The sequence below is a fragment of the Bacillus sp. EB106-08-02-XG196 genome (assembly GCF_013396335.1).
In the GTDB taxonomy this organism is placed as follows: Bacteria; Bacillota; Bacilli; order Bacillales; family Cytobacillaceae; genus Neobacillus.
Genome location: NZ_JABWSY010000006.1, coordinates 115344 through 170863, shown reverse-complemented (window position 1 = coordinate 170863; position 55520 = coordinate 115344). Strand labels below are relative to the sequence as shown.

General features: G+C 37.0%; 68 protein-coding genes, 1 tRNA gene and 1 other annotated feature (2 of these 70 cut by a window edge). Of the genes, 23 read left to right on the top strand and 46 right to left on the bottom strand.

Going from position 1 to position 55520, the window contains the following annotated elements; genetic code table 11:
- From MLOOGBEN_RS11290 to MLOOGBEN_RS11265, 6 genes are all read right to left on the bottom strand, one after another.
- Window positions 1-508 carry the 5' portion of a sulfurtransferase TusA family protein gene (locus MLOOGBEN_RS11290; RefSeq protein ID WP_179158354.1) on the bottom strand. The gene continues 62 nt to the left of window position 1, outside the view, so the window shows 508 of its 570 coding nt (coding positions 1-508); the start codon lies at window positions 506-508; the stop codon falls past the left edge of the window.
- Between the two features lie 53 nt (window positions 509-561).
- On the bottom strand, window positions 562-858 hold the full coding sequence (locus MLOOGBEN_RS11285; RefSeq protein WP_179158353.1) for a rhodanese-like domain-containing protein: 297 nt from the start codon (window positions 856-858) through the stop codon (window positions 562-564).
- A 24-nt stretch (window positions 859-882) separates the two neighbouring features.
- A complete protein-coding gene (locus tag MLOOGBEN_RS11280) occupies window positions 883-1245 on the bottom strand; it encodes a rhodanese-like domain-containing protein (RefSeq protein ID WP_179158352.1) in 363 nt (120 codons plus the stop codon).
- 47 nt (window positions 1246-1292) lie between these two features.
- Complete coding sequence (locus MLOOGBEN_RS11275) at window positions 1293-1772, bottom strand: DsrE/DsrF/DrsH-like family protein (protein WP_179158351.1); 480 nt, start codon at window positions 1770-1772, stop codon at window positions 1293-1295.
- A gap of 119 nt (window positions 1773-1891) precedes the next feature.
- On the bottom strand, window positions 1892-2155 hold the full coding sequence (locus tag MLOOGBEN_RS11270) for a metal-sensitive transcriptional regulator (protein ID WP_179158350.1): 264 nt from the start codon (window positions 2153-2155) through the stop codon (window positions 1892-1894).
- A 248-nt stretch (window positions 2156-2403) separates the two neighbouring features.
- Window positions 2404-2475, bottom strand: a tRNA-Val gene (locus tag MLOOGBEN_RS11265).
- Between the two features lie 141 nt (window positions 2476-2616).
- Between MLOOGBEN_RS11265 and MLOOGBEN_RS11260 the strand changes: the two genes are divergently transcribed.
- The 5 genes from MLOOGBEN_RS11260 (at window position 2617) to MLOOGBEN_RS11240 (ending at window position 7120) form a co-directional block, all read left to right on the top strand.
- Window positions 2617-2841 carry a WYL domain-containing protein gene (locus tag MLOOGBEN_RS11260; protein ID WP_179158349.1) on the top strand — a complete coding sequence of 75 codons (225 nt, stop codon included), beginning with the start codon at window positions 2617-2619 and terminating at the stop codon, window positions 2839-2841.
- Between the two features lie 98 nt (window positions 2842-2939).
- Window positions 2940-3662 (top strand): alpha/beta hydrolase, encoded by a 723-nt coding sequence (locus MLOOGBEN_RS11255; protein ID WP_179158348.1) that lies wholly within the window; start codon window positions 2940-2942, stop codon window positions 3660-3662.
- A gap of 106 nt (window positions 3663-3768) precedes the next feature.
- Window positions 3769-4281: a YjcG family protein gene (locus MLOOGBEN_RS11250; protein WP_179158347.1), complete on the top strand. Its 513-nt coding sequence runs from the start codon at window positions 3769-3771 to the stop codon at window positions 4279-4281.
- Between the two features lie 6 nt (window positions 4282-4287).
- Window positions 4288-4710 carry a GNAT family N-acetyltransferase gene (locus MLOOGBEN_RS11245; protein ID WP_179158346.1) on the top strand — a complete coding sequence of 141 codons (423 nt, stop codon included), beginning with the start codon at window positions 4288-4290 and terminating at the stop codon, window positions 4708-4710.
- Window positions 4711-4834: 124 nt separating this feature from the next.
- Window positions 4835-7120, top strand: a complete 2286-nt coding sequence (locus tag MLOOGBEN_RS11240; protein WP_179158345.1) for an ATP-dependent helicase — start codon at window positions 4835-4837, stop codon at window positions 7118-7120.
- A gap of 43 nt (window positions 7121-7163) precedes the next feature.
- Here the strand turns inward: MLOOGBEN_RS11240 and spoVIF are convergent, their stop codons facing one another.
- The 7 genes from spoVIF to MLOOGBEN_RS11205 all read right to left on the bottom strand — a co-directional run bounded on the left by spoVIF (window position 7164) and on the right by MLOOGBEN_RS11205 (window position 10821).
- Window positions 7164-7418, bottom strand: coding sequence for a sporulation-specific transcription regulator SpoVIF (spoVIF, locus tag MLOOGBEN_RS11235; protein WP_179158344.1), 255 nt, complete (start codon window positions 7416-7418; stop codon window positions 7164-7166).
- Between the two features lie 140 nt (window positions 7419-7558).
- Window positions 7559-7675 (bottom strand): YjcZ family sporulation protein, encoded by a 117-nt coding sequence (locus MLOOGBEN_RS11230; RefSeq protein ID WP_179158343.1) that lies wholly within the window; start codon window positions 7673-7675, stop codon window positions 7559-7561.
- 97 nt (window positions 7676-7772) lie between these two features.
- Window positions 7773-8129, bottom strand: coding sequence for a stage V sporulation protein AE (gene spoVAE, locus MLOOGBEN_RS11225; RefSeq protein WP_179158342.1), 357 nt, complete (start codon window positions 8127-8129; stop codon window positions 7773-7775).
- A gap of 5 nt (window positions 8130-8134) precedes the next feature.
- On the bottom strand, window positions 8135-9160 hold the full coding sequence (spoVAD, locus tag MLOOGBEN_RS11220) for a stage V sporulation protein AD (RefSeq protein WP_179158341.1): 1026 nt from the start codon (window positions 9158-9160) through the stop codon (window positions 8135-8137).
- On the bottom strand, window positions 9161-9637 hold the full coding sequence (gene spoVAC / locus MLOOGBEN_RS11215) for a stage V sporulation protein AC (RefSeq protein WP_179158340.1): 477 nt from the start codon (window positions 9635-9637) through the stop codon (window positions 9161-9163).
- Between the two features lie 16 nt (window positions 9638-9653).
- Entirely contained in the window at window positions 9654-10025 is a 372-nt protein-coding gene (locus MLOOGBEN_RS11210) for a YhcN/YlaJ family sporulation lipoprotein (RefSeq protein ID WP_256989044.1), read from the bottom strand.
- Between the two features lie 445 nt (window positions 10026-10470).
- Window positions 10471-10821, bottom strand: a complete 351-nt coding sequence (locus MLOOGBEN_RS11205; RefSeq protein WP_179158338.1) for a DUF1360 domain-containing protein — start codon at window positions 10819-10821, stop codon at window positions 10471-10473.
- A 125-nt stretch (window positions 10822-10946) separates the two neighbouring features.
- Here MLOOGBEN_RS11205 and MLOOGBEN_RS11200 point away from each other — a divergent pair, with 125 nt between their 5' ends.
- On the top strand, window positions 10947-11462 hold the full coding sequence (locus tag MLOOGBEN_RS11200; protein WP_179158337.1) for a CotY/CotZ family spore coat protein: 516 nt from the start codon (window positions 10947-10949) through the stop codon (window positions 11460-11462).
- Between the two features lie 49 nt (window positions 11463-11511).
- Here MLOOGBEN_RS11200 and MLOOGBEN_RS11195 read toward each other — a convergent pair whose 3' ends face one another.
- The 3 genes from MLOOGBEN_RS11195 to MLOOGBEN_RS11185 form a co-directional block, all read right to left on the bottom strand.
- Complete coding sequence (locus MLOOGBEN_RS11195) at window positions 11512-12006, bottom strand: CotO family spore coat protein (RefSeq protein ID WP_179158336.1); 495 nt, start codon at window positions 12004-12006, stop codon at window positions 11512-11514.
- Window positions 12007-12120: 114 nt separating this feature from the next.
- Window positions 12121-12891 carry an enoyl-ACP reductase FabI gene (gene fabI, locus MLOOGBEN_RS11190; RefSeq protein ID WP_179158335.1) on the bottom strand — a complete coding sequence of 257 codons (771 nt, stop codon included), beginning with the start codon at window positions 12889-12891 and terminating at the stop codon, window positions 12121-12123.
- A gap of 112 nt (window positions 12892-13003) precedes the next feature.
- Window positions 13004-14851, bottom strand: coding sequence for a monovalent cation:proton antiporter family protein (locus MLOOGBEN_RS11185; protein ID WP_179158334.1), 1848 nt, complete (start codon window positions 14849-14851; stop codon window positions 13004-13006).
- A 72-nt stretch (window positions 14852-14923) separates the two neighbouring features.
- On the opposite strand from MLOOGBEN_RS11185, the gene prpE reads away from it, so the two are divergent.
- On the top strand, window positions 14924-15664 hold the full coding sequence (gene prpE, locus MLOOGBEN_RS11180) for a bis(5'-nucleosyl)-tetraphosphatase PrpE (protein WP_179158333.1): 741 nt from the start codon (window positions 14924-14926) through the stop codon (window positions 15662-15664).
- A 76-nt stretch (window positions 15665-15740) separates the two neighbouring features.
- Here prpE and MLOOGBEN_RS11175 read toward each other — a convergent pair whose 3' ends face one another.
- From MLOOGBEN_RS11175 to MLOOGBEN_RS11160, 4 genes are read right to left on the bottom strand one after another with little or no spacing between them, the layout of a single operon-like run.
- Window positions 15741-16640: an RluA family pseudouridine synthase gene (locus MLOOGBEN_RS11175; RefSeq protein ID WP_179158332.1), complete on the bottom strand. Its 900-nt coding sequence runs from the start codon at window positions 16638-16640 to the stop codon at window positions 15741-15743.
- Window positions 16641-16666: 26 nt separating this feature from the next.
- A complete protein-coding gene (locus MLOOGBEN_RS11170; protein ID WP_179158331.1) occupies window positions 16667-17467 on the bottom strand; it encodes an NAD kinase in 801 nt (266 codons plus the stop codon).
- Window positions 17468-17506: 39 nt separating this feature from the next.
- A complete protein-coding gene (gene yjbM, locus MLOOGBEN_RS11165; protein WP_179158330.1) occupies window positions 17507-18145 on the bottom strand; it encodes a GTP diphosphokinase in 639 nt (212 codons plus the stop codon).
- Between the two features lie 30 nt (window positions 18146-18175).
- Window positions 18176-18535 (bottom strand): UPF0738 family protein, encoded by a 360-nt coding sequence (locus MLOOGBEN_RS11160; protein ID WP_179158329.1) that lies wholly within the window; start codon window positions 18533-18535, stop codon window positions 18176-18178.
- A gap of 119 nt (window positions 18536-18654) precedes the next feature.
- On the opposite strand from MLOOGBEN_RS11160, the gene MLOOGBEN_RS11155 reads away from it, so the two are divergent.
- Genes MLOOGBEN_RS11155 through MLOOGBEN_RS11145 form a run of 3 tightly spaced genes read left to right on the top strand, consistent with a single transcriptional unit; the run spans window position 18655 to window position 20568 of the window.
- Window positions 18655-19239, top strand: a complete 585-nt coding sequence (locus MLOOGBEN_RS11155; protein WP_179158328.1) for a CYTH domain-containing protein — start codon at window positions 18655-18657, stop codon at window positions 19237-19239.
- A gap of 58 nt (window positions 19240-19297) precedes the next feature.
- Window positions 19298-19705 (top strand): globin domain-containing protein, encoded by a 408-nt coding sequence (locus MLOOGBEN_RS11150; protein WP_179158327.1) that lies wholly within the window; start codon window positions 19298-19300, stop codon window positions 19703-19705.
- Window positions 19702-20568 (top strand): ClpXP adapter SpxH family protein, encoded by an 867-nt coding sequence (locus MLOOGBEN_RS11145; protein WP_368737776.1) that lies wholly within the window; start codon window positions 19702-19704, stop codon window positions 20566-20568. Before MLOOGBEN_RS11150 ends, MLOOGBEN_RS11145 begins: the two co-directional genes overlap by 4 nt.
- A 563-nt stretch (window positions 20569-21131) precedes the next feature.
- On the opposite strand, the gene pepF is transcribed toward MLOOGBEN_RS11145, so the two are convergent.
- The 5 genes from pepF to spxA all read right to left on the bottom strand — a co-directional run bounded on the left by pepF (window position 21132) and on the right by spxA (window position 27324).
- Window positions 21132-22949, bottom strand: a complete 1818-nt coding sequence (pepF, locus tag MLOOGBEN_RS11140) for an oligoendopeptidase F (RefSeq protein ID WP_179158326.1) — start codon at window positions 22947-22949, stop codon at window positions 21132-21134.
- 135 nt (window positions 22950-23084) lie between these two features.
- Window positions 23085-24278 carry a competence protein CoiA gene (locus MLOOGBEN_RS11135; RefSeq protein WP_179158325.1) on the bottom strand — a complete coding sequence of 398 codons (1194 nt, stop codon included), beginning with the start codon at window positions 24276-24278 and terminating at the stop codon, window positions 23085-23087.
- 99 nt (window positions 24279-24377) lie between these two features.
- Window positions 24378-25889, bottom strand: a complete 1512-nt coding sequence (gene cls, locus MLOOGBEN_RS11130; RefSeq protein ID WP_179158490.1) for a cardiolipin synthase — start codon at window positions 25887-25889, stop codon at window positions 24378-24380.
- 69 nt (window positions 25890-25958) lie between these two features.
- The gene (gene mecA / locus MLOOGBEN_RS11125; protein ID WP_179158324.1) at window positions 25959-26633 is read right to left on the bottom strand and encodes an adaptor protein MecA; all 675 of its coding nucleotides are present in this window, start codon (window positions 26631-26633) and stop codon (window positions 25959-25961) included.
- Window positions 26634-26928: 295 nt separating this feature from the next.
- Window positions 26929-27324, bottom strand: coding sequence for a transcriptional regulator SpxA (gene spxA, locus MLOOGBEN_RS11120; protein ID WP_045519743.1), 396 nt, complete (start codon window positions 27322-27324; stop codon window positions 26929-26931).
- 507 nt (window positions 27325-27831) lie between these two features.
- Here spxA and MLOOGBEN_RS11115 point away from each other — a divergent pair.
- Both MLOOGBEN_RS11115 and trpS read left to right on the top strand, forming a co-directional pair.
- Window positions 27832-28017, top strand: coding sequence for a hypothetical protein (locus MLOOGBEN_RS11115; RefSeq protein WP_179158323.1), 186 nt, complete (start codon window positions 27832-27834; stop codon window positions 28015-28017).
- Between the two features lie 61 nt (window positions 28018-28078).
- Window positions 28079-28322: a binding site (T-box leader), on the top strand.
- 54 nt (window positions 28323-28376) lie between these two features.
- Window positions 28377-29366 (top strand): tryptophan--tRNA ligase, encoded by a 990-nt coding sequence (trpS, locus tag MLOOGBEN_RS11110; protein ID WP_179158322.1) that lies wholly within the window; start codon window positions 28377-28379, stop codon window positions 29364-29366.
- Between the two features lie 37 nt (window positions 29367-29403).
- Here the strand turns inward: trpS and MLOOGBEN_RS11105 are convergent, their stop codons facing one another.
- From MLOOGBEN_RS11105 to MLOOGBEN_RS11090, 4 genes are all read right to left on the bottom strand, one after another.
- Complete coding sequence (locus tag MLOOGBEN_RS11105) at window positions 29404-30150, bottom strand: YjbA family protein (RefSeq protein WP_179158321.1); 747 nt, start codon at window positions 30148-30150, stop codon at window positions 29404-29406.
- Window positions 30151-30243: 93 nt separating this feature from the next.
- Complete coding sequence (locus MLOOGBEN_RS11100; protein ID WP_179158320.1) at window positions 30244-31053, bottom strand: DUF2268 domain-containing putative Zn-dependent protease; 810 nt, start codon at window positions 31051-31053, stop codon at window positions 30244-30246.
- A gap of 117 nt (window positions 31054-31170) precedes the next feature.
- Window positions 31171-32412, bottom strand: coding sequence for a beta-ketoacyl-ACP synthase II (fabF, locus tag MLOOGBEN_RS11095; RefSeq protein WP_179158319.1), 1242 nt, complete (start codon window positions 32410-32412; stop codon window positions 31171-31173).
- 47 nt (window positions 32413-32459) lie between these two features.
- Complete coding sequence (locus MLOOGBEN_RS11090; protein ID WP_179158318.1) at window positions 32460-33392, bottom strand: beta-ketoacyl-ACP synthase III; 933 nt, start codon at window positions 33390-33392, stop codon at window positions 32460-32462.
- A 185-nt stretch (window positions 33393-33577) separates the two neighbouring features.
- Here MLOOGBEN_RS11090 and MLOOGBEN_RS11085 point away from each other — a divergent pair, with 185 nt between their 5' ends.
- Window positions 33578-33805, top strand: a complete 228-nt coding sequence (locus tag MLOOGBEN_RS11085; RefSeq protein ID WP_179158317.1) for a hypothetical protein — start codon at window positions 33578-33580, stop codon at window positions 33803-33805.
- 28 nt (window positions 33806-33833) lie between these two features.
- Here the strand turns inward: MLOOGBEN_RS11085 and MLOOGBEN_RS11080 are convergent, their stop codons facing one another.
- Both MLOOGBEN_RS11080 and MLOOGBEN_RS11075 read right to left on the bottom strand, forming a co-directional pair.
- Window positions 33834-34649, bottom strand: a complete 816-nt coding sequence (locus MLOOGBEN_RS11080) for an NAD(P)-dependent oxidoreductase (protein ID WP_179158316.1) — start codon at window positions 34647-34649, stop codon at window positions 33834-33836.
- 81 nt (window positions 34650-34730) lie between these two features.
- A complete protein-coding gene (locus MLOOGBEN_RS11075; protein WP_179158315.1) occupies window positions 34731-35453 on the bottom strand; it encodes a lipase family protein in 723 nt (240 codons plus the stop codon).
- Window positions 35454-35661: 208 nt separating this feature from the next.
- Here MLOOGBEN_RS11075 and MLOOGBEN_RS11070 point away from each other — a divergent pair, with 208 nt between their 5' ends.
- Window positions 35662-35847 (top strand): YjzD family protein, encoded by a 186-nt coding sequence (locus MLOOGBEN_RS11070; RefSeq protein ID WP_095249794.1) that lies wholly within the window; start codon window positions 35662-35664, stop codon window positions 35845-35847.
- Between the two features lie 47 nt (window positions 35848-35894).
- On the opposite strand, the gene clpB is transcribed toward MLOOGBEN_RS11070, so the two are convergent.
- Both clpB and MLOOGBEN_RS11060 read right to left on the bottom strand, forming a co-directional pair.
- Entirely contained in the window at window positions 35895-38489 is a 2595-nt protein-coding gene (clpB, locus tag MLOOGBEN_RS11065) for an ATP-dependent chaperone ClpB (protein WP_179158314.1), read from the bottom strand.
- A gap of 108 nt (window positions 38490-38597) precedes the next feature.
- Window positions 38598-38777, bottom strand: coding sequence for a YjzC family protein (locus MLOOGBEN_RS11060; RefSeq protein ID WP_179158313.1), 180 nt, complete (start codon window positions 38775-38777; stop codon window positions 38598-38600).
- A gap of 185 nt (window positions 38778-38962) precedes the next feature.
- Here MLOOGBEN_RS11060 and MLOOGBEN_RS11055 point away from each other — a divergent pair, with 185 nt between their 5' ends.
- Window positions 38963-39655: a Crp/Fnr family transcriptional regulator gene (locus MLOOGBEN_RS11055; protein WP_179158312.1), complete on the top strand. Its 693-nt coding sequence runs from the start codon at window positions 38963-38965 to the stop codon at window positions 39653-39655.
- Between the two features lie 31 nt (window positions 39656-39686).
- Here MLOOGBEN_RS11055 and mobB read toward each other — a convergent pair whose 3' ends face one another.
- Together mobB and MLOOGBEN_RS11045 are read right to left on the bottom strand one after the other, a co-directional pair.
- Window positions 39687-40238, bottom strand: a complete 552-nt coding sequence (gene mobB / locus MLOOGBEN_RS11050) for a molybdopterin-guanine dinucleotide biosynthesis protein B (RefSeq protein WP_179158311.1) — start codon at window positions 40236-40238, stop codon at window positions 39687-39689.
- Window positions 40226-41491, bottom strand: coding sequence for a molybdopterin molybdotransferase MoeA (locus MLOOGBEN_RS11045; protein ID WP_179158310.1), 1266 nt, complete (start codon window positions 41489-41491; stop codon window positions 40226-40228). The genes mobB and MLOOGBEN_RS11045 overlap by 13 nt, the downstream gene beginning before the upstream one ends.
- A 224-nt stretch (window positions 41492-41715) precedes the next feature.
- Here MLOOGBEN_RS11045 and ric point away from each other — a divergent pair, with 224 nt between their 5' ends.
- Window positions 41716-42417 carry an iron-sulfur cluster repair di-iron protein gene (gene ric, locus MLOOGBEN_RS11040; protein WP_218781146.1) on the top strand — a complete coding sequence of 234 codons (702 nt, stop codon included), beginning with the start codon at window positions 41716-41718 and terminating at the stop codon, window positions 42415-42417.
- A gap of 68 nt (window positions 42418-42485) precedes the next feature.
- Here ric and moaA read toward each other — a convergent pair whose 3' ends face one another.
- Complete coding sequence (moaA, locus tag MLOOGBEN_RS11035) at window positions 42486-43502, bottom strand: GTP 3',8-cyclase MoaA (protein WP_218781145.1); 1017 nt, start codon at window positions 43500-43502, stop codon at window positions 42486-42488.
- A gap of 277 nt (window positions 43503-43779) precedes the next feature.
- On the opposite strand from moaA, the gene MLOOGBEN_RS11030 reads away from it, so the two are divergent.
- Window positions 43780-44478 carry a Crp/Fnr family transcriptional regulator gene (locus MLOOGBEN_RS11030; RefSeq protein WP_179158309.1) on the top strand — a complete coding sequence of 233 codons (699 nt, stop codon included), beginning with the start codon at window positions 43780-43782 and terminating at the stop codon, window positions 44476-44478.
- A gap of 43 nt (window positions 44479-44521) precedes the next feature.
- Here MLOOGBEN_RS11030 and MLOOGBEN_RS11025 read toward each other — a convergent pair whose 3' ends face one another.
- The 4 genes from MLOOGBEN_RS11025 to MLOOGBEN_RS11010 form a co-directional block, all read right to left on the bottom strand.
- Entirely contained in the window at window positions 44522-45649 is a 1128-nt protein-coding gene (locus MLOOGBEN_RS11025; protein ID WP_095249802.1) for a TIGR04053 family radical SAM/SPASM domain-containing protein, read from the bottom strand.
- Window positions 45650-45814: 165 nt separating this feature from the next.
- Window positions 45815-46153, bottom strand: a complete 339-nt coding sequence (locus MLOOGBEN_RS11020; protein WP_179158308.1) for a DsrE family protein — start codon at window positions 46151-46153, stop codon at window positions 45815-45817.
- A gap of 6 nt (window positions 46154-46159) precedes the next feature.
- Window positions 46160-46468 (bottom strand): metal-sulfur cluster assembly factor, encoded by a 309-nt coding sequence (locus tag MLOOGBEN_RS11015; protein WP_179158307.1) that lies wholly within the window; start codon window positions 46466-46468, stop codon window positions 46160-46162.
- 15 nt (window positions 46469-46483) lie between these two features.
- Window positions 46484-47257 (bottom strand): alpha/beta fold hydrolase, encoded by a 774-nt coding sequence (locus MLOOGBEN_RS11010; protein ID WP_179158306.1) that lies wholly within the window; start codon window positions 47255-47257, stop codon window positions 46484-46486.
- 186 nt (window positions 47258-47443) lie between these two features.
- On the opposite strand from MLOOGBEN_RS11010, the gene MLOOGBEN_RS11005 reads away from it, so the two are divergent.
- The 3 genes from MLOOGBEN_RS11005 (at window position 47444) to MLOOGBEN_RS10995 (ending at window position 48710) form a co-directional block, all read left to right on the top strand.
- The gene (locus MLOOGBEN_RS11005) at window positions 47444-48256 is read left to right on the top strand and encodes a Cof-type HAD-IIB family hydrolase (RefSeq protein ID WP_179158305.1); all 813 of its coding nucleotides are present in this window, start codon (window positions 47444-47446) and stop codon (window positions 48254-48256) included.
- A 113-nt stretch (window positions 48257-48369) separates the two neighbouring features.
- Window positions 48370-48522 (top strand): hypothetical protein, encoded by a 153-nt coding sequence (locus tag MLOOGBEN_RS11000; protein ID WP_179158304.1) that lies wholly within the window; start codon window positions 48370-48372, stop codon window positions 48520-48522.
- A 2-nt stretch (window positions 48523-48524) separates the two neighbouring features.
- The gene (locus MLOOGBEN_RS10995; protein ID WP_095248599.1) at window positions 48525-48710 is read left to right on the top strand and encodes a DUF3813 domain-containing protein; all 186 of its coding nucleotides are present in this window, start codon (window positions 48525-48527) and stop codon (window positions 48708-48710) included.
- Between the two features lie 118 nt (window positions 48711-48828).
- On the opposite strand, the gene MLOOGBEN_RS10990 is transcribed toward MLOOGBEN_RS10995, so the two are convergent.
- Both MLOOGBEN_RS10990 and MLOOGBEN_RS10985 read right to left on the bottom strand, forming a co-directional pair.
- Window positions 48829-49308 carry a BsuPI-related putative proteinase inhibitor gene (locus MLOOGBEN_RS10990; RefSeq protein WP_179158303.1) on the bottom strand — a complete coding sequence of 160 codons (480 nt, stop codon included), beginning with the start codon at window positions 49306-49308 and terminating at the stop codon, window positions 48829-48831.
- 14 nt (window positions 49309-49322) lie between these two features.
- Entirely contained in the window at window positions 49323-50174 is an 852-nt protein-coding gene (locus MLOOGBEN_RS10985; protein WP_256989043.1) for a YitT family protein, read from the bottom strand.
- A gap of 104 nt (window positions 50175-50278) precedes the next feature.
- On the opposite strand from MLOOGBEN_RS10985, the gene MLOOGBEN_RS10980 reads away from it, so the two are divergent.
- A complete protein-coding gene (locus MLOOGBEN_RS10980) occupies window positions 50279-51139 on the top strand; it encodes a DegV family protein (protein ID WP_179158301.1) in 861 nt (286 codons plus the stop codon).
- A gap of 32 nt (window positions 51140-51171) precedes the next feature.
- Here the strand turns inward: MLOOGBEN_RS10980 and MLOOGBEN_RS10975 are convergent, their stop codons facing one another.
- Complete coding sequence (locus MLOOGBEN_RS10975) at window positions 51172-51303, bottom strand: DUF3941 domain-containing protein (protein WP_179158300.1); 132 nt, start codon at window positions 51301-51303, stop codon at window positions 51172-51174.
- A 70-nt stretch (window positions 51304-51373) separates the two neighbouring features.
- A complete protein-coding gene (locus tag MLOOGBEN_RS10970; protein ID WP_179158299.1) occupies window positions 51374-52237 on the bottom strand; it encodes a CvfB family protein in 864 nt (287 codons plus the stop codon).
- Window positions 52238-52373: 136 nt separating this feature from the next.
- Between MLOOGBEN_RS10970 and MLOOGBEN_RS10965 the strand changes: the two genes are divergently transcribed.
- Both MLOOGBEN_RS10965 and MLOOGBEN_RS10960 read left to right on the top strand, forming a co-directional pair.
- On the top strand, window positions 52374-52865 hold the full coding sequence (locus tag MLOOGBEN_RS10965) for a YajQ family cyclic di-GMP-binding protein (protein ID WP_179158298.1): 492 nt from the start codon (window positions 52374-52376) through the stop codon (window positions 52863-52865).
- Between the two features lie 138 nt (window positions 52866-53003).
- Complete coding sequence (locus MLOOGBEN_RS10960) at window positions 53004-53879, top strand: SDR family oxidoreductase (RefSeq protein ID WP_179158297.1); 876 nt, start codon at window positions 53004-53006, stop codon at window positions 53877-53879.
- Window positions 53880-53934: 55 nt separating this feature from the next.
- Here MLOOGBEN_RS10960 and MLOOGBEN_RS10955 read toward each other — a convergent pair whose 3' ends face one another.
- Window positions 53935-55416 (bottom strand): alpha-amylase family glycosyl hydrolase, encoded by a 1482-nt coding sequence (locus tag MLOOGBEN_RS10955; protein ID WP_179158296.1) that lies wholly within the window; start codon window positions 55414-55416, stop codon window positions 53935-53937.
- A 62-nt stretch (window positions 55417-55478) separates the two neighbouring features.
- Window positions 55479-55520: the final stretch of an asparagine synthase (glutamine-hydrolyzing) gene (gene asnB, locus MLOOGBEN_RS10950; RefSeq protein WP_179158295.1), read on the bottom strand. Its footprint extends 1809 nt past the window's final position; the window shows 42 of its 1851 coding nt (coding positions 1810-1851); its start codon lies off the right edge, out of view; it ends in the stop codon at window positions 55479-55481.

Here is a 55520-nt window from a genome sequence, read left to right as displayed (position 1 = left end):
TAAATCCCTTTTCTGCTAGCTTTTGTGCAGCAAGGTCACTGCGGCTTCCTGTACGGCATACAACATATATTTCTCCTTCTTTATCTAAATCACCTAAACGTTGTTCTAGTTCACCTAAAGGAATCGAGATAGCATTAGGTATATGATTAAACGCATATTCTGCTGTTTCTCTAACATCCAGAACCACAATATTTTCACTTGCAGCAAATTTCATTTCGAGTTCGTTATTATTAACGACATTCGGATGTTTTCTTTCCATTATTTCATCATTAGAAGACTTTCTTATATAATGCTTTAATACTTCTCCATCCTCCAACGTGCCTAAATACTGATGACCTGTTCTTTCAGACCAAGCCTTGATATCAGCTTTGGACCCCTTATCTGTTGCTTGGACTTCCAATACCTGACCAGCCTCTAATCCACTCATTGTCTTCTTTGTTTTAACAATTGGCATTGGACATGCTAATCCCTTTGCGTCTAAAATTACATTAGCTTTCATGTTATCCATTTAATATCCTCCTGATTATATACCTATACGGGTATTATTGTGGTTAAAAAAATTTATTCTACTTTTCCTTCCCAGGACATCATTCCACCTGTCATATTAATCACATTAAATCCTTGATACTCAAGAAATTGTGATGCCTGGCCACTTCTAGCTCCAGACCGGCAAACCATGATATATTCTTTTGATTTATCTAATTCATGCATACGGAACTCCAATAATCCTAACCTAATATTTACAGCGCCAGGTATCTTTCCACTCGCTGCTTCATCTACTTCACGAACATCAATAATATTTAATTCTTTTCCTTCATTTAGTAATTGTTCAACTTCCTTTGCAGTTATTGCTTTCATTTTAAAATCCTCCTCTTATTTCTTTTATGACCAAGCATTCATGCCGCCTTTTACGTTTGTTACTTTCGTATAGCCTAATTTTTTTAATAGCTTACTTGCTTGCCCGCTTCTCATACCACTTTGACAAATAATAATGACTTCTTTATCTTTCGCAAGTTCTTTCTCCGCTTTTTGTGCAAGTAGATTGAGTGGAATATTCTTAAATTCTCTAATGTGTTTTCCTTTAAATTCTCCAGGTGTTCTTACATCTACAAACAATTTATTTGTATCCTTTAACTCATTTTTCAATTCTGCAGTTGAAATAATTTGTACACCTTTAATTGGGATGAAACGATAACTTATAAAAAATATGAAGAGTGCAATCAATACGTAATTTATATATTCCAAGTATAGTCCCTCCTATAGTTTAGGGGATAATATTCCCCCCATATTAATTAAATGAACAGATTGACATTCCCATCTTCAGCTTCCGCTAAATATGCTGCAACTCCTGCATATTCGATATTATCTAAAAGCTCTTCTTTTTGAAGACCTAGTAAATCCATCGTCATGGTACATGCAATTAATTTTACATCCTGCTCTTGAGCCATTTCGATTAGTTGAGGAAGGGGAAGAGCATTGTGTTTCTTCATTACATTCTTAATCAGCTTTGGTCCGAAACCTGCAAAATTCATTCTTGAAAGTCCCATGTTATCAGCGCCTCTAGGCATCATTTTTGCAAACATTTTCTCCAAAAATCCCTTTTCAACAGCAATACTTTCATCTTTGCGTAGAGCATTTAATCCCCAGAAAGTGTGAAAGATCGTTACTTCATGATCATAGGCTGCAGCACCGTTTGCTATAATATAAGCTGCCATTGCTTTATCATAATCACCGCTCAATAAGACGATTGTTGTTTTTTTCTTCTCTGTCATTTTAATGACCTCCTATATTGTGATTACCTATATGGGTATAAATTCATGTAAAATTTTTTATTACCATTACCCCTATGGGTATCATAGTAACGAAAATAAAAGAGGGTGTCAACCCTTTTTTATCGACTTTTTACTAATAGGTCTACTGCTTCTTTGATTAATTCTTCTGCACTTCTTTCATGCGTTTCCTCTGCTTTTTTAACACACTCGACTAAATTTGAACTTACAATTACCCCTATTGTTCGATCAATCGCTGTTCTAGCTGCAGATAACTGAGTAATAACATCTTTACAATCCTTATCTTCTTCCATCAATCGTAATATGCCTCTTAACTGCCCTTCAATACGTTTTACCCTATTTTTAATTTGATCATTATACTCCATGACCTTACCTCCATCGAACAAATATAAATGACACGATTAATATTATACCCGTATAGGTATAATGTCAATAATTGTTCTAATTCATACTTGTTATCTTATTTCTATTGTTTGTATTGCTTCCAAAAACAGACGAATAGGTTTTCCAGCCGCTATCCACATTTTTAACATAGTAACCATTAATATCAATTTTACAAATAAAAATTACAAAAAAAAATCCTAACATCAAATAGATGATAGGATTTTGATTATGACCTGTGAGGGATTCGAACCCACGACCCCTTCCCTGTCAAGGAAGTGCTCTCCCACTGAGCTAACAAGTCGTATTAAGCTACAAATATAATTATAGTAAAAATGAATAAAAAGTCAATAGTTTTTAAAAAGAACACACGCTCTAATATTATTTGAATAAAGAACAGTTGTTCGGATATAATAGTATATGATATCAGAAAGGCGGGATCAACATGAATGGGCTTTTATTACGTTCTATAGAGGAAAAAGTTCCGTTGGAGATGATTTATCTATCAGAAAACCAGCAGATTTCACAACGTAAATTACTTGTGAAAGAAGTGAATGATGAGTACATTCGCGCTTACTGTCTTTTACGGAAACAGATTCGTACCTTTCGCAAGGAAAATATATTATCTATCATGCCAAATCCCCACTCTAAAGAACACTTCCTACACTAATATTCACTCAAAAATAAACTTCACTTTCCACTTGAGCAATTCTAACAATGTTATGATAAAATGCAGTTGTATCAATCGAACATTGGGGGAATTGTCGCATGGAGATACCAAGAGGCACGATAAAAGAACATACAATTAAAAGTCATGAGCTCGAAGAAGACATACAGCTTCTCATTTATTTACCAGCAAATTTCTCACCATTATATAAATACTCACTGTTAATCGCCCAGGATGGCAGAGATTATTTTCAACTTGGCAGAATTGGACGATTAGCAGATGAGTATCTTTTTGAGCGAGAAATTGAAAATTTAATAATCGTTGGGATACCCTATAAGGATGTGGATGATCGCCGTAGGAAATACCACCCTGCTGGAGCACAAAATCAACAATACATTCGCTTTTTAGCACATGAACTAGTTCCATTCCTAGATAACGAGTTTCCAACTTATCAGATGGGCTCAACAAGGGCGCTGATCGGGGATTCACTTGGAGCAACTGTATCATTAATGACCGCTCTCCAATACCCGCACACCTTTGGTAAAGTGCTACTACAATCACCATATATTGATGAACCGGTAAAGGATTCTGTCAAAAACTTCACAGAAACTGGACTTTTAGAAATCTATCACATCGTTGGTAATCAGGAAACTGAAGTCCAAACTACTAACGGTAAAACAAGTGACTTTCTTAAACCAAATCGTGAGCTTTCAACTCTTCTGACAAGCAAGTCCATTACATACTTTTATGAGGAATTCGATGGAGACCACACATGGACATATTGGCAGCCCGATTTAAAAAGAGCCTTAAAGATGATGTTTTAGCTGATTTAAGGTCATTTCATATTTTTTGAATATTTGCTATAATATCAAGAAGGTCCATGGCTGCACTGATTAAAGAAAAATTCTTGTTTATATGGAGGTTACACAAATGAAATTTGGGGTTGTTATTTTTCCATCAAAAAAACTACAGGATTTAGCTAATTCCTATCGTAAGCGTTATGACCCGCATTATTCACTCATTACTCCACACCTAACGTTGAAAAATGCATTTGAAGCCAGTGAAGAGGATGTTGTTCACTTTACTGATAAATTAAGGCAAATTGCAAGCAATACCAATGCGTTTACATTAAAAACAACTAAAATTAGCTCTTTTCAGCCAGTAAATAATGTGATCTATTTTAAAGTAGAGCCAACTGTAGAGTTAAATCTATTACATCATGAAATCAATCAAGAATTTAGTGAGCAAAATTTAGAATACGCCTTCGTTCCACATATTACGATTGGTCAAGAGCTATCAAATGATGAGCATTCAGATGTTTATGGCTCATTAAGAATGAAAAGATTCGATCATGAAGAAACTGTTGACCGATTCCATTTACTCTATCAGTTAGAAAATGGTTCTTGGACGGTTTATGAAACATTTCGCCTAGGAAAGGAATAATCACCTGTGAATGTAAAAGTTGTAGAAAATGAAATAGAACTTGAAGATTCTTTTTCTGTCAGAAGAACGGTCTTTATTGACGAGCAAAATGTTCCTGCCGAAGAAGAAATTGATCAGCATGAGGATGAATGTACCCATTTTGTTGCCTATCATGAGGGTTCACCAATTGCAGCCGGCAGGTTCCGTGTCGTCGATGGCTACGGTAAGGTAGAACGAATTTGTGTATTAAAAGAAGCTAGAAATACTGGCTCTGGAAAAGCCATTATGAGAGAAATTGAAGCTTATGCTCTCAAAAAGGATTTACATAAATTAAAATTGAATGCTCAAACACATGCTATCCCATTTTACGCTGGTCTAGGTTATGAGGTTGTTTCCGAAGAATTTTTAGACGCTGGTATTCCTCATAAAACCATGATAAAAAAAATTTAATTTCAAGCGCTTGCCCTTAAGTGGCAAGTGCTTTTTTCATTTCTTGAATAGACGGACACTTTTCGTTATTCCCTGGTTTTGATATGATAGAGTTTGTCGTATTTTTGAAAAAAGAGGCTAAATAATGAAAACTGCTATGCATCAAAATCAAAGGATTGTTCTTGAACAAGTAGCTAGAGAACAATATCAAATAATATATTTGCAGGGAAAAAACAATGAATTATCCTGCCCTGTATGTAATGAAAAGGTACGTTTATTTCTTGGTATACTGGAAGAACCTTATTTTTATCATATAAAATCTCCGGAACATTCATGCCCAGAACCCGTAATGGAAGAAATGGAACCAATTATGGTAGAGCGGAATGGATTTCGTATCCCCCAAGGAAGAACCATTATTGAAACAACTAAAAGTACCAGCACATTCCGTCCAGCAACAACGATCGAATGCTCACTGCCATTTAAAAAAACGGAAGGTTTAAACCATATTGAACAAGACTCCTATCTAAGAGAGCTGGCAGCAAATGGAGTTATACTTGATAAAAGTCAAGCAGCAGCTGTTATGGAAACTGAAGGCTCATTATTAGTCCTTGCAGGTGCCGGCAGCGGAAAAACACGAGTACTCACAACGCGTACTGCTTATATGCTAAATGTGGAAAAAATTGACCCGCGTACCATCATGCTCGTCACATTTACCTCAAAAGCTGCTGGCGAAATGAAAAATCGATTGATGTCCTATCCGAAGATTAATAAGGGACAAATAAATAACTTGGTGACAGGCACCTTCCATAGTATTTTTTACCGTATCCTTATGTTTCATGAGGGGAGTACTTGGTCCGGAGAGCGTCTGTTAAAAAAGGAATGGCAGCGTGATAAGATTTTGAAAGAGGCTGGTAAGGAAATCGATTTATCTGAAAAGGAATTTGCCTATGATTTAGCCCTTCAGCAAATTGGCTTTTGGAAGAATTCACTTGTATTTCCTCATGAAGTGAAGCCGCTGACTGATTGGGAAGAAAAAGCTGCCTTCCTTTATAAGAAATATGAGGAATATAAAGCTCAAAAAGGCTTATTTGATTTTGACGACATGTTGATAGGATGCTATCAGCTGCTGAGGTCTAATTCTTCTCTTCTCGACCTATATCAAAATCGCTTTCAGTATTTTCTGATTGATGAATTTCAGGATATTAATAAAGTCCAATATGAACTGATAAAACTGCTCTCAGGCAAGCATAAAAATGTTTGTGCTGTTGGGGATGACGATCAGGCTATCTATTCCTTCCGAGGCAGTGACCCTAGTTATCTGTTAGAGTTTGAAAAGGACTTTCCTTATGCAAAATTGGTTTCACTTGAGCAAAACTACCGCTCCTCTCATGAAATTGTCTCAACTGCCAATGAGATGATTGCGAAGAATAAAGTTCGAAGAGTAAAGAATATGAAGGCACAATTTGAATTCGGTACCTATCCTTTCCTCTTCTTCCCTTTTAATGAGGAAGAAGAAGCAACGATGATTGTAACCGACATCCAAGAGAAAATCGTGCAAGGAGCAAAACCATCTGATTTTGCCGTTTTATATCGGACCAACGCTGGTTCTCGGGCTGTATTTGAACGTTTAGCAAGTTCGAACCTGCCTTTTAAAATTGATTTGGATTCAGAGGCTTTTTATGAACGGCGAATTGTAAAAAGCGTTCTTTCTTTTCTGAAAATAAGCTTAGATGAAGATGACAATCAGGCATTAGCTGATATTTTACCTGCTCTTTTTTTGAGTCAGACTGCCCTTAAGGATTTAAAGGCTGAAAGCATTCTTAAAGATTGTACCTATCTAGAGGCCCTATCGCATTTAAAAACAAAACATGCTTTTCAAGAAAAAAAATTAAAAAAGGCCGTACAGCTCATTCGCTCGTTGAAATTTGCATCACCGCTTAAGTCAATTGAAACGATCGAAAAGGAATTGGGTTTTCTTGACTTTTTGAAGAAACGAGGAAATGAATCGAATCAACAAGATAAAGGCTCTGATGATTTAAAGGATTTAAAAGTTGCAGCAAAAAGCTTTTCGAGTATTCAATTCTTCCTGTCACATACGGAGCATATGTCTGCAATGAACAAGGAAATCAAAAATTTAAGCAAGCATTTTCCTGATGCCATAAGTCTAAGCACTATCCATCGGGCAAAGGGATTAGAATACAAAAATGTATATATCATAGGAGCGGTCGATGGCAGCCTGCCGCATGATTACGCATTGGAAAGCTTAAGAAATGGCGACTTTGCAGCACTGGAAGAAGAACGAAGACTTTTTTATGTGGCGATGACACGGGCAAAGCATGGACTTTTTATCTCTGTTCCCCAGAATCGAAGAGGTAAAAAGGCTAACCCTTCCCGTTTCTTAACACCTTTAATGAAAAAAAGGAAAAAATAATGAAAAGACCTGTTTCCACAACATGGAAAGAGGTCTTTTTTACTTATTTCTTATTAATCATTTTTGAAATCGTATTAAAATCAAGTTGTTTTCCATCACTAACGATAGATTGCACAATTTTATCTTCCGTTTCCTTATTTACTGGTTTATTTGCAATTTGCGAAACTCGGCGGATAACATTGCGAACGGTTTTTTCATCTTTAAAATTTGCATTTTGTAAGGAATTCGCTAATTCTAGAATATCTTTCATATTAACGCCTGTTTTCTTTTCAACATTTTTAAAGAAACCATTATCCATGGTAAAAATCACGCTCCTTTATAGGCTACTGTTATTGTATGAAGGAGTGATAAAAACGTGAAAAAGATTAACTAAAAGAAAAAGGCTGGCCAACTGATATGGGCCAACCTATTCTTTCGATGCTTTGCTTATGCTGTTTTTTAATAAAAGCTAGCACCGACAATGATTAAAAGAATGAATAATACGACGATTAAAACAAAAGTTGAACCGCCGCCATATCCACCACCGTAGCCACAGCCGCCATATCCATAGAACATAAAGTGTCACCTCACTTTGTAAGTCTCACTAATAACATATGAGATAAAGCTTCAAAGTGTACTAGGCGACACGCTGCAGACAACCTCTGAAATTTTCTTAACCCTTTGGTTTAAAGATTAATGCACCAATAAATCCAAAAATAATTGCCGCTGAGATACCAGAACTGGTAACCTGAAACATGCCAGTTAAAACTCCAATCAGCCCATGCTTTTCTGCGTCCTGCAAGGCACCATGGACTAAAGAATTTCCAAAGCTTGTGATAGGGATCGTTGCACCCGCACCGGCAAAATTCATTAGTGGTTCATACAGCCCAAAACCATCTAATACGGCGCCTGCCACTACTAGTAAACTTAGTGTATGGCCGGGTGTAAGCTTAGCAACGTCAAATAGAAGCTGTCCGATCACACAAATCAATCCTCCAACTACAAATGCCCAAAAAAACATCGCTAACATGCGTATTACCTTCCCTCTTCATTCATTTCAATGGCCACCGCATGTGCGATACATGGAATCGATTCTTTTTGCTGAAAACTAAGCGGTGACAAAAGTGCCCCAGTTGCAACCACCAATATCCGCTTATACCTTCCCTTTTGCAACTGGTTTAGTATATGGCCATATAAAACAACAGCTGAACAACCCGCACCGCTCCCCCCGGCTTGAACCGGCTGATCATCCTTATAAAGTAATAGACCACAATCTTGAAATTGTTTCCGTTCTAATTTAAGCCCACTCTTCCCAAGTAGTTCAAAGGCGGTGTCATGTCCAATTCTGCCCAAGTCACCTGTAATAATTAAATCATAGTAAGATGGGTCTAGTTCCATATCGCGAAAATGAGCCATGATGGTATCTGCAGCCGCAGGCGCCATGGCCCCTCCCATATTAAAAGGATCTGACAATCCCATATCGATAACCTTTCCAATCGTTGCCGAGGTGGTAACAGGCAGCTGTTGTCCAGGGCTATTTTGTGTAATCAAGCCAACCCCAGCACCTGTAACCGTCCATTGGGCCGTCGGAGGCTTCTGACCTCCATACTCAGTTGGATAACGAAATTGTTTTTCAGTAGCAGCATTATGGCTCGAGGCTCCAGTTAACACGTTTCTCGCCCCTTGGTAATTGACAACAAAAGATGCTAATGCCAATCCTTCCATAGAAGTCGAGCATGCACCAAAAAGTCCGAAATAAGGAATTTGCATGGTTCTTGCCGCAAAGCTAGTGGGAGTTATTTGATTAATTAAATCTCCAGCAAATAAAAATTCAACTTGTTCTTTCTCTAATTTTGCTTTTGCTAAAGTGGTTCTTACTGCCTCTTCCAACAGAACTCTTTGTGCCTTTTCATAGGAATCCATCCCCATCCATAAATCCTCATGAAGGATATCAAAGTCATTAGCGAGGTTTCCATTTGCCTCAAAGGGACCTCCGGAAACACCTGTTGCCGCTATCATTGGCCGGTTATTAAAAACCCAAGATTGATGCCCTTTTAACAATTACAAAACCCCCCACATTCCCAGCAGCGTTTTAATTAGCGCAACAACAAACGCAGAGAACACTCCGAATAGAATAACTGAGCCAGCAAGTTTAAACATATTTCCGCCAACGCCCAATACAAAGCCTTCTGTTCGGTGCTCGATTGCAGCAGAAATAACTGCATTCCCAAATCCAGTGACAGGCACAGCACTTCCGGCGCCAGCATACTGTCCAAGGCGATCATAGACACCAAATCCGGTTAGCAGCATTGACAAGAAAACCATTGTTGCTACTGTCGGATTACCAACATTCTGTTCTGTGAAATGGAAAAAGTATATGTAAAAATAACTTATTGCTTGCCCCACAGCACAAATTAATCCACCTACCCAAAACGCCTTTATACAATTTTTTAGGACAGGTCTTTTAAGCTCATGCTTCTGCTGAAGCTGCTGATATTTTTGCTGCTGGGGCGTCATATTTTTCTGCTTGCTCGCCATTGATATTCATCCCTTCTTACTTCATATCTGATGACATTTTAACAATCTCGTTAAAACGTTTTTCCGCCTGCTTATCAGAAAGGCTTCCATTATTCTTCCTCTCAACTAGGCGCACAGCTTCTAAAAATATCTTATAGTCACTCGACACTGTGAAATTTTCCTTCGGATATTTTTTTTCTAGGGTTTTGTTTAAATCCTTTTCAATTTCTTTCATATTGAATCGTTGCATATGTTTCACTTTATATACAACAAGTGTATCCTTTTTCCCTTTTACAACTGCAACATCATAAATCTCATCGAAACTTTCTACTTCCTTCTCAATTTTTTCTACTTTGTCCTGGCCCTTATTTTTCTCTGTAACAGTTGGGGTAGGATTGGTCGTTTTCATGAGAGCCAGTTGGCTCTCCTTCTCATTTGGCCCCTGACTACAAGAGCTCATTATAAATATAGATACAAATAACATAAGCCGAATTATGTAGACCATTTATTTTCCTTCCCTTATCCGAATTATAGAAATACCACTCCAATATAGTTTTTTCGAAGTTAACAAAAATTATGACTTGATTGTGGTAACTTTTATTTTTTAGCTTCTAGAGGGCAAAAAAAACTGCCATTATATTCTGGCAGTTAACATTTATCTTTGAGTTTTTTTACCGCAGCCGCACCCTTTTTTCTTAGTCGTTTTCTTCGTTTGAGTAGTTTTTGTTGATTGCGTTTTCTTATTATCTATATTCACCCTATTCCCACTCCCATATCGTTATTTCTACTACTAATAAGATATGTTAGAAATATATAACTTGTCTCGGGCGTACAACCATTTTAGCTTATTTCTCTTATATCCAAAGCTGAACAAAAGATTCTATAATTGCCGCCAAACCCGCAACTGCAAAAACGACAATAATGGGTACAAATAAGGACGGTAAAAAAAGGTATCCAGTTATAACTGCTGCTGAAATCCACACGCCCGTACACCAATAACAGCTTAACAGCTCTCCAATAAATTTTTTAATGGGTGTACTCTTCGGAAGATAATACAACTCTACAATACCTTCTTCGTTTTCTTCTTCAATTTCATCAAAAAACGGCTGCCTTAGAAATTCAGTAATTTTGTCAAAAACAATAAGCCTAGTTAATCGGAAACAGGCTAATCCCAATATAATAAAAGTTAAAAGATCAATGTTCATTTTTTCTATCCTTTCCATTTAATCAGCCTAATTTTAGTCAAAAAGGCGTTTGTCCGTTACCCAATTGGTCCTTTTTAAATATGTTAGTAGTGTAAGATATATATCTCGGATAGGAGGAGTAATTAATGGGTTGTGGCAGAAATAGTGACTCACGGAGCAGCAGCAATGGCTGTGTATGTGATGTTGTTCGTGCTATAAAAGACATCCAGGATAATGCTGTACTAGATGATGATTGTGTAGATTGTCCAAGTTGTTTCTTAGAACCGCTTGGTTCATTGGTGTCGCCAGCAAGAAGAGATCGTGCTGATACTCGTGTATTTGTATTAAAAAACGCTGATGGTTCACCATTCCACGCGTTCTTTAGCCCCGAAGGCAATGCATGCGTTTCAATTTTCTTCCGCGTAGAAGATGTATTTGATAATTGTTGTGCAACACTTCGTGTTCTCATTCCAGGGCGTAGAGAAGGCGGGAACTTTATCCCAATTAACCTAGTTGCCGGCGGAGACAGATGCTGTATTAACCTTGAAAGAGTCTGTCAAGTGGATCGCTTCCGCGCAAGCAATGACTGTATAACAGTTGATTTAAATTGTTTCTGTGCAATACAATGTATTGCTGATGTAGACCTTGGTCTATGTGACTAATTCTTTGTAATAAAATGAGCCAGTCGATAACCCGGCTGGCTTTTTTTGTTTACCTCTTTATGCCTATCATCATGACATCTTTTAAATTTTTTAAAGATATAGTCTCAGTTGTTTGATTTGGAAAGCGAATCGTTACATCCTGTTCATTGTATGCAACTAAATATCCTTGTAAATTTTTTTCTTCGGTATAAAAGACGCAAGGAACTGACGGCAATGCTTTAGGGAAGTTTTCTAGGTATTCTAACCGCTCCATAAGGTCCATTTCTCTAAAGCCTTTTACTTTGTTAAATGTACGGGGTTTTTCTTTTTGAATATTGTGGTCCTGTTTCACTTCTTTTTCTTTTGACTCTTTAGGTATTTCTGTCTTAGCCAGTGAAACCTCAAAGAACTTTTTCTTGTTGCTTTCTTCCTCAAGCTCTGGTTCTTCAATTGGCAGCTGAACCTCCTGCCTGTTTGTAAAAACTTCCTGCATATTTTTTACAGGTGTATCTAGAAAAGTCTGTGAGACGTAAAGTAACGGTCCACGCTTTGTCTTTTTCTCCATCCAATTCACCTCCATTTACCTAGCCCTACACTCTATATGTATGCAGTTTGCCTATTGCCGTTCTTAAAAAATATACATAGAAAAGCCCGCTAATTAAATTAGCGGGCATTACAATTATAAAATGTGATAACCTGAATCCACATGTATATTTTCCCCGGTGATTCCTCGTGAAAGATCACTAAAAAGGAATAAAGCAGTATCGCCAACTTCTTCAGTTGTTGTGGCTCTTCTTAGCGGAGCTCTTTCTTCGACAACTCTTGTAATTTCGTTAAAATCGCCTACACCTTTAGCTGATAACGTTCGAATTGGACCAGCTGAGACTGAATTCACACGAATTCCATCTTTCCCTAAATCAGCTGCAAGATAGCGAACGCTGGCATCTAGAGAAGCTTTAGCTACACCCATAACATTATAGTTTGGTAATGCACGCTCTCCTCCAAGGTATGTTAAGGTAACAATACTGCCGCCTTCTGCCATTAACCCTCTTGCTTCCTTAGCCACAGCAGTTAAAGAATAGGAACTGATATTATGCGCTAATAAGAAACCTTCTCTTGTAGTATTTAAATATTCGCCTTTTAGCTCTTCTTTGTTCGCAAAAGCAATACAATGTGCAACTCCATGTATCGTCCCTACTGTTTCTTTAATTGCAGCAAAGCATTTCGCTACTTCTTCATCATTTGTTACATCACATGGAAGAACTAAGGTCCCTTCCGCTTCTAACGATTCCGCTAGTTCTCGGACATTCCCTTCAAGTCTTTCCCCTGCATAAGTAAAAACTAACCGTGCGCCAGCATTATGAAGCGAACGTGCAATTCCCCATGCGATACTACGTTTATTTGCTACCCCCATTACTACATATGTTTTTCCAGTTAAAGAAAGATTCATATAGAAAAAGTCCTCCCACTCCATGCATTATATTAGTTACTAGTACTTGGTACTAAGTTTACACTATTTACGAACAAATGAAAAGTATCAGCTTTCATAAGGCTATTCATCCTTAGAATTCTAATTCCCTCTTTAGCTCATCAACATACTCTTTTGACCCAGTCACAATTAAACGATCATTTAAGAGCAACTCAGTATCACCATGGGGTACAATAGAGTCCTTCCCCCGAAATATTCGAACAAAAATAACATCCCCAGTAAATGGGAACCTCCTTAGAGTCATCCCGTCGTACTGTTCATTTTGCATTCTAATTTCAAATAGTGAGGTTTCTTGATTGGTTAAAATGTTCATTACACTTGGTGCTTCAATTAATGCCCGCAACAAAGTTTTTGTTGACATAAAGGATGAGAAAACTTCAATTTCATTTTCTCTCAGACTTTGCTCAAATTCGGGACTTTCAATTCGAGCAATTACCCTGGAAACACCCATTTCCTTAGCCTTCAAAGCCAAATTAGCATTTGTCTGATCCTTGCCTGTAGAAATGACGACAATTTCCGTTTGAAAAATCTTATTCTTTTCAATTGTCTCCAAAGAATAATCAAAAATCTCAACGATATCAAATAATGAATTAGAGATTAGTTTATCTGATTTCTCCATTTTTGTATGATATAGAGTTGGTTCATATAAACCTGATTTTAATTCCCTTGAAACAGGTAGTGTAACTTGGTTTGCACCTAAAAATGCAATCCTTACCTTTGGATCTGCAGCCACTTCTTTTGGGAACAATTTCTTAAAGGCTATTGGCGTAAAAATGGAGGTGATAACGGCAACGAGAATAAGGGTTCCACTCATCTCCGGTGTAATAACCTTCATACGCTCTCCAATCGTTGCTGCAGCTATTACTAAGGATAGAGTGGATGTAAGTAAAAAACCCGAAGCAAGTACAGTCTTTTTATCGTACCAGATTTTCAGTAAATAAACCGGGACAAGCTTTGAAAGTAAAAGTCCCAATAATAATAATGGAATTAATAGCAATAGTTTTTTATTCGCAAAGAGAGACCATATATCTAACTCAACCCCAACCATTACAAAAAAGATTGGTATTAAGAATCCATAGCCGAAGGAATCTAGTTTATGGACTAGCTCCTGATTTGGAGAAAGGAGAGAGACAAGTACCCCTGCTAGGAAAGCCCCTAAAATGTTCTCTGCCCCAACAGTCTCTGAAAGTCCCACTAATACTATTATGAGCGTAAATACAGCACGGGTGCCGATTTGTACAGTCCCTTTTGACATTGATTCAAGCAAGGGACGATTTTTAAAACGTTTACCAACAAAATACAAAACAACACCAGCAGCAAACAATATAAGCAGAAGCCATGTATTCCCCTGACCTGGATCATAAATAGACACAAAAATGGCCAAAAGGATCATGGTAACTAAATCAGCCACGACTGCAACTAACAAAATGATTTGTCCAATGTTTGATTTCATTAAATGTGCTTCTTTTAATGTTGGTACAACGACACCTAGAGATATGGTTGATATAATAAGTGTCATTAAAAAGGCATTGTCTATAAAACCTGCAAATACGAACAAATAGGACAAAACAAGTGAAAAAATAAATATGCCAATAAAGATGATAGCTGAGACCAAGAAAGTGTTCGGTTCCTTTTTACCATTTGGCAGTGTATTTTGTTTCTTCCCTCCTGTGAAGGCAGTAAAATCAATTTCTAATCCACTAAGAAACATGAGAAAAATAAAGCCAAGTGTCGAGAGTGTTGATAACCACATATCTTCATGAACTACATTGAAGCCGCTTTTCCCAATCACAAGTCCCATAATAATTTCTGCAACTACAACGGGGATATAATTTAATTTTAATCGGTGCAGTATAATGGGGGTTACAAAAGCAACCGTCACTACCACCAGTAAAGATATTACAGAAGCATGCTGTTCCATAAATGGCCTCCTTCATTTCTATTTATAAAAATCACGAAACAAACAAAAAATAAATATAAGGGGGAATATTCCATGAAAATTGATATCATAGGAGATATACATGGCTGCTTGCCAGAATTTGAAGCATTAACTAAGAAATTGGGTTACCACTGGAGTGATGGAATCCCGTCTCATCCCGAAAACAGACAGTTAGGTTTTGTTGGCGATTTAACTGATCGCGGTCCCTCTTCTCTCAAGGTTGCCGAAATAGTATGGCGACTTGTAATAGAGCAGAAAAGGGCATTTTACACACCCGGAAACCATTGCAATAAACTATATCGTTACTTTCTAGGGAACAAAGTTCAAGAAACCCACGGACTCGAAACAACGGCAGCAGAATTCAAATCACTGCCACGAAAAGAACAGCAATCCATTAAAAGGAAGTTCATTGAACTTTATGATACATCGCCTCTTCACTTAGTATTAGATGAAAATAAGCTAGTTATTGCACACGCTGGGATAAAAGAAGAATTTATCGGTAAAACAAACTCTAAAGTGAAGACGTTTGTCCTTTATGGTGATATTACTGGTGAAAAACACCCTGATGGTTCTCCTGTAAGAAGAGACTGGGCTAAGCAGTATGCTGGTAAATCTATAATCGTTTACGGTCACACACCCGTAAGAGAACCAAGAGTTATTAATAATACCTATAATATTGATACTGGAGCTGTTTTTGGCGGTAAATTAACTGCCCTTCGGTACCCGGAGTTGGAAATAGTTTCTGTAGATTCTACTATGCCATACATAGAAGAAAAATTTAAAGACTTTGCTTAAAAATAGGGTAAATAATCCTATTAGCATCGACAAATTTCCTAGGAAATCACCAAAAAACGCAAAAAGGCTGACTTTTTTAGGAGTCAGCCTTTACTAATTCATACATATCTAATGGAAGGTTTGACGTGAAATTCATATCCTTGCCACTAAATGGATGAGGGAATTGAATCTTTTTACAATGTAGTGCCTGCCGATTAATGAGCGTTTGAATCCCCCCGTATAGGTCATCTCCTAATAAAGGGTGCCCAATAAAAGACATGTGAACCCTAATTTGATGTGTCCGCCCAGTCTTTAGCTGTAATTCAACGTGTGTAAACTCTTTATACCTTTTAAGTACCTTGTAATGGGTGCATGAATATTGCCCGTCACTCCGTACCTCTCTTTCAATAATACTGTCTAGCTTTCTTCCAATCGGCTCCTCGATTGAACCCTTTTCGAGTGCAAGATTACCCTCAGCAAGTGCTTCATATGTTCTTTTAACATTACCATTTTGCTGTTGTTTGCTAAGGAGATGATGAACATGCCGATGCTTTGCAATTAAGACTATCCCGGAAGTATCTCGGTCCAAACGGGTGACAATATGAGAGGTAGCTCTAATTCCAATTTCTTCATAGTATCCTACCAAAGCGTTTGCAAGGCTTCCTGTGGGATGTTCTCTCGATGGAATGGTGCTCATACCAGCAGGTTTGTTAACAACCAGTAAATATTGGTCTTCAAAAAGAATCTCCAATGGTATTTTTTCCCCTGCTGATCCTTCACTTGGGTTCTCAGGAGGAAAAATAACGGTTAAGAATTCACCCTCTTTTAATATATAGCGAACATTCACTTCAATGTCATTCACCAGAATTTTCCCGCCATTATATTTTATATCCGTTAGAGCAATTCGAGATATCTCTTCTTCTTTCAAGAATTCCCTAATCATTCGGCCTGCTTGCTGTTTACTCACTTCCCACTGAAGTTGAAAACCTGATATCATGATGTTATTTCCTCCAGCTAATAGGATTAATCGGAATCCGATATAAATGAATCATGGACCCTCTTCCAAAAAGGAAATGGACGAAACCGAGCAAAGCGAATTTTTTCATCTGGCACCCTAAATTGAATTGATTTTACATCCTTATGAAGTAAAGTAAGATGATCAACCGTTACTTGGAAATCTACCCTATTAACCGGTTTCAGCATACAAGTATGATGGGATGGCAGGATTAGCGGTGATCCAACCGTTCGAAACACGCGATTATTTATTGAAGCCATCTCTGCAACCTGTAATGCCGATATCGATGGATGGATAATAGCGCCTCCAAGTGCTTTATTATAAGCAGTACTGCCAGATGGTGTCGAAACACATAAACCATCACCTCGAAACCGTTCAAAGTGCTGGCCGCGTATTTCCACATCCATAACCAATGTCCCTTCAACACTTTTGACAGTTGATTCATTTAGTGCAAGATATCTGGATTCTTTACCTGCATGCTGGTAACGGATGATTACTTCAATTAACGGATATTCAACAACCTGATAAGGTGTTTTGGCAATCGCAATGACAAGCTTCTCAATTTCATCAGGTGTCCAGTCTGCATAAAAACCCAGATGGCCAGTATGAATCCCTACGAAAGCGGTCTTATCCAAGCGGCTGCTGTAGCGGTGAAAAGCATATAGAAGTGTCCCGTCGCCCCCTATTGAGACGACAATATCTGGCTGGTCCTCGTCGTAAACAAGATCAAAGTCAAGTAAATACGTTCTCATCTTGTGCATTAAGATATTCGACTTTTGATCTCCTTTGGATGTAATGGCAAATTTCATCATCGTATACTCCTTGTACTGAGATTTACAAAAGCTTTATCAGCTTTTCTCCTCTTGTTTAAACTCTTTATTTCTAGTGAAAAACGCTTGTGCCTCTTGGATTTCACCACGAATTAATGACATTTCTTCATCTAATCTAAATGCTGCTTCCGCAGCTCGCTGCAGTCTCATTTGAATATCAGTGGGGAAAATCCCTTTATATTTATAACTTAAAGTGTGTTCAATTGTTGCCCAAAAGTTCATCGCAAGTGTTCTTATTTGTATTTCAGCAAGAATCCTTTTTTCTCCATGAATCGTTTGGACAGGATACATGATAACTACATGGTAAGAGCGATATCCACTGGTCTTTTTGTGTGAAATATAATCCCTTTCCTCAACAATTTGAAGATCATTTCGATTTCTTAATAAGCTAACAACATGATGAATGTCGTCCACAAATTGACACATGATTCTCATTCCAGCAATATCCTGCATTTCTTCTTCCAATCTATCTAGTGGAATACCTTTTTGATTTGCTTTATCAAGGATACTTGCAATTGGCTTAACTCTCCCCGTCACAAATTCAATAGGTGAATGGCTGGAATCTAGCTCAAATTGTCCTCTCATCCCTTTTAATTTTATTTTCAGCTCTGACACTGCCTGTTTATATGGAGCTAAAAACTGGTCCCAATGCTTCATCATTCCACCCCAATGACAACTATTATATGTTTAAAAAATCTCTTCTACTTTCGTGACCATTTCTGCACCATAATTACTATTGCCTCTTATGTTGTTTATTAGTTCAGTTAATTCCTCATAGAAATTAGTTAATTCCAATTGTTCATCCTCAAAAAGAATCCACACGGGAATTGGTTGTTCCAATACTTTTTTTAACAATGGCCAAATTGGTTCTTTCATGTCGATATATGTATAAACCTCTTGATTTTCCATTAAATAAACAAAAGAAAATTCTTTAGAATCAACAAGAATTTGTTCTGCAGGGCTTAACCCACTAATGGACTCACTTGCTTGTAAATATAACTTACTATCCGAAAAGTTTGCTTTAGTAATTGTTATTCTTTTATTCATCCTTTTTACCTCCACTATTCACTCCCTTATTTTAGCATAATCTATCCATTTCTCCCAAGATTGCGGTTTATCTTAAAGCTAAGATACAATAAATATATGTTAGGAAAGGAATGGACCTGATGTCAGAGACAATCGAAATTGAATTTAAGAATTTACTTACAAAAGTCGAATATGAAAATCTTCTTAAGACATTTAATGTAGAGGGAAAAGATATTGTCAAGCAATCAAACCATTACTTTGACACACCTGATTTTGCATTAAAGAATTTAGGTTCTGCCTTAAGAATCAGAGAAAAGAATAATCGCTTTGAATTAACGTTAAAACAACCGGCTGCTGTTGGACTTTTAGAAACTACACAACAGTTATCAACAATTGAGTTCAAGGCCGCCACTCAACACCAGATATTCCCTAAGGGAATCGTTCAAGAACGAATAGAACAATTAAAAATAGCTTTTAACACAATTGTATATTTTGGATCTCTCACAACCAAAAGGGCTGAATTCCCCTACAAAGAAGGTTTACTTGTATTGGATCATAGCTTTTATTTAAAAAAAGAAGACTATGAGGTTGAATATGAAGTGGAAGATTTTCAAACTGGGCAACTTGTATTCCAAGAACTACTCAAGCAATATGATATACCTATACGAAAAACTCAAAATAAGATTGCTCGGTTTTATCAGCAAAATTATAAGCGGTTTATTTGAGATATGAAATTGGCATTGATAAAATAAAGATACAAACATATTTAAAGGAGTTGTCAACATGAATGAGAAAAAGCCTACTCCATATGAGGCCCTTGGCGAAGATACTTTACATCGCCTCGTGGATACTTTTTATGGTCTAGTTGCACAACATCCTGATCTTGCTCCAATCTTTCCAAATGATTTTTCAGAAATTGCCCGAAAACAAAAGCAATTTCTAACACAATATTTGGGAGGACCACCTTTTTATACAGAGGAGCATGGTCATCCGATGATGCGTGCACGACATTTGCCTTTTCCCATTACTCCTGCTCGTGCAAAAGCATGGCTTTCATGCATGGCCCAAGCGATGGACAAGACTGGTTTAGAGGGTCCTTTTAGGGATGATTTTTATTCTAGGCTCTATCTTACTGCTCAGCACATGATTAATATGCCTGATGACAGTGAGATACCGGGTGAAAATTCGTGAGTAATCCCGGGTTCACTTCAAAGCCAAACTCCTCCAGTTATGACAAGAAGCCGCTTGAAATATATATGTTCATTGATCCTTTATGCCCAGAGTGTTGGGCACTTGAGCCTATCTTAAAAAAATTGCACATTGAATATGGCAGATATTTTTCCATAAAACATGTTTTAAGTGGTCGTATCGCAAATTTAAATGTCAGCAAAAAGAAAAATTATGAAGTAATTGCGGAATTATGGGAAAAGACAGCAAGCAGGTCAGGGATGTCCTGTGATGGAAGCCTTTGGTTAGAAAATCCAGTCGCTTCCCCTTATATAGCATCAGTGGCAATAAAGGCAGCTGAGCTGCAGGGCAGGCGAGCGGGTATACGGTTTCTTCGCAAGCTTCAAGAAAAACTTTTTATTGATAAACAAAACATCTCCCATATTGAAGTGTTAACATCCTGTGCTAAAAATGCAGGATTAGATGTAGAGGAGTTCATATCTGATTTTCATTCTGAAAGCGCGGCTAAAGCATTCCAGTGTGACTTAAAAATCACCACCGAGATGGAGGTACAAGAAATACCAACGCTGGTATTTTTTAACGAGAATGCCGAGGATGAAGGTATTAAAATTACTGGGCCATACCCGTATGAAGTCTATGTGCAAATTCTTGAAGAAATGCTCTCTGAAGAGCCTGAAAAAAATCAGCCGCCCCCTATAGAGAAATTTCTAGAGTATTTTAAACTGGTAGCTTCTAAAGAAATCGCAGTAGTTTATAATATGACAATCACTCAAGTAGAGCGGGAAATGAAACAACTGCTTTTACTTCAAAAGGTGGAACAGCTTCCAGCAAAGTATGGGACATTTTGGCGGTATGTTGAAGACTAATTCAATCGCAGTGACTTCTTGAATGTGAAAAGACCTTGCAGCCAAACTGCAAGGTCTTTTTCTATTTATACGAACAAAGGGGATGGGAGAAATTTTTCACGGTCAAACAAAGGGGTATATGTTTGTTGTGACTAACTTCACGTATAGAATATACCATGTGGCAGAACCCATTGACAATGTGATTGTGTGTTATTTCACATAATTGTCAAAATCATATTAACTTAAATTGGACAATAAACTATATAGAAAAGCGGAAGCGCCTTGCACAGGGGCTTATGACCCCGAGTCCCTAGGCGCTGTAGCTAGACAATTCCTAAATTCGAAAGTTTATTTCCCAAAAAGGTGGAATGCATTATGAAAAGTTTACCTATTATCCTCATGATACTTTTTATTTTTTGTGGATTTTCTCTTCACATTTTAGCCTTAATGAAGGTATTCCCATTATTAATTAGCATTCCGCTATTTTTCATTGGGATCTTTACTCTTCTTTTCTATTTGAATGACAGAAAAAGATTTAGAGGTTTTTAAAGGGATGGTACTTTTTGGTACCATCCCTTTCCCCATTAAGATAATAACTGCTCTAATTCGTTTAATTTCTCTTCAAATACTTTACAAGCATCTTTGATTGGGTCAGCGCTAGTCATATCTACACCGGCTTTCTTAAGAACTTCAATTGGGTAGTCAGAGCTTCCAGAACTTAAGAAATCGATATAGCGTTTAACAGCAGGCTCACCTTCCTCTAATATTTGCTTACTTAATGCAGTAGCTGCACTAAACCCGGTAGCATATTGATATACATAATAATTGTAATAGAAATGAGGAATTCTAGCCCATTCTAAGCCGATTTCTTCGTCAATCACAATATCCTCTTCACCAAAATACTTCTTGTTTAATGCATAATATTCACTCGTTAATAAATCTGCTGTCAGCGCCTCATTATTTTGGGCTTTTTGATGGATTAAATGCTCATACTCAGCAAACATGGTTTGACGGAATACAGTGCCTCTAAATCCTTCTAAATAATGATTTAATAAATAAATTCTTTTTTGTTCATCATCAATCGTTTTCAATAAGTAATCATTTAAAAGTGCTTCATTACAGGTTGAAGCTACCTCAGCAACAAAAATAGAATAGTTTCCATACGGGTATGGCTGATTCTTTCTTGTATAGTAGCTGTGAACGGAATGGCCAAATTCATGCGCCAATGTAAATAAGTTATTTACATTATCCTGCCAGTTCATTAGAATATATGGATTGGTGCCATAAGCTCCAGAAGAATAAGCTCCGCTGCGCTTTCCTTTATTCTCATGAACATCTACCCAGCGGTTTTCAAATCCTTCTTTTAAGATTTGAGAATACTCCTCCCCTAATGGAGCAAGCCCTTTTACAACTAGCTCTTCTGCCTGTCTGTAAGGGATCTCCATTTTAACGTCTTTTACTAGGGGTGTATATAAATCGTACATATGCAATTCGTTAACACCTAATACTTTTTTCCGTAGTTTAACGTAGCGATGCAATAAATGTAAATTATCGTTTATGGTGTTAACTAAATTATCATAGACGCTTTCTGGAATATTATTGGCTGAAAGTGCCGCATGTCTTGCAGAGTCATATTTTCTGATTCTTGCATTAAAATTATCTTTTTTCACATTACCGCTAATCGTGCTGGCAAAGGTATTTCGGAACTTTCCATAAGTTTCGTAAACGGCTTTAAAGGCGTCTCGACGGACACTTTGATTTCCACTTTCAAGGAACCGGATGTAACGTCCATGAGTAATTTCAACCTCTTCACCATTATCATCTTTAACAGTAGGGAATTTTAAATCAGCGTTATTTAACATCCCGAAGGTATTACTAGATGCATCCATCACTTCACTTGCTTCTGCTAACAAGGCTTCCTGCTCGGCAGACAAAACATGTGGTCTTTGAAGGTTAATTTCCTCAATAGAATGCTCATAAAGCTTTAATTCAGCTTTCTCATTTAAAAATCCATTCACCTTACTTTCTTCAAGTGCGAGAATTTCAGGGACAATGAATGCTAATTGACTACCCGCTTGTGAGTAAAGGTTTTTCATTCTGTCATCTAATCCCTGGTAAAAGGAATTGGTCGTATCCTGGTCATAGCGCATATGGGCGTATGTATAAAGCTTGCCAATTCTCTCAAGAAGCTTATCTTGAAATTGAAGGGCATTATATAGTGTATCAGCACTCTCTCCAAGTTTCCCTTCGAACTCCTTAATCCCAGAAATCTGGTTCTTAACTTCTTGAAACTCTTGTTCCCATACTTTGTCACTTGAAAAGATATCTTCTAATTTCCATGTATCTTCAACAGGTATTTCGCTTCTTGCAGGCAATGCTTTTACTGCAGCTTCATTTGCCATATTTCTTCCTCCATTCAATTTTCTTCGGATCACGAAAAGAAATTTACCCTTTTTAATATTCTCCTTTATTCATGCGATTTCCTTTAATATAAATAAGATTTACCCATTATATTATGCCCTAAAGTACTATTTCATTTATGTTTTTGCCAGGATGGTCTTATTTTTTTGCAAAAATTCGCTCCTTCGTTCTTCCTTTTCCCGATTTGATTTGGGGATGTAAATCCTATTTTGTAGTTGATACGTCGTTTCGTTTCTTTTAATGACGACTCCAAGTCTCTCTAATATATTAAAATACTCTTTGACCGCTAAAAAGAATGTTTCTCTTGGAATCTGAGGCAATTCCCTTAACACGATCTCCTTGGTTTTAATTCTATCGTTAAAATTTCTTTCAACCTCTTTCAGATTAATAAGATCATTGGGTGATTTGTCCAAGGCGTCTAAAAACAAATAGGTTTGCCAGACAATTGCAGGTGTTTGAATTAGAAGAGAATGATTAACAGGTAAACCGATTTCTGGGGGAAGCAAATATAAGTTGAGGTTATGAAGATAAATCTCGCGAAGAAAACGATTTTGGTCGGGACTAGGATGAAGTGACCAATTCATAGTAGATCTCTCATTTTCAATTAACCATTTAGAGAATCTTGGGTAAGCTATCCAGCTGGGTGTTAAAATCTCTTCAATTCTGGCATTTTGGATAGAAAAATGGAGGGAATTTGCGATTGTATTTTTTATTGAATAAGGAAGAATTGAAGTGAGGATTTGAAACTGTTTTTCTTCGGGGCAATAAGAAGGAAGTATCACCTGTCTGCCCTTAGTTTCTCTTAAAAAGAAATATTGGAAGTTTGATAAAGAGAAAATATTACTCCTTTTTGCTTTTATATGCTTACTGCCTAAAATCCAAAGGGGGATATAATTTTGTTGATAGTAGGAATCCGTTCGTTTGATAAATATTTCTTCCGTTATGGGTGAACATTGATATTCCAACGCATATTTGTTTCCATCATAATGGAACATGATATCCGGGCGCTGCCCGATGATCGGATCAAAATATTCTAATTCTGCAGTGATTTGCTGACCTTTAAGCCATTGGTATAGCTGGAGCTTTCCTTCCATATGATAAATCGTTTCACTTTCATAGATATCCCTGCAAACCGTACCGCTTCGATGAGAAAAATGGTAAATTCGTTGATTGCCTAATTTAAGAGAAACTGCTTCTCCACAGACTGGACAAAAAAACTTTTCCATGTTCCGAAGAGACATAAGATACTCCTTCCTATAATTATTACCTAAACTAAATGTTGTTCCTGAACTTGTTTTAGCATTTAACAAATAATTTCAACCTCCTTCTGTTTCTTACATTCGTTGTATCTTACAAAAAATCCTGTTTTAACCAAAAAGAAAACTCGCCAATTTGACGAGTTTGTGAACTTAAAGAAGCGGTGATAGTAACCTTGCTGTTGACTCAATTATCCGCAAACCAATATGCCTTTTCCTAAATGAGGTTAATTCAAGCTCCTTTGCATATTCTAAGTCGTTAATATATTCTGCCACTAGCTTTTGCGTACTTTTTGTCCGAAATAAAAAAGCATTAACCTCGAAATTCAAATGAAAGCTCCGCATATCCATATTTGAAGTCCCTATCGAGGCAAGTTCATGATCAACAATTACGATTTTACTATGCATAAACCCGCGTCCATATTCATAAACCTTTACACCTGCTTCCAATAGCTCTGGAAAATAGGAACGTGAGGCATGAAAGACAATTCGTTTGTCAGGCCGGTTAGGTACAAGCAATCTCACATCAATCCCACTCAGGGCAGCCACTTTAATCGCTGAAAAAATATCCTCATCAGGGATAAAGTATGGTGAGGCAATCCAAACGGACTCTTTTGCTGATGTAATCATCGAGAAAAAAATATTTTTTATAACACTCCATTCATTATCCGGACCCCCGGCAATCAGCTGAACTCCACCATGATTTTTTTCATCTATTTGCGGAGACAAATATTCTGCCGTTAGGAAGCTATGATTGGTCATATAATACCAATCTTGTAAAAAAATTAGCTGCAGTGAGCGAACGGCTTCCCCTCTTAACATTAAATGGGTGTCTCGCCAGTAGCCATAGGTTTGATTCCTGCCTAAGTATTCATCACCGATATTTAGTCCGCCGACAAACCCAATCATTCCATCAATTACAATAATTTTTCGATGATTTCTGAAGTTAAATTTATTATTTAAAAATGGCAGTTTAACAGGACCGAAACACACCGTTTCTATTCCAGCGTTTTTCAGATCGTTGATATACTTTTTGGATAATTTCCAAGAACCTACTGCGTCGTATAGGAATCGGACTTCAACCCCTTCTGCCGCCTTTTCAATTAATATTTCTTTAATTTCTTGTCCAATCCGATCATCCCGGACAATATAATACTCGATATGGATGTGATGCCTGGCTCTATTTAATTGCTCAATAATGTGATGAAAGGTTTCCTCACCGTTGGTTAGTACCTTCGTAGAGGTATCAAAGGAAATTGGACTGTTCCCCAATTTTTGTGCCAAAGTAAATAGCCTTGCTTGGTGCTCGGCCATTAATCCCAGTTTTTCTTCACTTCGCGGATCATTTTCACCCTCCACGTTCAAAAAAGCTTGTTTATCAAGAAAATATTTCTTCCGATACATTTTCTCCTTACGATAATTTCTTCCGAAAAGTAAATAGAAAAAGAAACCCACTAGTGGGAAGCTTCCCAAAACAACTAACCAGGTAATCGTTTGTGTTGGATGTCGATTCTCTAAAAAAATAACGAATGAAATAAATATAACAGACAACGTTATTAAAAGACTCAGAAAACCAAATATCCCATCATGTATATACTCCTTAAGGAAAAACATAAGTACGGATAGAACAAGTACAAACAATACAACCCTTACTGTGTTTTTCAGTCTCATCACCCTCAAAAAGAAATTAACCTATGTAAAAAATACCGATTTCAATAATCGAAATCGGTACGTTTATTTGAAATGCTTTCTTATTTCAGCAAACACATTCTTAGCAATTATCTCTTTACCATACTCTTGAATACGATGAATGGTTAACTGTGTTTCATAACCATATTCTAACAGGATACTTAGGATATCATCAATTTCGTCCTCTTCAAACAAATCTTCAGGAAACTCAGTATATAAATAATATTTATTATCAAAGTTGTACAATACAGTGATTAAATCATCAAGTCCGCCTCGATTTGACAACATAATGACGTCTTCAAAATCTTTGAATGCAATTAAGAACTCTAAAGCCTCTTCTTCAAGTATAAGGTCATCATCATCATCGCGATGTCCTGGATTGAAATGATGATCCAAGATATCTTCAATATTGCCATCAACAGGCAAATCCTTTAATTTATCATTTGGAATTGGAAGCTCAAACTTTTGTCCATCCTTTGAAACCTGTGCTTTTGTTACAAGAATCTCCAGCCCTTTTTCTAATGCCTGCACTTGAATCCATAAAGGTCCTTCCACAACAAACTCTTCTTCATGATGGACTTCATCCATCATCTCCCAAAAGAGTTCTTCACTTCGCTCCCGATTGTACCAAATTTCTTCACGATCAAAGCCTCGTTCTTCTATATCACCATAAGAGATGTAAAACTTTACTGTATTCTCATTAATTCTTTCGATTTCCATCTTTACCTCTCCCTTCCGTTTCCATATTGAAGGGACAAAATACCCCCAGCAGACAATGCTTTTAGCAATTTCCCAAAGAATTATAGTAATGTAAAAAAGAATATAATCCTTGTACTTTCATTTTATGACAAAAGAATTAATTTGGGAAATAAAATTACCTTTAATTGCAAAAACCATTAATTTGCCTATTAATTAGATATTCCTTACATTGTAACAAAATGACAGAGAAATCTCAAATTAAATGGCATCAAGAACAGAAAAAAAGCCCTCAGAATGAAGGCTTAATCAATTTAATTTAATTCACCATACGCTGGGCTTCTCTTAATTGGAAAGTTCGAACCCTCCGCGGTAGAAACCGTCTAATTTCATCTTCGTTATAGCCAACCTGCAAACGCTTTTCATCGATAATAATAGGACGACGTAATAGCCCAGGGTTAGCTTTAATTAATTCGAATAAATCTTGCAATGGCATAGTGTCTAAGTTCACATCTAACTTTTGAAAGGTCTTAGATCGTGTAGAAATAATTTCGTCAGTACCATCTTCTGTCATTCGAAGAATTTCTTTAATTTCTTCAATTGACAATGGCTCAGAGAAAATATTTCGTTCAGTATATGGAATTTCATGTTCTTCTAACCATGATTTTGCTTTTCTGCATGATGTACAACTTGGTGAAGTGTATAATGTTACCATTCGTCTCCACACTCCTCTTTTTATTCCAACTCAAATCTATAGTATATCCATCTAGTTCTTAATTTAAAATTATTATAAATAAGTAATTTATATCATTAATTATACACCACTGTCACTAAAAAAGGTATCCTTTTTTCAAAATTTATTGAATGTCCAATAAGTAGCGTTTATTATTAGTTTCCAATATATTAGACGAATATAACGCAAAAAGGTTTCATAATTTCAAAAGGTTTTTATCTTATCATACTAAAAAAAAACTTATATCTTCTTCGCTTTCATCATTACTTTTATGTAGGTATTCACAGATAATGGTGAAACGAAATACAAGAATAATTTTCTCAATTAATACCCTTGGATTGAAAACGCATTCATTTTATTGTAACTATATCGTTTTTTATTCTTTTCCCTCTTTTAATAACGGTCAAGTTCTTTTAAAATGAATATGAGGGGTTTTACAATACACAGTGTTAATCATAATTTTTGAATTCGAAAAATGGAGGTTATATCATGGGTGGGTACATAGCTGATTTATCAATGGTTGCAATTCTTATTATTGGTATTACTGCCTTTATGGGTGTAATAACGAATGGTTTCGGCGAAAAGGTCTTCGGAGGAAAAAAACGATCTGAATTCGTTGAACAAAGTGCAAGGTTCCAAACACAGTGGAAAAACGTCGGCGGGAAAAAGAAGTAACACTTAACTGACTTGATTACCAGTATATATTTATTTATAATAGATATAAATAAAATTATTAGCTTTAGCGATGATGAAGAGTAGTACGTATTTTCAACCGATTCAGAGAGTTTGTGGCTGGTGAGAACAAACACGGAAAAATACCGAATGGACTTTTGAGCTTCTTTTCCGAACTTCTATTTAAATAGTAGGAAAAGACGTTTTCCTTGCGTTAAAAGGATACCAGACTATCATCAGGATGGTTCTGGAATTGAGTGACTCTTTTGAGTAATTTAGGGTGGTACCGCGAACCATTCGTCCCTATCGTTGTGGGACGAATGGTTTTTTTTATTTATATATAAATTAGGAGGAAATCGGTCATGAAAACAATTTTTTCAGGAATTCAGCCAAGTGGTACGATTACACTTGGAAATTATATTGGGGCTATGATGCAGTTTGTTGAATTGCAAAATGATTATAATTGTTACTTTTGCATCGTCGATCAACATGCGATAACTGTACCACAGGATCGTTTAGAACTTCGAAAAAATATTCGCAGTTTGGCTGCACTTTACCTGGCTGTTGGTATTGATCCAGATAAAGCAACCTTGTTTATCCAATCAGAGGTTCCAGCACATGCGCAGGCTGGATGGATGATGCAATGTATTTCTTATATCGGTGAATTAGAGAGAATGACTCAATTTAAGGATAAGTCAGCGGGTAAAGATGCGGTTTCGGCAAGTTTATTAACCTATCCGCCATTAATGGCTGCTGACATCCTTTTATACAATACCGACCTAGTTCCTGTTGGAAATGACCAGAAGCAGCATATGGAATTAACGCGCGACTTAGCGGAAAGATTCAATAAAAAATATGGGGAGATTTTGACCATCCCAGATATTCGTCTTCCTGAAGTTGGCGCACGAATTATGTCGTTACAGGAACCAAACAAGAAAATGAGCAAATCTGATCCAAATAAGAAAGCTTTTATTACCCCATTAGATGAACCAAACCAAATTACGAAGAAAATTAAAAGTGCTGTAACAGACTCTGAGGGAATTGTTAAATTTGATAAGATTAATAAGGCTGGAATATCTAATTTGCTATCTATTTATTCCATTCTAGGTAATAAGACAATCCCAGAGCTAGAGGAAATGTATCACGGGAAGGGCTATGGGGATTTCAAAGGTGATTTAGCTGATGTAGTCGTAAATGTATTTAAACCGATTCAAGAAAAATATAATCATTTAATGGAATCCAGCGAACTCGACAGGATTTTAGACGAAGGTGCTGAAAAGGCAAACCAAGTTGCCAGCAAAACCCTTAAGAAAATGGAAAATGCAATGGGACTAGGAAGAAAGAGAAGATAAAAAAATGCACGGCCGCGAATCTATCGCGGCCGTGTTTTTAATTTACTTTAGGTCCATGCTCCATTTCCCATAGCTTTTCAAAAAATGGCTGACCTTTTATTAGATTTTCACAAAATGTTTCATGTCGTCTAGTCCAGCCGTATTTTGTTTCCTCAAACAACTGCTGCCAAGCACATTCAAAATTCAATTCTTGAATGGCTGAATATCGCTCAGGACACCATTCAGTAAACCAATATCGAACTTCTGCTTCATTCTTTGATGTATGTAATTGATCTAGTGCCATAAATAAAAGCTGTTTTAGTTGTCGCTCTTTTCGCGTAAGGCCAGTCATCAATACAGGCTCTGGTGATAAAATATGAAAATCCTTATCCACTGAAATCTTTTGGAAATGATATTGTTTTGCATCGTGGGCTGCAATCATCTCATACACTAACTGCTCTTGCCTTGGAATTAACCTGCTCTTTCTAATCGGTATCGAATAACCAATTGTATCGACAGCTAAAATCCCCACTCCATCTGTCACCACAAAGCAATACTCCAGTTGAACTCTTTCATGGTTTTTTCTTAAATAGGCCTTTTGAAAAATATCATCTAGAAGCTGTTGAGGTAGCTCTGAGAGATCGTTCTCAATATAATTAAAGAGAATCGGTTCAACTTTTAACAAAGGAGCTTGGTCTAACAGCTCAACACCGTCATCTTTGCGCCATTCATGAAAGTGGCACACATTATATCCGTTTTCTTCACCTTCAAACCAATTAACCCAAACATCATGAAGATACAACATTGTACAACCCCTCACTTCAAGAAACTGTTTGTCAATCAGTATGGGCAGACATAAGTTAATTTATTCCTGAGTTGGAATGTATAAAAAAAAAGCCTATTTTTTTCGGCTTTTTTTAGAAAGAATATCTTCAGCGGGTAAATATTTCTTTGCTGGTAAAGTAAAGGATAATTTTGTAGTGTAAGAATGGACTTGATAATAATCTTCCACAATTTTAAAACCGGCTGCGTATCCAAGTAATTTAGGAAATCTTCCTTCTCCAAATAATAACTCATCGTGTTTTCTTGAACTTTTTTTTAAATCCAAATTTTCATGCAAATAATCCTTCCACCAATTTTCCAATTCAGTGTCCGAATACAAGGTACACCAATCAGCTAAATAGTTTCTCCCACAATGAACTAAAACGGAGTACTCTGCAAGCCCTTCAATTATGATTGAATCCAGTAAGGTATACTCTTCGAATCTTTTAGTTTGTTTATTTAATCTGCAAACATGATGGTATTCATGAACAAATAGCGCCTCTAACTCTTTAGAAGTTATACGGTTCGAAAGAAATAAAAACATTTTATCCGGGTAGGAGACTCCACCCTTCACTTTTTCTGTTTGTCTAGAAAAGAAACTTCTATCTTGGCCGATTGGAAACAGATAGATGGGGATATCTGGTCCTCCCCATTTCTTTTTATAATCCCGGAAAATAAGTTCCACTTCTTTCCAAACGTTATTTTCTTTCAACGAAGTGAAAATTTCCTTGGTCGTTCTTGATGGCCGATACATCCCAAATTCTATTAATTGATTATAAATTTTTGAAGAACTTAGCCCTTTGAAAGCAGGGAGCAGCTTTTCGCATATTTTAGTTGGACGATTAAACTCCTCCTCCAGCCAATTATCTGTTCGAATGATACCCATTTCCTCACTCCACACATACCATTTTTTACATTTTATGAATGATATGAAAAGTGGTTCGGGATGGTTGTCCTCATAAAATATAAAAAGCCGACCAGGATCCTTTCCTGGTCAGGCTGCTTATTTTTCATATTTTTTGAAGACTATCGTTGCATTGTGTCCGCCAAAGCCTAACGAGTTACTCATTGCTGCTTTAATTTCTTTTTGACGTGCCTTATTTGGAACATAATCTAAATCACATTCTGGATCTGCTGTTTCATAATTAATGGTTGGAGGCAGAATGCTCTCTTTCATTGCCAGTACGGTAAAGATTGCTTCAACACCACCTGCTGCTCCAAGAAGATGACCTGTCATTGATTTAGTAGAACTGATTGCCAGATTGTATGCATGGACTCCAAAAACTTCCTTCACTGCAAGTGTCTCGAATTTATCATTATACTCCGTACTAGTTCCATGAGCATTAATATAATCGATCTCTTCAATATTTAGTCCGGCATCATTTATCGCCATTTTCATCGCGCGCGCGCCGCCTTCACCACCAGGGGCTGGTGCTGTTATATGATAGGCGTCACCAGTTGCACCATAGCCCACAATCTCAGCATATATTTTTGCACCGCGGGCTAATGCGTGCTCTAATTCTTCAAGAACAATGATACCAGCACCCTCACCGATAACAAAGCCATCACGATTTTTATCAAAAGGTCTGCTTGCACTTTTGGGGTCTGGATTTGTAGAAAGAGCCGTATTCGCACAGAAGCCAGCTACTGACATTTTTGTAATCGGCGCTTCTGCTCCACCAGTAATCATGGCATCAGCGTCACCACGCTGAATGACTTTAAAGGCGTCACCAATTGAATTGGTTCCTGTTGCACATGCAGTTACTGTACAAGAATTAAATCCTTTTGCTCCAAGTGATATTGAAACTTGACCAGTTGCCATATCAGGAATCAGCATTGGTACAAAGAATGGACTTACCCTGCGATAACCTCTTTTTTGAAAGATTTCATATTGTTCTTCAAATGTTTCCATTCCACCAATACCGGAACCAATCCACACTCCAATACGGTCTGCATTTTCATCAGTAATCGTTAGATTTGCATCTTCAACAGCCATCTGTGCTGATGCAACCGCATACTGAGTAAAACGATCCATTTTTCTTGCGTCTTTTCTATCCATATAGGTTTCCGGATTAAAGTCATTAATCTGTGCAGCAACCTTTGCAGGATACTCATCAGCATTCACTCTTGTTAATGGTCCAATGCCGGACTTCCCCTCAATAATCCCTTTCCATGTTGTTTCAACATCATTTCCAAGCGGAGTAACCGCCCCAACACCTGTAACCACAACTCTGCGCTTTTCCATTTGTGACATCTCCTTTAATACACTTCATGGTATATTTACCTACCCTTTTATTTACCCCATCTAAATGCAATTGCACCCCAAGTTAATCCACCGCCAAATCCTACCATAACAATAAGATCATCGTCTTTGATTTTTCCAGCCTCTATTTCCTCAACGAGAGAAATCGGAATAGACGCAGACGAAGTATTTCCGTATTTATGAACTGTCTTTGACATTTTTTCAACCGGCAGCTCCAGCCTTTGTCTTGAGGCCTCCATAATCCGGATATTGGCTTGGTGAGGGATTAAGAAATCAACATCATCTTTTGTCAGTCCAGCCTTTTCAAGAACATGAACACAGCTTTCCCCCATCTGACGCACCGCAAATTTAAAGACTTCCCGTCCATTCATAATAATATACTCATCTTGATATAAATGCTTAGCACCAGTACCATCTGCACCAAGTTCGAAAGAAAGAATTCCTCTATTTTCAGAAACCTCTCCAACAATTACAGCTCCAGCACCGTCTCCAAATAGTACTGCAGTGTTTCGATCATTCCAGTCGGTTATCTTTGAAAGTTTTTCAACACCCACTACCAGAACATACTTATAAGCTCCTGATTCAACAAACTGTTTTCCGGTAATAATACCGTACATAAAACCTGCACAGGCTGCACTAACATCCATCGCTGCAGCTTTTTTCGCACCTAACCGTTCTTGAAGCATACATGCAACCGAAGGGAATGGCTGATCTGGTGTTACGGTTGCGACCAGAATTAAATCGATATCTTCTGGCGTGATTCCTGCATCTTTAATTGCCTTTTGTGCAGCTGCAAACCCCATATCAGAAGTGTTAGTATTATCATCTGCGATACGGCGTTCTTCAATGCCTGTTCGTGATCGAATCCATTCATCTGATGTATCCATTATTTTTTCTAAATCTGTATTTGTTACTATCTTTTCTGGCAAATACCTACCAATCCCAACAATTCCAGCGTTCAAGGAATCATCTCCTTATATAATTAATCTTTAGTTATTATCAATTATTATGACTTGGTACTAATTTTATCAAATAAAAGTGTATTTAAGCAACAATTAAATCACCAGCCCCGCTTACGTCCATACCATTTGTTCATAAACTTCATAATCTAAAAGGAGAATGATTACAACCAGGAGGGGCTTAAAATATGGGGAAAGAAAGTCATAAGGATGACCGATTTTCAAGGATGATGTTTGGCGATAGAAGAGAGAGTATACGAGGCAGTCACCATAGTGTTCCTGATTCGAATCCATCTTCACTTGATATTGAATCAATAATCGAAAACATAAGCAAATTGAGGGATTCCTCGCAAAACTTAAAACCTTTATTTCAAATGGTTTATCCTTTTGTACAAGGATTTTTGAAGAAAAAATAAGCTGCCGTTATATACGGCAGCTTTTAATTTATTTGCTATTTAAGCGGTGTGCATGGTCAATTTGCTCAGTCAATCCTTTTGCAATCGAAACGGTACTTTTAACAGTAAATATGGTTATATTATCTTCCATGGTTTCCGCTTTTCTTTCGATTGAAGCTTGTTCATTGATACGCAGGAAGGAAGCACATAAATTCCATTGATCGTTCTTCCCACTTTGGAGTAAGTATCGCCCAGGCTGCTTGTTTTCGATTATTTCTATTATAGACTGCACAGCATCATCAACAAATATTGCGTCACTTGTCTCTTCACGCAGTCCTCTAAACGGTTTTCCCCTATTCATTTCAGTCAATATTGAGTTTTGAAACATAAAGGTATCTGGCTGCCATGTACCAAATATAGTTGGCAGGTAGAGTAACTGGATATCTTTTTTATTACCTTTTGCTCTATTTATGAAATCATCGATAACAATTTCAGCCTTTGATCCAAATTCATTTGCTAACATTTGGCTATGGACAAGAATAACAATTTGTTCCCAAGTGTTCTGACTTATTAAATTGAATAACTTCTCTTCATTAAGTAAGTAATCTTCCTTATATCGCATAAATAGATCGTAAGCAGAAAGTACAATACTCTCATTATCAAATGAATTATTTGAAATTTCCTCTAATGAAACCTCATTAAAGTTAGCATTTCGACCGATTTCAAATCTCTTTTCATCTAGAATATCACGATCGTCTCCTGTTTCAATTTGTACTCCCCTAACTTCTATGCCTTTATCCAGTAATGCTTTGCATACATGAAAATTCACAAAGTCAAATACTCCAGCCATAACGACCTTGTCCATTACTATTCATGCCTCCCCGAGCTTCATTATTGAATCCTATGCGGCTTCATTCAGAAATATTTCTCATCCGGGGAGGAAGTGTCATAGTACTTTCTCAAACTGATTAAAAAACTTTTTCATCATATTTCCAAGCTGTTGTTTTTTTTCAGGAACTATATAAGTTGGGCTAATATCTGTGTTAGCAAGTAATTGTTGTAACTGTTTTGATTGATTATATGATTTTCCACTCGACATAACATGGATAATCTTAATTGGTACACCAAATTGTAATTTCACTTCATCATCCATACTTTCTAGTTCCTTAACAAGCAAATGTGGATCAATCTTATGGGCAGCAGTTACTTCCCGCATTAATTTTTTATAAAAAAACTTATGTTCCTTTTCAAGTTCAATATGTTTTTTTAAGGAAAGTATTGGATTTAATAAAACTACTGATCTTAATTGCCCCTTCATCTTTTCCATTAATTTCACAGCAACAAGTGCTCCCATTCCCTCGGCTATCAGGTGAACTTTATTATTAAGGATCTCACTTCTAATTACTTGTTGATACAGCCTTTGTGCTAGGTCTACTGCTTGATCACTTCCCCAGTTTCGCCCATACAAATTTGAGGAAAAAATAGTATATCCTGATTCTTTCATTTGGTTGATAATGGCCAGTTTTCCTTCATTTTGAGTCCAAAAGCATTTGCTTTCGTCAACAAAATGTCTTTCATCTCCAATTATTAAAATTCCAAAACCTGTGGGCTTTTCAGGGTAATGGATGATATTCCACTGGGTATCCATCTGAAAATTCCGGTTCTCCATCGCTAAATCTCCTTTTACATATTTCCTCAAAATATTGTATGTGATTTCACATTAGATGAAAGGGAATATAGCCTAGCAAAAACAGATACCATCACTGTTTTTATCATAAATTTTAAGCGAATATGTGAATGTCAATTTTTGCGTTTATTATTTGAAAAGCATATGGTAATATTATTAGAGATGATAAATAGGGTAGAGGTGAAAGATAGTGCGATACTTTTGGACTTTTTTCTGGGCGTTTGTTTTAGTGCAAATGCTTTCATATGTAGTTAGTTCAATGACAGAAGGTGGAGTTTTCGACTTCAAGTCAGGGGCAATTATTTCTGTTGGTGTTTTCATTTTAATCGTTATTGCAACAGCTGTACTTCCAAATGAACCTGTAGAAAAACATTAATTAGTATTGAAAGGTCATCCATAATCTGGATGACCTTTTTATTTTCCTTATCTAATGGTTATTGTTAATTCTCCATTTTCAGTTGTTACACTTACCACCGAATGATTTAGAACTTTACCAGCTATGATGGCCCTTGCAAGTTTTGTTTCGATATTCCTTTGGATAAATCGCTTTAATGGTCTTGCTCCATATATAGGATCAAAGCCATTTACAGCAATGTACTCTTTGGCACTGTCAGAAATCGTTATTTCAATATCCTGTTCCTTTAACCTGCTTTGAAGTTCCTTCATCATTTTGACTACAATATCTTTTATTTCAGTTAACGATAAAGGTTTAAATAGTATCGTTTCATCTACCCTATTTAAAAATTCCGGCCGAAAATGGCTCTTTAATTGAGCAAGAACCTTTTCCCTCGTTGCCTCTGATATTTCAACTTCATTTTCATTTCGTTCCAGTAGAAAATGAGATCCAATATTGGAGGTCATGATGATGACGGTATTTTTAAAATCCACTGTTCTTCCTTGTGAATCCGTTATTCTCCCATCATCAAGTGCCTGCAGGAGAATGTTAAATACCTCTGGATGAGCCTTTTCAATCTCATCCATGAGGATAACGGAATAAGGTCTTCTTCTAACAGCTTCCGTCAACTGTCCACCTTCTTCGTACCCTACATACCCAGGCGGTGCTCCGATTAGCCTCGAGACAGCATGTTTTTCCATGTACTCAGACATATCTATTCTAATAATCTGCTCTTCACTATCAAATAAGGCTTCCGCAAGTGCTTTAGCAAGCTCTGTCTTCCCAACACCCGTTGGCCCTAAGAAGAGAAATGACCCTATCGGTCTGTTTGGGTCCTTAATGCCGGCACGTGCCCGTAAAACGGCATCTGAAACCAATTGTACCGCTTCATTTTGTCCGATTACTCTTTCATGTAAGATGGATTCTAATCTTAGTAGTTTTTCTCTCTCACCTTCGACCAATTTTGAAAGCGGGATTCCTGTCCATCTTGATACGATATTTGATATCTCTTCTCCGGTAACTTCCTCGCGAAGCAGCCGCTCATTATTTGCTGTGTCTGATTCAAGCGCCAATAATTCTTTTTCTGCTAAAGGAATCTGACCATGACGAAGCTCAGCGGCACGATTTAAATCATATTTGTCCTCAGCTTGCTGCAGTTCTCTTCGCAGCTTCTCAAGTTGTTCCCTTTTTTCCTGCAATTTTTGTATCCCTTGTTTTTCATGGAGCCATTGGGCTTTCATGCTGTTTGCCTGATCCTTTAACTCAGCAAGCTCCTTTAACAGGGAATCAAGTCTTTTTTTACTTGCGTCATCCTGCTCTTTCCTTAAGGCTGCTTCTTCTATTTCCAACTGCATAACTCTACGCGTTACCTCATCTAGTTCTGTTGGCATAGAATCAATCTCAGTCCTGATTAATGCACATGCCTCATCTACTAAATCTATCGCTTTATCTGGCAGAAAGCGGTCGGTTATATACCTGTCTGATAATGTAGCAGCTGCAACAAGAGCATGGTCATGGATTTTGACGCCATGGTGTACCTCGAATCTTTCTTTTAAACCACGTAAAATGGAGATTGTGTCCTCCACATTAGGTTCTTGAACAAGTACTTGTTGAAATCTACGTTCAAGCGCAGGATCTTTTTCAATATATTTTCGGTGTTCATCAAGGGTGGTTGCCCCAATACAATGAAGCTCACCACGAGCTAACATCGGTTTTAACATGTTCCCAGCATCCATAGCCCCATCTGTTTTTCCTGCACCGACAATGGTGTGCAGTTCATCAATAAATAACAAAATTTGTCCTTCGCTTTTTTTAACTTCATTTAAAACAGCTTTTAATCTTTCCTCAAATTCACCTCTAAACTTTGCCCCTGCAATAAGTGCGCTCATATCTAATGAAAAAATAGTTTTATCTTTTAACCCCTCAGGAACGTCTTTTCTGACTATTCGCTGGGCCAGCCCCTCAACAATGGCTGTTTTTCCCACTCCAGGCTCCCCAATCAAAACAGGATTATTTTTTGTCTTTCTAGACAATATTCTGATAACATGACGTATTTCTGCGTCCCTTCCAATAACAGGATCAAGTTTGCCTGCCTTTACTTCGGCCACAAGGTCTCTTCCATATTTATTAAGCGCATCGTAAACAGCTTCAGGATTTTGTGATGTCACTCTTTGGTTCCCCCTTATTTCCTTAATTGCGGACAGGATGTATTCCGCCGTTTTTCCATTTGATTTAACTATTTTCCCCATTTCAGCGTCTTTATCGTAGCAAGAAGCTAATAAAATATGTTCGATAGAAATAAAGTCATCAGAAAACTTCGAAGCAAATTCCTCTGCGGAAACAAAAAGTCGTTGCAGCTTGGAGGTAATGTAGAGCTTTCCATGCTCTGCACCGCTGCCTGTAACCTGCGGCTTTTTATTTAGGGCGGTCTGTAATGCTTTTTCTACGCTTACCGTTGGGATATCTGCTTTTTCTAGAATTGCTTTTAATAAACTATCCTCTTGACGAAGAAGTATTAAGAATAAATGAAGTTCATCTACCTCTTGATGGCAGCTTTTTATAGCTAAGGACTGGGCATCAATAATTCCATTTTGTAACCGCTCTGTCATACGATTTAAATCCATCATTTCCACTCCTTTGACCATTACTGACCTTTATAAATTTATTATATACGAATATGTATTTAAATATAAAATAAAAGCCATCCGCTGGGATGACTTTTTTCGAATGATTTAAGGTTTACGCTGGTAAGTCCAAACACGGTCGTCATTTGATGTTTCTGGAAACCTGTCTCCTGCTTTAAGCTTTATCATCTTAGGATTATTGACATTATCTCCTGTGTCACCCACTTCTATATATACGCCATTATTAGGTGCCTTTTTTCCTGATTTAAACTGTCGGTTTTGACCCATTTTTGTCCCTCCTTTTCATGTACATCTTTATTATTTCCATTTAATCCAGGGTCATTAAAGGAATTATTATGTAATGTACGGCTAATTTTGACGATTGTATGAACTTATGCCACAATCATTGATATATAAGCTTAGTTTTCAATATAATTATAGTATTATCTACCCCTTTAAAGGTGGTTATTCTTATGCAGTCAATAAAAGAAATTCCTGTAAAGTTAACACAACTGTTTGATACGGTTCACCATATGAAGAAAATTGAAAAAGGCACTTTTCTGTTCCAGGAAGGTTCCACAGGAACTGAATTATATATCGTTCAAAGTGGAATCATTCAAATCAGCAAGATTATCCCTGATGGGCGCGAACTTACACTAAGAATGTGTTCAAGGGGAGACTTTATTGGAGAACTTGATTTATTTTCTCCTGCACCTAAGTATTTATTAAGTGCACGCGTTGCTGAAAGCGGCGAAGTAGCTGTTATTATGAAGGATGTCCTTGAGGCGAAGCTTGCAAACAACAATGCTCTCTCGCTTGAATTTATGAAATGGATGAGTATGCAGTATCGGAAAACCCAAACCAGATTTAGAGACCTTGTCCTGCATGGTAAAAAAGGTGCGTTATATTCGACACTCATTCGAATTACTAATAGTTATGGCATAAAAACTAATCAAGGAATCTTAATTGAACTTCCATTAACCAATCAAGAATTGGCTAATTTTTGTGGAACATCACGGGAAGTAGTCAATCGGTTACTAGGTGATTTAAGAAAAGCAGGCATCATTTCAATCGATAAAGGGTCCATTACCATTCATGATTTGGATTATTTAAAAAATGAAATTGATTGTGAGGACTGTTCTACAGAAATTTGTAAAATAGATTAAAATAAAAAATCGGTCTAATCGACCGATTTTTTTATTTACCATTTTCTTCTACTTTATGAACAAGTTTTATTAATTCTTTTGAAATCTCTGTCACTGCACTTTCCTCAAGTATATGAAAAACTGGAACCGTCAAATGTTCCTTGACCACTTCTATTAAAGCATGAGTCCAGACAATGACTGCTTTAATATTCGTTATACAAGTAATCAGTGAAAGGTCGTTCTCGTTTCTAAGAATAAGTAATTTTGGGTACGATTGTTTCTTATGACCCTCAATTAAGATAATATCTGGGTGAAAAAAATCCATAAATCTAATTTGTTCATCCAGAGACAAAAAGGATGCATCTGCTTGCAGGACTAGTCTCCCATCGCCTTCAACCAATGCAGCAAGTGCTCCCGCTTCTAGATGCCGGGATGAGTCCTTTTGAGGAATTACATCTGGCCTTCCGCCATGTCCATGATGCTTAATGGTGACACTTTTTATTCCCTCATTTTTTAATGCTTCAATTAGTTTTAATATAAAAGTGGTTTTACCACTATTTTGGTATCCTGCTACTTGATAAATGATTGGTTTTACCAAGGCCATTCACTGCCATCTTGGTCTTCAAGCAACAGGATATCAACCTCATCTCCAGCTTGAAAGCTTCTAGTACCTCCTGGAAGAATCATTAGGGAATTAGCTCCTGAAAGGCTCATGATAATATTGGACTTATCTAAACCACTCGGTGTCGCACTTAATCTGCCATTTTTCACAGAAAATGCACTGCGGACAAATCTTGTGAATGGGTTAGCTTTTGGAAAGTCAACCTCCAGAACCGCTTTTTCTTTTCTTAGATGTGGTCTAGTAGCAAACAGCATTGTCCGAATAATTGGTCGAGCAAATAACTCAAACCCCACATAACAGGCAGAAGGATTACCTGATAAACCAAACAGTAGTTTTCCTTGAAATTGAGCAACTGTTGTTACACTTCCCGGTCTCATAGCTACTTTATTAAATAACACCTCAGCACCAAGCTTTTCATAAATCGCAGGGAGATAATCAAAATCGCCAACAGAAACGCCACCCGTTGTGACGAGTATATCTACTTTTTCTAAAGCCACTTTTACTGCTGTAAAACAAGTATCAAATACATCAGGAAGCTTACCATAATAATGAACGATTGCCCCAGTTCTTTGAATTTGAGCCGCTATCATATGTGAATTACTATTTCGGATTTTACCAGGCACCAAATCCTCATCCACTTCCAGCAATTCCGTTCCAGTCGCAAACAACCCAATAATCGGTTTTTTAGCAACAGGCACTAAGTTGTAGCCAAACGTAGCCAGCATTGCTTGAACACCAGGGTTTATTAATGTTCCCTTTTTTACCAGGACTTCACCTTCTTTGGCATCTTCTCCTCGAAAAGATACATTATCCCCCTTATTAAAGCTTCGTTTTATCGACATATATGGTGTCCCATTTTTGTCATAGTCTTTTGCAACTTCAAACATGACAACTGCATCTGTACCCTCAGGCATCATCGCTCCGGTCATAATTCGAACGGCTTCATATTCTTTAATTGTCTTAGAAGAAGTCATTCCCGCACCAAGATGGTCGACAACTTTAAATTCTACAGGATTAATTATAGAAGCTTCCTTAGTATCTATAGAACGGACTGCGAAACCATCATAAGGTGCTCGATCAAAATGAGGGACATCACTTGTTGCAATTAAGTCTTCTGATAAAAACCGTCCATAACTTTCATCGATAGAAACAAATTCTGTTTTACCACTTAGCTGAAATTCCATTATTTTTTTAACTGCATCCCCAATCGGGATAGGCTTTCTTCTCTCTAACAATTCCATCAACTCCTGCAGGAAACAAATACTTTATAACTAAATTTTTTATACATATTTCATTATAAGCCTATCGAAAAGTCTCTAATATAGCAAACATCACACCATTAAACAAAAAAATAGTAAATACTTTTGTATGTGTGATTCAGGTCACCTATTTTTTCAAAGAAATACCTTATCCTTAAGGTAGAACTAAATAATAACAAACAAAATATTAGGAGGAAAATATGATTACTTTCCCTTTTTCTACAAATACATTGGTTAAAGATATCGTAAATGAACTGCCAAAAACGAGCGATGTTTTCAAGAAATTCCGCATTGACTTTTGCTGTGGAGGCAATATTCCACTATCCGAGGCTATTGCAGCAAATGGATTAAATGAAGAAGCACTAATGGATGAATTAAAAGCAGTATTTGAAAAGTACAGTTCAACTGAAACGGACTTAGAAGTTTGGACGAAATCAGATTCTACTACCATCATTGATCATGTTATCAACCATTATCACCGTACATCGGAAGAAGAATTAACATTGCTTAGCCCTTATGTTACCAAGGTTTCACGTGTTCATGGCGATAGTCACCCAGAACTTTTAAAGGTTAATGAGCTATTTTATGAATTCAAAAAAGAATTAATGGAACATATGGAAAAAGAGGAAGCAATTGTATTTCCGTTAATCAAACAACTTGCCGATGGTACGGTTGAAAATCGTGAAGAAGCTATTAATATGATTGTAGAGCTTGAAAAAGAACATGATCATGCTGGTGAAATACTTAGACAGATTCGTGCTATTACATCTGACTATGCGCTTCCAGCTGATGCTTGTGGAACGTACACATTAGTATACAAGCGACTAGAAGAACTAGAAGGACTAACATTTATGCATGTACATTTAGAAAATAATATCTTGTTCCCTAGATATATTAATTAGATGTTTAAAGGGGCTGAACAATCAGCCTCTTTTTTTATGTAAAAAACCTCTCTTGTGAGTAGAGAGGTTTAGCCGCCTATATATGACATTTCAATTTTCTTGCGGTTCTTTGCTGTCTCTTCTGTTCTTTCATCTGAATACCTGTCATTTCGATTATTCCAAATAGCAGAGATTCGGTTTTTCAATTCCTCATCTGTAGCACCGTTTCTCATAAAGTTTCGAATATCATGACCATTCCCATTAAATAAACAAGTGAAAATTTGTCCATTTGCAGAAAGTCGAGAACGCGTACAGCTGCTGCAGAATGATTCTGAAACAGAAGAAATAAATCCAACATTTACATCTGTGTTTTGATAATTATATAATTTTGCGACTTCGCCAAAATAGGCAGGGTCAAGAGACTCTAATTGATAGTGTTCTTTTAATAGGTCATAAATTTGCTTTTTGGTGATGACATCATCCATTTTCCAGCCATTAGATGAGCCTACATCCATATACTCAATAAAGCGGAGCTCCAGGCCATTCTTTAAACAAAAATCAGCCATTGGGATAATTTCCGAATCGTTGAGGCCTTTTTTAACGACCATATTGATTTTAATTTTGAGACCAGCCTTCTTAGCTGCCTCAATCCCATCTAAAACTGGCTGTGTGGCAACACCACGACCGTTAATTTTTCCAAACAGCTCATCATTTAAAGTATCAAGGCTAATATTGACTCTTTGAAGACCAGCCTTTTTTAATTTATCAGCAAGTTTGGGAAGTAGAACTCCATTTGTCGTTAAAGCTATATCTTTTAAACCCTCGATCTTTGCAAGCTTTTCTACCAATATCGGAAGATCTCTTCGAAGAAGTGGTTCACCGCCAGTTAGACGTATTTTTTCCACACCAACACTTATGAAGGCCTTTGCAATCCGCTCGATTTCCTCGTATGTCAGCAGCGCACTTTTTGGCAGAAATTCAAAATCATCGCCAAATTGATCGGCTGGCATGCAATATTGACAGCGGAAGTTACAACGATCGATTACTGAGATTCTTAAATCACGTAATGGTCGATCTAATTTATCTTTAATAATGGTCTTTTCCATTCGTATCAACTCCATTATTTTAAAAGCGAATAATATAATACAAGTGTACCTGCTACTAACAAAAAATACTGTTACTTTATTCACTATCATAACATTTCTTTTTCTATTTATTAACGCTTTCATTGAAGATTTATTAACAGTTGAAAATAAAATCCGAGAGTTTTCACTATATTGTCATTGTTTACTCCGTTAAAACTTCAAAACTTACGATAAAATAAGACTAACGAAAATAGAAGAAAAGTACTAAGGATAAACAATACCTCTGAGGTGAGAATACATGTTGACTAAAATTAAACCAACCCATTCCATAGAAATTAAAGAATTACTACGATTTGCCGATCGGAAATTTAGAAGTGAACGAGGAACCTATTTATTTCAAGAAGGTATGCTTGCAGAAGAACTTTATATTATTATATCTGGAAAAATTCAAATCAGTAAAATAACTTCAGATGGACGTGAACTCTCTTTAAGAATTTGTGGTGAAAACGATATCTGCGGGGAATTAACGCTGTTTACCGACAATCCAAGGTATTTACTAAGTGCCAGAGTTTTAGAGGAAGGTGAAATCGTTGCCATCAAAAAAGATGTCATCGAAAGTGAAATATTCCAAAATAGTAAGCTTGCCTTCGAGTTTATGAAATGGATGAGTGACCATTTCCGGAAAACCCAGACAAAGTTTCGTGATCTTGTCTTAAATGGAAAACGAGGAGCACTTTTTTCAACATTAATTCGAATGTCTAATAGCTATGGTATTCATAAAGAAAATGAAATATTAATTGATTTACCATTAACGAACCAGGAACTTGCAAATTTTTGCGGAACTTCAAGAGAGAGTACAAACCGTATCCTAAGCGAATTGAAAAAAGATAAAAAAATCAGTATTAAAAAAGGAAAAATTTCTATTTTAGATCTTCAATATTTAAAAGACGAGATTGGCTGTGAAAATTGCCCAGCCGTATATTGCAGTATTGAATAATAGATGGAAGCAATCATGAATGAATGATTGCTTCCATTTTTTTTTATGATTGAACCTGTTTTTCTCTCATCGCTTTTGGAATATAAACACAGAATGGTTCGCTTTCTAGGTAATCTCCGGTCATCGCATAGGCTCTTGACCTAGAACCGCCGCATACATGGCGGAACTCACAAACACCACATTTTCCTTTATAGAGATCAGGGTTTCTTAGTGATTTAAAAATTGGTGACTCGCGATAAATCTCCGCTAGCGGCGTCTCTCTGACATTTCCTGCTTTGACGGGTAATAAGCCGCTTGGGTATACATCCCCAATATGTGAGATGAAGACAAATCCATTTCCGTCATTGACCCCCTTAGGTGCTCGTCCAAGTCCGTCAATCGAACCTGTTAACCCCTGTTCTGTTAACGCACTCAAATAATTAATTTCCTCTGTTTGGTCTTTTGCCTCACGCATCTTTTGCTGAATAACAACACGTCGGTAATGCTGAGCAGCTGTTGTCTTAATATCAAAGGAAACGCGCTTACTAAGGTCATATAGCCATCTGAACACTTTCTCATGCTCCACAGGTGAGATCATATCAGATTCTTGACCTCTGCCTGTTGGGACAAGGAAAAAGACACTCCAAAGTACACAGCCTAAATCCTCAACCATTTTTGCCATTTCATCGAGGTACTCTATATTATATCTTGATATTACGGTATTGATTTGAATTGGAATTTCGAGTTCATGCAGGTATTTAATTCTTTCCATTGTAAGATCGAAGGATCCCGCTGTTCCACGGAAGTGATCGTGAACCTCAGCTGTTGGACCATCGATACTAAATGCCCAGCGAGAAAGACCAACTTCTTTCGCCTTTTCAATTGCCTCTTTTGTAACATTTGGTGTCGCACTTGGTGTCATAGAAACTCTAACGCCTTTTTCAACTGCATATTTTGCAATATCAAAAACATCTTGTCTCATTAATGGGTCTCCACCTGTAAATACTAGCATCGGATTATTCATTTCGTATATTTGATCAATTAGATTCTTACCTTCTTCAAATGATAGTTCACGTGGGTCTCTTTTTAATTGAGCCTCTGCACGACAATGTAAACAAGCAAGTTGACATGCGCGTGTTAGTTCCCAAATTACGATAAATGGATCTTTATTAAAATCTCGGCCAAAAGCCATATGAAACGCCTCCTAAAGCGGCCATTTCAACAAAACCAAACAGCCTAATTACCTGTATTATATAGGGGATTCCACTATGGATAAGTGAACTACCTCACATTACATTTAAAATAATATGTCTACTTTGTGAAGTGAAAAAATAAAAAACAGCAGAAAATCTGCTGTTTAAGATATGGTTATTACTTCATATCTTGCCGATAACTCAATAAAATCAGCCATACCACTAATTTTACCAACTGTTAATTTTTCCTCCACTTTGTAATGATCAACGCAGGTTTTACATGCCAAAATCTCCACACCTTTTTCTTCCATTTCTTTCAAGTGAACAGAAACGAAGGAATCCTCTGTCATGGTTAGGACACCACTGTTCATACAAAATACAGCAGCAGGAAGTTCTTCTCTTTGCTTCATTAAGGTGAAATAGGTTTCAAGTACGTTCTCTCCAAGAAATTGATCGCCGCGGCCCAGTTGGTTGGAACTAACTAAAATGATCTTGTTTTTCATCTTTTCTTATCGAATTCCTAAAGCGATTTTTGCATAGCGGGACATCATTTCCTTGTTCCATGGCGGGTTAAACACGATATTAACCTCAACCTCTTTTATTTCAGGAATATCTGCTAACGCTCTTTTTACTTGGTCTACTATTGTTCCTGCAAGCGGGCAGCCCATTGAAGTTAACGTCATGGTAATCGTAGTGTTTCCTTCATCGTCCATCTCAGCATCATATACTAAACCTAAATTTACAATATCCACACCTAATTCTGGATCTATTACCAATTCTAATGCACCCATGATATTTTCTTTTAATTCTTCATTCATTTTAAAACACTCCTTTTATTTTAATAAATGTTTCTCAAACCATGCAACAGTGGCTTTTAAACCTTCTCTGCTAACTTTGTGATCAGCTTGTGCATCACTTATAAAGTGAATATTAGATGGTGTTTTCTCATAATTATCCTTTATCGATTGATAAAATTGATACGTTAAGTGAAAGGGTACGATTGGATCCTTTTGTCCATGCCAAAATAATAACGGGCGATTTTCAAGCTTTTCAGGTTGAAGACTTAAATCATATGGACGAAGGAACGATAATTGCTCTTCAATTTGTTCCTCCGTAAAAGAAAGAGGAATCCCAAGGCTTTTCATTTGTTCTAATTGCCAATGTAAATATTCTTCATATGCAGGCATTCCCATTAAGCTGACTGCAGCTTTAATCCATTTATATTTGGTTAAAGCACCCAAGGTAACAATCCCGCCCATTGAAGTTCCAGCAAGTCCAATTTGCTCCTGGTCTGCTAATCCCTCATTAACATAGTATTCCTTATAATCGTTTAATTCATGGATAGTCTTAATGACAATTTCCCAAAATTGACTGTATAGATTTTTCTCAGTTAAACCTTGCTCTCTTTCACCATGGTATATCGCCTCTGGTAAGATGACCCGAAATCCCTTTTCCGCTAATAAATAGGCGTAATGAAGGTTGTGCTCCTTTGCACTGGTAAATCCATGGTTAAAAATAATGAGAGGAAGCCTTCTTTGTTGTTCACTGTTATTTACTATATGTAAATGAGGATTATTTTTCAGCAAACTTTTTTCTACGATAATCACTTAGGAAGAACCTCCTGGGTAAATTAATTATATCGGAAATCCGATTCAAATGAAGTGAATTTTTTTACAGGTAAGGTATAAAATTGTTAACATAGTACTTATATACATTTGTAGTGTAACATTTCATTTGCTATTTATCTAAAGCTTAGACTTATGGAATAAAAAAACAATTAAAGAGGAGTCACTATGGCTGAAAAACATTTAATTGCATTGGACTTAGATGGAACTTTATTAAAAGATGATAAAACGATTTCTAAGAAAACAAAAAACGTTTTAAGTAAAGCTCGAGAATTAGGTCACGTGGTTATGATTGCAACTGGAAGACCCTATCGTTCGAGTGAACCCTACTACCACGAACTTAAGCTTGATACTCCCATTGTGAATTTCAATGGAGCCTTTATGCATCACCCGCTAGATTCAAGCTGGGGTTTTTATCATGATCCTCTGGATTTAAAAGTAGCCAAAGACATTGTAGAAGCATGCCGTTCATTCAACTTTCACAATATTATTGCCGAAGTCATTGATGATGTTTATTTCCACTATCATGACGAAAAACTGTTAGATATATTCGGTATGGGGAATCCAAATGTAACAACTGGTGATTTGCGAAATTATTTAAAAGACTCCCCAACTAGTTTGTTAATCCATACGGAGGAAGATGAATTAAAACAAATCCGCCAACATTTGTCAGATGTTCACGCTGAGGTCATCGATCATCGCAGCTGGGCGGCACCATGGCATGTCATTGAAATTATTAAAACAGGCTTAAGCAAGGCTGTTGGATTAAAAAAGGCTTCAGAATACTTCAACATTCCTCCTGAAAGAATTATTGCTTTTGGCGATGAAGATAATGATTTAGAAATGCTTGAGTATGCTGGCCGTGGCGTAGCGATGGGAAATGGGATTGATAAAGTCAAATCTATTGCAAATGAAGTGACCCTTACGAATGAGGAAGATGGTATCGGAGTATATTTGTCAGATTTGTTAAATATAAAATAATTTAAGTAGTTCACCATTGTTTACCTAAATGAAAAGCTTTGATTTGAGCATACTATTTTTGTGAGGCAGTTTACACTGCTTCACACCAAGCTCACCAAATTGGAGGGATTGCAATGGGTAAACGAAACAAATCAAAACGCTTTGTCCAGCAAGGAGTGGATACTGTCAGTAAACACGATGAACGTATTCCCTACCACATGACCTACGCTGAAGCGGAAGCCCAGAAAATGTCCAATGTGCGTGACTCCTCGCTTGGAGGGATATAACGATGGGAAACCAGTTATTCCAAGAAGCAAGAAGATTTGTTGAGATGGCGAAAACGGCCGACCCTGCTGAACGTAATTCTGTGGTTTCGAAAGCGAAAAATGCATTAAGTTCAGCATACGCTAATTCAACAGTCGCAGAACAAAGTCAGCTCCAAGAAATGCAAAATGAGCTTGAGCAATTGAAATAATAGAAAAGCTGGCACATTACTTGTGTGCCAGCTTTTCATTTCTCATCAGGCCGTGTCATGAACTGTTCATGGTTACCACTTTTTCATAATTCTTCTAATTTCGGTCATCATGAAGGCTTTATGGTTCAGGATTTTCTGCTGGAATATTAAAATTTACCTTACTGACTAATTTTTGGTTGTTACTTAACGGTTGGTCATTTAGTTTTCTTGGTAAGAGAGTGGCAGTAACTGTATATTGTCCTTCAGGAACTCTTTTTCCATTTACTTGGTAATTCCATTTTTCTACCTTTCTAAAGGTTTGATGCGGGTCAATCTTAAGGGTTTGCCAGGCCTGTAAAAAAAATCTGCCTTTTGAATATCGATATACCTCATGCCCAGATGCATCTGCCACAGAAATCTCAACATATTGAGAGGTAGGAAACTCAAAGCTAATTGGGTGATCCCATGGATTTTTGATTAGTATCTCGAATTCCACCTTCTCATGTCCAGCAATAGGAGTTACTGAAAATTGAAATGAATGATTGTCTTCACCATAATTTGCTTCTCCTTTTAAACTAAAGGGAAATAGAAACAAAATCACACATAAAATACTTCTCATGTTTTACCCCCTCCTTATTCACGCCTAAAGAATCCATAAATTCCAGTTGTCTGAATGATATTGGTAAATGCATTTGGATCAACCTCAGCAAGGATACGTTCCAAATCATATAGCTCATAACGGGTAATAACAATCATCAGCATGTCTCTAGATTCATTTGAAAAGGCACCTTTTGCAGGAATCATTGTAATTCCTCTTACTAACTTCGAATGGATAGCTGCCTTTAGCTCATCTGCCTTTTTTGTAATAATCATTGCTGTAAGCTTAGCATACCTCGTATGGATAGCATCCACTACTCTTGTTGAAGCATATAAGGAAACAATCGTATAGAGGGCTTTTTCCCATCCATATAAAAATCCAGCAGTAATAATAATAAATGCGTTTAAAATAAACATATAACTGCCAATCGGTTTATCTTTCATCCTTGATAAAACCATCGCAATAATATCTAAGCCCCCAGTTGAAGCCCCCCATTTCAAGGTGATTCCAACACCAACTGCTAGTATTACCCCGCCAAATACCGCATTAAGGAGAATATCTTTTGAAACTTGTGTAATGGGAATTAATTCTAAGAATAGTGACGATAAAGCCACACTTAAAAAACTATAAATGGTAAAGGATTTACCTACCTTCAACCACCCTAAAATGGCTACTGGTATATTCAGCAATAGTAATAAAAATCCCATTGAAATATTCAAGGGGGTTTGTTCACTTAATACCTTCGATAATAATTGTGCTATTCCAGTAAATCCGCTAGAATAAACATTTGCTGGAATTAAAAATAAATTTATTGCCAGGGCATTTAGTAATGCACCCACAATAACAATGATTGATTTTTTGGTTTGCTGCCATAACAAAAGCACCATCTCCTTCAACTTTTGAGGTATTATCTCTATGCAGATAATTGTATTTTTGAGGTGAAACCGATAAACTGAAACTAACTATATTAGCTTGAAAGCAGGTGAGCTTCATGCCGGTAAAAATACTAGCTGACAGCGCATGCGATTTACCAAAAGATTTTTACTCTGCACATAACGTCACATTATTCCCACTTAAGGTACAGGTTAATGGGCAAGAATATGAGGATGTTAAAACAATTGATCCGAAAACTGTGTATGACGCCATACGAGCGGGCGATGTTCCGAAAACGTCTCAGGTTTCTCCTTTATTATTTGAGGAAGTTTTTACTAATATGGCTGAAAATAATGAAGATGGAATATATATTGCTTTTTCTTCAGCATTATCTGGTACATATCAGACATCTGTTATGATTCTTGACCAAGTAAAAGAAAAATATCCAAACTTTAATTTAACGATTGTCGATACAAAATGTGCTTCTCTGGGTTTTGGCCTTGTCGTAAAAGAAGCAGCAAGGCTTGCAGCCGAAAATGTCTCAAAGGAAAAAATTTTAAATGATGTGTTATTTCGCAGTCAGCATATGGAGCATTTGTTTACAGTAGAGGACTTAGATTATTTAGCTAAAGGCGGTCGTGTATCGAAAGCTTCGGCTTTTTTGGGTGGATTACTGAATATAAAACCTATTTTGAATGTAGACGATGGAAAACTCGTTCCAATTGAAAAAATACGAGGAAAAAAGAAGGTTTTTCGTCGAATACTTGATATCATGAGAGAACGCAGTGACAACTTTAATGATCAAGTTGTCGGAATAAGTCACGCTGATACTGTAGAGACAGCCTCCGAAGTGAAAGCAATGATTGAGGAGGAATTAAATCCAAAAGAGGTTTTCATCTCTTCTATCGGCTCAGCAGTTGGTGCCCACACAGGTCCAGGCACAATTGCCATTTTCTTTTTAAACAAACTGCCATCATAATAGAAATAAGCGGGAAAACTCCCGCTTATTTCTTATTTATGGTCCGTTTTTTTCGAATATTGATTTTTACCTGCTTGGCGATTTTTTTCTCGCATCATGTTTTTCTCATGTCTTAATGCATCATTGTCTTGTGCTTTTTTATCATTATCTGATGTATGCGGCATATAAATACCCCTTTCAAAATTCCTTCAATAGTTAGTTTCCGTCATTTTGAATTAGAGTATGTATCATATACTAATCTTTTTTCAAGTAAGTCCAGCTTCCTTCTTGATATACTCGACCGTCTTTCATTAGTTTTCCAAGTGCACGCTTAAAAGCACCTTTACTTAACTGAAAACGTTCTTGTATCTCCTCTGGCATACTTTTATCATTAAATGGCATGGCACCATTTCTGCTCATTAAATACTCATAGACACGTTCAGCTTCGAGATCCTGTGATTCCTGTTTCCTCGGCAGTAAAGAAACATTCACTGTCCCATCTTCCTTAACATCAATAATTCGCCCTTCTGCCATTTGCCCTAACCGCGGCTCTTTTTGTCTTTGAGACTCATGAATAAAGCCTTTATAGCCTTCAATGGTATAGATCCAGCTGCCAACCTTTGCTGTCCGATAGATATGCCCTTGAATATTTTTGTTAAAATCAGCCCTAGTCGCCTTTGTTGAAATTGATTCAATGACAGGGTCAGTTGCTAGCTTTGCATATAAAAGATAATTGTTATTTACCCTTAAGGTAACATAAACCAAATCCCCTGCCATAGGCCAGACTGATTTATGGACTGGAAGATCATCAATCCCTAATAATAAATCTTTTTTAATCCCAATATCCAAAAACACCCCAACATGAGGGTTGGAATCTACTACTTTAAGCCAAGCGTATTTGCCAATCGCTACTTCAGGTATGGTTGTAGAAGCAGACGTCCTGCCTTCGGAGTCAACATAAAGAAAAACCTCAACGGATTCATCTTCTTCATATTCTCGGTCAGCCTCATTTATATGCAGCAAAACATCTTCATTTCCATCTGTTAAAAAATAGCCGAAGTCGGCTTTTCGTGCTACCGTTAAAGTAACGGTTTGACCTATAAGTTCTTGTAAAGACATCTTAACTCACCTTTTCTCTCCTATAGTTGTCCATAGGGTTGTTTGACTTGCTATATTTTACTATAATGTAGCCATAAAGGGAAACTTTAGCAGGATTACATACCGTTATTAAAAATATATTGGAGGTATTATTACTATGGCCAAAGATGAATCATTTGATATTGTATCCAAAGTAGAATTTACTGAAGTCAATAATGCAATTACCGCAACAATGAAGGAAATTAAAACCCGTTATGATTTTAAAGGCAGCAAAAGTGAGGTTACACTAGATAAAGAAGAACTTGTTCTAGTTTCAGATGATGAATTTAAGATGGACCAGTTAAAAGACGTCTTGCTTGGCAGGTTAATCAAAAGAGGGGTTCCTGTGAAGAATCTTGATTATGGTAAAATGGAAAAAGCGTCTGGCGGGACTGTTCGTCAAAGAGCAAAGCTGGTTCAAGGAATTGATAAAGAAAATGCAAAAAAAATTAATACAATTATTAAAAATAGCGGTCTTAAGGTAAAAAGCCAAATTCAAGACGATCAAGTCAGAGTTAGCGGTAAAAACCGTGATGATTTACAAAAGATTATTTCATTGGTACGAGAAGCAGATTTAACGGTCGATGTTCAATTTCTTAATTACAGATAATAACTCTCTAAAAGGTGAAAAGGAGATCTCTTTTCACTAGGTGAAAAGGAAATATTCCTTTCACCCTTTTTTATTTTGCTCATATTTTTGTGCATATATCTCAAACTAAAATGGTAAATATCCTTGGAGGTAAAATAAATGACCAACAATAATCAACAACATCAAAAGAAGGCTTTCCCACCACAGCATCAGAATCATCAGCCTGGCATTGAAAGTGAAATGAATCCTCGTCCAATTTCAGTTGATTCGAACTATAAAAGTGCTGGGAAACTAGCTGGTAAAACAGCCATTATTACTGGCGGGGATAGTGGAATTGGTAAATCAGTAGCCATTTATTTTGCAAAAGAAGGGGCAGATGTTGCCATCTCCTACTTAGAGGAGCACCAGGATGCAGAAGAAACAAAAGCACTAGTTGAAGCAGAAGGCCGTAAATGCCTGCTCTTTTCCGGCGATATTGGCAATGAAGATTTTTGTAAGGATATTGTTAATCAAACAAAAGACCAATTTGGAAAAATTGATATTTTAGTCAACAATGCAGCAGAGCAGCATCCTCAACAGAGTCTGCTAAATATCACTTCTGCTCAGCTTGAAAAAACCTTCCGAACCAATATTTTTTCCTATTTCTATATGTCTAAAATGGTACTGCCTTACCTGAAACAAGGTGCCGCTATTATCAATACAACCTCTATCACTGCCTATGCTGGACATGAACAATTATTAGATTACTCTGCTACAAAAGGTGCCATCGTGACCTTTACACGTTCACTGGCAAAATCACTTGCACCACAAGGAATTAGAGTTAACGGTGTCGCACCGGGTCCGATATGGACACCGCTCATTCCCTCAACATTCACTGAAGACCAAGTCGTAAGCTTTGGAACCGATACCCCAATGGGCAGAGCAGGGCAACCCTATGAACTTGCCCCAAGTTATGTATATCTGGCGTCTGATGATTCTTCCTATGTAAGCGGCCAAATCATCCATGTTAACGGTGGAAAAATCATTAATGGATAGGGGATTCCCTTAGAAAAAATGCGATGCTTCCATTTAGGAGCATCGCGTTTTTTCGTTATTCTTTTCTTCTTTTCCTTACTTTTATTATGAATATAGTGAATAAGATGTAGACAACTACTAGTGAACCTATTAGTGTCAGATTAATTCCGCTCTTATTGGCTAACACATAAATCTCTGCCTCATCCCGGTCAATAATGAGATCATATTGGTTATCATCATTACTCCGGACCAGGTCTCCATTAAGCATACCGCGCAGTTCTTTTCCACCTTCAATATGTTCCTTGTTTAACGTTACATTTTGAGATTCACTTGTATTATTAATGGCTATAATCGCGGTTTCATCTTGGTAGACGCGTTTATAAACAGCCATTCCATTTTTTTCATAAAGCATCTCCATACTTCCCCTCGTCAAGGAAGGAAGCTGATTTCTTACTTCGCCGAGCTTCGTAATATAATCAATTAGTTCCTTTTCTGTCCTAAAATTCATTGGCTGCCGATTATCTGGAATTTCTCCGCCGTTTAAAGCAATCTCACTGCCATAAAAGACAACAGGGATACCAGGAGTAGAATAAATATAGGTTAATGCAGTCCTCCAGCGAGCTCCTGGAAAATGTTTATTCTTTACGATATCATTCGTAAACCTCGTAGTCATTTCATTATCAAAAAATTGTGGTTGTAATTCAGGCTTTTGAACCTTATTTTCATTCAGCTCGCTAAAAGCTCGATTGGTCGTAGCGAAAACATTCCTTAACTGTTCACTATGTTGATAAGCGGTAAGACTGTCAATGCCTGCATTCTTATATTTATCAGGATCAACATTACTGTTAAGAGAAGTAATCCCTAATAGAAAAAAGTTATCCTTTTCCTTTTTTACTTCATTTGAAAAATCACTCCAAAAGGCTTCGGGTACATGATTTACCTCAGGGAGACTATACCCGTCTATATCCGTCTCATTTATCCACCACTTAGCCGCATCGATTAAATAAGCTTTTACCTCAGGGTTGTCCTGATTAAGATCAGGCAAAGCATTAGAATTACTACTATCACTTTTCTCATTAAACCAATTTTGCTTTGTTTCATCTTTCACCCAGGGGTGTTCTGTGGAGACATTATTGGTTACAAAATCAATGAGTACCTTCATATCTCGTTGATGTGCTTCTTGCACAAGTTTCTTAAATGTCTTTAGAGAGCCAAAATGCTCATCAGGCTGATAAAAGTCATTTACCCAATAGCCATGATACCCACCAGCAGTATTATCGAATATGGATGTCAGCCGGATTGCTGTGAATCCCATGTCCTTAAGATAATCGAGCTTATCAATGACTCCCTGAAAATCTCCGCCATTATAGGCTAAAGGGTCTAAAGTATTAACATCAATATCATTCTTCGTATTAGCATTAAAAAAACGATCCACCATTATGGAATATACAGTTTCATCCTGCCATTCCCGGGTCTTCCCCACTGCGGCCCCGTAAGCTGGCACGCTTGAAAAAATAAAAATACAAAATAAAATGAGTGTAATCAAGGTTTTTTTCATCTTCAATCCCCTTCCATACACTCATTTTAATCTAATAAAGTTGTGAATCCAACTATAAACGTCTAGGCATTTACTATATTAATATTGTAATCTTTAAACCAAAT

Coding starts and splice junctions, on each gene's coding strand:
- MLOOGBEN_RS10965 (WP_179158298.1), top strand. CDS start 52,374: ATGGCCAAAGATGAATCATTTGATATTGTATCCAAAGTAGAATTTACT.
- MLOOGBEN_RS11275 (WP_179158351.1), bottom strand. CDS start 1,772: ATGACAGAGAAGAAAAAAACAACAATCGTCTTATTGAGCGGTGATTAT.
- mobB (WP_179158311.1), bottom strand. CDS start 40,238: ATGGCCTTGGTAAAACCAATCATTTATCAAGTAGCAGGATACCAAAAT.
- pepF (WP_179158326.1), bottom strand. CDS start 22,949: ATGGCAAATGAAGCTGCAGTAAAAGCATTGCCTGCAAGAAGCGAAATA.
- MLOOGBEN_RS10970 (WP_179158299.1), bottom strand. CDS start 52,237: ATGTCTTTACAAGAACTTATAGGTCAAACCGTTACTTTAACGGTAGCA.
- MLOOGBEN_RS11160 (WP_179158329.1), bottom strand. CDS start 18,535: ATGAATAAAAGAATAACAATTACTAAAGCAAACTTTTCGGATAGTAAG.
- MLOOGBEN_RS11230 (WP_179158343.1), bottom strand. CDS start 7,675: ATGTTCTATGGATATGGCGGCTGTGGCTACGGTGGTGGATATGGCGGC.
- MLOOGBEN_RS10990 (WP_179158303.1), bottom strand. CDS start 49,308: ATGAGAAGTATTTTATGTGTGATTTTGTTTCTATTTCCCTTTAGTTTA.
- moaA (WP_218781145.1), bottom strand. CDS start 43,502: ATGGAAAAGACCATTATTAAAGATAAATTAGATCGACCATTACGTGAT.
- MLOOGBEN_RS11020 (WP_179158308.1), bottom strand. CDS start 46,153: ATGAAAAACAAGATCATTTTAGTTAGTTCCAACCAACTGGGCCGCGGC.
- mecA (WP_179158324.1), bottom strand. CDS start 26,633: ATGGAAATCGAAAGAATTAATGAGAATACAGTAAAGTTTTACATCTCT.
- MLOOGBEN_RS11195 (WP_179158336.1), bottom strand. CDS start 12,006: ATGGAGAAAAAGACAAAGCGTGGACCGTTACTTTACGTCTCACAGACT.
- spoVAC (WP_179158340.1), bottom strand. CDS start 9,637: ATGGCGAGCAAGCAGAAAAATATGACGCCCCAGCAGCAAAAATATCAG.
- MLOOGBEN_RS10995 (WP_095248599.1), top strand. CDS start 48,525: ATGGGAAACCAGTTATTCCAAGAAGCAAGAAGATTTGTTGAGATGGCG.
- MLOOGBEN_RS11285 (WP_179158353.1), bottom strand. CDS start 858: ATGAAAGCAATAACTGCAAAGGAAGTTGAACAATTACTAAATGAAGGA.
- MLOOGBEN_RS11060 (WP_179158313.1), bottom strand. CDS start 38,777: ATGGGTCAAAACCGACAGTTTAAATCAGGAAAAAAGGCACCTAATAAT.
- MLOOGBEN_RS11000 (WP_179158304.1), top strand. CDS start 48,370: ATGGGTAAACGAAACAAATCAAAACGCTTTGTCCAGCAAGGAGTGGAT.
- spxA (WP_045519743.1), bottom strand. CDS start 27,324: ATGGTAACATTATACACTTCACCAAGTTGTACATCATGCAGAAAAGCA.
- MLOOGBEN_RS11255 (WP_179158348.1), top strand. CDS start 2,940: ATGGAGATACCAAGAGGCACGATAAAAGAACATACAATTAAAAGTCAT.
- MLOOGBEN_RS11205 (WP_179158338.1), bottom strand. CDS start 10,821: ATGAACATTGATCTTTTAACTTTTATTATATTGGGATTAGCCTGTTTC.
- MLOOGBEN_RS11150 (WP_179158327.1), top strand. CDS start 19,298: ATGAATGAGAAAAAGCCTACTCCATATGAGGCCCTTGGCGAAGATACT.
- MLOOGBEN_RS11030 (WP_179158309.1), top strand. CDS start 43,780: ATGTTGACTAAAATTAAACCAACCCATTCCATAGAAATTAAAGAATTA.
- MLOOGBEN_RS11260 (WP_179158349.1), top strand. CDS start 2,617: ATGAATGGGCTTTTATTACGTTCTATAGAGGAAAAAGTTCCGTTGGAG.
- MLOOGBEN_RS10975 (WP_179158300.1), bottom strand. CDS start 51,303: ATGCCGCATACATCAGATAATGATAAAAAAGCACAAGACAATGATGCA.
- MLOOGBEN_RS11100 (WP_179158320.1), bottom strand. CDS start 31,053: ATGGGTATCATTCGAACAGATAATTGGCTGGAGGAGGAGTTTAATCGT.
- MLOOGBEN_RS10980 (WP_179158301.1), top strand. CDS start 50,279: ATGCCGGTAAAAATACTAGCTGACAGCGCATGCGATTTACCAAAAGAT.
- MLOOGBEN_RS11055 (WP_179158312.1), top strand. CDS start 38,963: ATGCAGTCAATAAAAGAAATTCCTGTAAAGTTAACACAACTGTTTGAT.
- MLOOGBEN_RS11075 (WP_179158315.1), bottom strand. CDS start 35,453: ATGGAGAACCGGAATTTTCAGATGGATACCCAGTGGAATATCATCCAT.
- MLOOGBEN_RS11105 (WP_179158321.1), bottom strand. CDS start 30,150: ATGTTGTATCTTCATGATGTTTGGGTTAATTGGTTTGAAGGTGAAGAA.
- MLOOGBEN_RS11015 (WP_179158307.1), bottom strand. CDS start 46,468: ATGAATGAAGAATTAAAAGAAAATATCATGGGTGCATTAGAATTGGTA.
- MLOOGBEN_RS11025 (WP_095249802.1), bottom strand. CDS start 45,649: ATGGCTTTTGGCCGAGATTTTAATAAAGATCCATTTATCGTAATTTGG.
- prpE (WP_179158333.1), top strand. CDS start 14,924: ATGAAAATTGATATCATAGGAGATATACATGGCTGCTTGCCAGAATTT.
- MLOOGBEN_RS11210 (WP_256989044.1), bottom strand. CDS start 10,025: ATGAAAACGACCAATCCTACCCCAACTGTTACAGAGAAAAATAAGGGC.
- MLOOGBEN_RS11155 (WP_179158328.1), top strand. CDS start 18,655: ATGTCAGAGACAATCGAAATTGAATTTAAGAATTTACTTACAAAAGTC.
- MLOOGBEN_RS11085 (WP_179158317.1), top strand. CDS start 33,578: ATGGGGAAAGAAAGTCATAAGGATGACCGATTTTCAAGGATGATGTTT.
- MLOOGBEN_RS11270 (WP_179158350.1), bottom strand. CDS start 2,155: ATGGAGTATAATGATCAAATTAAAAATAGGGTAAAACGTATTGAAGGG.
- MLOOGBEN_RS11185 (WP_179158334.1), bottom strand. CDS start 14,851: ATGGAACAGCATGCTTCTGTAATATCTTTACTGGTGGTAGTGACGGTT.
- MLOOGBEN_RS11250 (WP_179158347.1), top strand. CDS start 3,769: ATGAAATTTGGGGTTGTTATTTTTCCATCAAAAAAACTACAGGATTTA.
- MLOOGBEN_RS11200 (WP_179158337.1), top strand. CDS start 10,947: ATGGGTTGTGGCAGAAATAGTGACTCACGGAGCAGCAGCAATGGCTGT.
- yjbM (WP_179158330.1), bottom strand. CDS start 18,145: ATGAAGCATTGGGACCAGTTTTTAGCTCCATATAAACAGGCAGTGTCA.
- clpB (WP_179158314.1), bottom strand. CDS start 38,489: ATGGATTTAAATCGTATGACAGAGCGGTTACAAAATGGAATTATTGAT.
- ric (WP_218781146.1), top strand. CDS start 41,716: ATGATTACTTTCCCTTTTTCTACAAATACATTGGTTAAAGATATCGTA.
- MLOOGBEN_RS11080 (WP_179158316.1), bottom strand. CDS start 34,649: ATGGACAAGGTCGTTATGGCTGGAGTATTTGACTTTGTGAATTTTCAT.
- fabF (WP_179158319.1), bottom strand. CDS start 32,412: ATGGAAAAGCGCAGAGTTGTGGTTACAGGTGTTGGGGCGGTTACTCCG.
- MLOOGBEN_RS10960 (WP_179158297.1), top strand. CDS start 53,004: ATGACCAACAATAATCAACAACATCAAAAGAAGGCTTTCCCACCACAG.
- MLOOGBEN_RS11170 (WP_179158331.1), bottom strand. CDS start 17,467: ATGAAATTTGCCATTACATCCAAAGGAGATCAAAAGTCGAATATCTTA.
- MLOOGBEN_RS10985 (WP_256989043.1), bottom strand. CDS start 50,174: ATGGTGCTTTTGTTATGGCAGCAAACCAAAAAATCAATCATTGTTATT.
- spoVIF (WP_179158344.1), bottom strand. CDS start 7,418: ATGGATAATGGTTTCTTTAAAAATGTTGAAAAGAAAACAGGCGTTAAT.
- MLOOGBEN_RS11240 (WP_179158345.1), top strand. CDS start 4,835: ATGAAAACTGCTATGCATCAAAATCAAAGGATTGTTCTTGAACAAGTA.
- MLOOGBEN_RS10955 (WP_179158296.1), bottom strand. CDS start 55,416: ATGAAAAAAACCTTGATTACACTCATTTTATTTTGTATTTTTATTTTT.
- fabI (WP_179158335.1), bottom strand. CDS start 12,891: ATGAATCTTTCTTTAACTGGAAAAACATATGTAGTAATGGGGGTAGCA.
- spoVAE (WP_179158342.1), bottom strand. CDS start 8,129: ATGTTAGCGATGTTTTTTTGGGCATTTGTAGTTGGAGGATTGATTTGT.
- MLOOGBEN_RS11175 (WP_179158332.1), bottom strand. CDS start 16,640: ATGATATCAGGTTTTCAACTTCAGTGGGAAGTGAGTAAACAGCAAGCA.
- MLOOGBEN_RS11005 (WP_179158305.1), top strand. CDS start 47,444: ATGGCTGAAAAACATTTAATTGCATTGGACTTAGATGGAACTTTATTA.
- trpS (WP_179158322.1), top strand. CDS start 28,377: ATGAAAACAATTTTTTCAGGAATTCAGCCAAGTGGTACGATTACACTT.
- MLOOGBEN_RS11115 (WP_179158323.1), top strand. CDS start 27,832: ATGGGTGGGTACATAGCTGATTTATCAATGGTTGCAATTCTTATTATT.